The sequence below is a fragment of the Mesorhizobium sp. WSM4844 genome (assembly GCF_055811775.1).
The window spans coordinates 1-55360 of record NZ_JBVVQB010000005.1 but is presented as its reverse complement, the minus strand read 5'-3'; the positions used below and the strand labels follow the sequence as shown (position 1 = coordinate 55360).

The 55360-nt window shown below is 63.4% G+C and carries 57 protein-coding genes and 1 tRNA gene (1 of these 58 cut by a window edge); 29 read left to right on the top strand and 29 right to left on the bottom strand.

Annotation, left to right across the window (positions count from 1 at the left end):
• Positions 1–375 carry the end of an MFS transporter gene (locus tag AC0L2A_RS06450; RefSeq protein ID WP_473607986.1) on the top strand. The gene continues 873 nt to the left of window position 1, outside the view, so the window shows 375 of its 1248 coding nt (coding positions 874–1248); its start codon lies off the left edge, out of view; its stop codon occupies positions 373–375.
• Positions 376–527: 152 nt separating this feature from the next.
• On the opposite strand, the gene AC0L2A_RS06445 is transcribed toward AC0L2A_RS06450, so the two are convergent.
• Positions 528–604: transfer RNA gene (locus AC0L2A_RS06445), tRNA-Arg, on the bottom strand.
• Between the two features lie 165 nt (positions 605–769).
• Entirely contained in the window at positions 770–2257 is a 1488-nt protein-coding gene (locus AC0L2A_RS06440; RefSeq protein ID WP_473607985.1) for an ATP-binding protein, read from the bottom strand.
• 315 nt (positions 2258–2572) lie between these two features.
• On the opposite strand from AC0L2A_RS06440, the gene rpmH reads away from it, so the two are divergent.
• The 5 genes from rpmH (at position 2573) to yihA (ending at position 6399) form a co-directional block, all read left to right on the top strand.
• Positions 2573–2707 (top strand): 50S ribosomal protein L34, encoded by a 135-nt coding sequence (gene rpmH / locus AC0L2A_RS06435; protein WP_008833937.1) that lies wholly within the window; start codon positions 2573–2575, stop codon positions 2705–2707.
• A gap of 16 nt (positions 2708–2723) precedes the next feature.
• Complete coding sequence (rnpA, locus tag AC0L2A_RS06430; protein WP_027152119.1) at positions 2724–3077, top strand: ribonuclease P protein component; 354 nt, start codon at positions 2724–2726, stop codon at positions 3075–3077.
• 13 nt (positions 3078–3090) lie between these two features.
• Positions 3091–4914, top strand: a complete 1824-nt coding sequence (gene yidC, locus AC0L2A_RS06425) for a membrane protein insertase YidC (RefSeq protein WP_091596431.1) — start codon at positions 3091–3093, stop codon at positions 4912–4914.
• Between the two features lie 190 nt (positions 4915–5104).
• Complete coding sequence (locus tag AC0L2A_RS06420) at positions 5105–5743, top strand: CatB-related O-acetyltransferase (RefSeq protein ID WP_091596428.1); 639 nt, start codon at positions 5105–5107, stop codon at positions 5741–5743.
• On the top strand, positions 5740–6399 hold the full coding sequence (gene yihA, locus AC0L2A_RS06415) for a ribosome biogenesis GTP-binding protein YihA/YsxC (protein WP_091596425.1): 660 nt from the start codon (positions 5740–5742) through the stop codon (positions 6397–6399). Before AC0L2A_RS06420 ends, yihA begins: the two co-directional genes overlap by 4 nt.
• Before the next feature lie 99 nt (positions 6400–6498).
• Here yihA and AC0L2A_RS06410 read toward each other — a convergent pair whose 3' ends face one another.
• A complete protein-coding gene (locus AC0L2A_RS06410; RefSeq protein ID WP_091596422.1) occupies positions 6499–7218 on the bottom strand; it encodes a TetR/AcrR family transcriptional regulator in 720 nt (239 codons plus the stop codon).
• Positions 7219–7358: 140 nt separating this feature from the next.
• Here AC0L2A_RS06410 and AC0L2A_RS06405 point away from each other — a divergent pair, with 140 nt between their 5' ends.
• The gene (locus AC0L2A_RS06405) at positions 7359–8540 is read left to right on the top strand and encodes an HlyD family secretion protein (protein WP_091596419.1); all 1182 of its coding nucleotides are present in this window, start codon (positions 7359–7361) and stop codon (positions 8538–8540) included.
• Positions 8541–8622: 82 nt separating this feature from the next.
• The gene (locus AC0L2A_RS06400) at positions 8623–10155 is read left to right on the top strand and encodes a DHA2 family efflux MFS transporter permease subunit (protein ID WP_473608134.1); all 1533 of its coding nucleotides are present in this window, start codon (positions 8623–8625) and stop codon (positions 10153–10155) included.
• A 139-nt stretch (positions 10156–10294) separates the two neighbouring features.
• Here the strand turns inward: AC0L2A_RS06400 and msrB are convergent, their stop codons facing one another.
• The 4 genes from msrB to AC0L2A_RS06380 form a co-directional block, all read right to left on the bottom strand.
• Positions 10295–10795, bottom strand: coding sequence for a peptide-methionine (R)-S-oxide reductase MsrB (gene msrB / locus AC0L2A_RS06395; protein ID WP_473607983.1), 501 nt, complete (start codon positions 10793–10795; stop codon positions 10295–10297).
• Positions 10796–11013: 218 nt separating this feature from the next.
• Complete coding sequence (locus tag AC0L2A_RS06390; protein ID WP_091596413.1) at positions 11014–11571, bottom strand: fasciclin domain-containing protein; 558 nt, start codon at positions 11569–11571, stop codon at positions 11014–11016.
• Positions 11572–11806: 235 nt separating this feature from the next.
• Positions 11807–12505, bottom strand: coding sequence for an anti-sigma factor (locus AC0L2A_RS06385; protein ID WP_473607981.1), 699 nt, complete (start codon positions 12503–12505; stop codon positions 11807–11809).
• Positions 12502–13041: a sigma-70 family RNA polymerase sigma factor gene (locus AC0L2A_RS06380; protein ID WP_128175774.1), complete on the bottom strand. Its 540-nt coding sequence runs from the start codon at positions 13039–13041 to the stop codon at positions 12502–12504. Before AC0L2A_RS06380 ends, AC0L2A_RS06385 begins: the two co-directional genes overlap by 4 nt.
• A 216-nt stretch (positions 13042–13257) precedes the next feature.
• Here AC0L2A_RS06380 and AC0L2A_RS06375 point away from each other — a divergent pair, with 216 nt between their 5' ends.
• Both AC0L2A_RS06375 and argB read left to right on the top strand, forming a co-directional pair.
• The gene (locus tag AC0L2A_RS06375) at positions 13258–14781 is read left to right on the top strand and encodes an amidase (RefSeq protein WP_473507918.1); all 1524 of its coding nucleotides are present in this window, start codon (positions 13258–13260) and stop codon (positions 14779–14781) included.
• Between the two features lie 75 nt (positions 14782–14856).
• Positions 14857–15750, top strand: coding sequence for an acetylglutamate kinase (argB, locus tag AC0L2A_RS06370; RefSeq protein ID WP_473607980.1), 894 nt, complete (start codon positions 14857–14859; stop codon positions 15748–15750).
• 60 nt (positions 15751–15810) lie between these two features.
• Here the strand turns inward: argB and AC0L2A_RS06365 are convergent, their stop codons facing one another.
• Complete coding sequence (locus AC0L2A_RS06365; RefSeq protein ID WP_023801577.1) at positions 15811–16287, bottom strand: Lrp/AsnC family transcriptional regulator; 477 nt, start codon at positions 16285–16287, stop codon at positions 15811–15813.
• 136 nt (positions 16288–16423) lie between these two features.
• On the opposite strand from AC0L2A_RS06365, the gene phhA reads away from it, so the two are divergent.
• A complete protein-coding gene (gene phhA / locus AC0L2A_RS06360; RefSeq protein ID WP_473607979.1) occupies positions 16424–17260 on the top strand; it encodes a phenylalanine 4-monooxygenase in 837 nt (278 codons plus the stop codon).
• A 117-nt stretch (positions 17261–17377) separates the two neighbouring features.
• On the opposite strand, the gene AC0L2A_RS06355 is transcribed toward phhA, so the two are convergent.
• Positions 17378–18139, bottom strand: coding sequence for a GGDEF domain-containing protein (locus tag AC0L2A_RS06355; RefSeq protein ID WP_473607977.1), 762 nt, complete (start codon positions 18137–18139; stop codon positions 17378–17380).
• A 162-nt stretch (positions 18140–18301) separates the two neighbouring features.
• Here AC0L2A_RS06355 and AC0L2A_RS06350 point away from each other — a divergent pair, with 162 nt between their 5' ends.
• A complete protein-coding gene (locus AC0L2A_RS06350; protein WP_473607976.1) occupies positions 18302–19006 on the top strand; it encodes a pyrimidine 5'-nucleotidase in 705 nt (234 codons plus the stop codon).
• Positions 19007–19121: 115 nt separating this feature from the next.
• Here the strand turns inward: AC0L2A_RS06350 and AC0L2A_RS06345 are convergent, their stop codons facing one another.
• Complete coding sequence (locus AC0L2A_RS06345) at positions 19122–19967, bottom strand: LOG family protein (RefSeq protein WP_473607975.1); 846 nt, start codon at positions 19965–19967, stop codon at positions 19122–19124.
• A 143-nt stretch (positions 19968–20110) separates the two neighbouring features.
• On the opposite strand from AC0L2A_RS06345, the gene dapD reads away from it, so the two are divergent.
• The 6 genes from dapD to AC0L2A_RS06315 all read left to right on the top strand — a co-directional run bounded on the left by dapD (position 20111) and on the right by AC0L2A_RS06315 (position 25460).
• Positions 20111–20965, top strand: coding sequence for a 2,3,4,5-tetrahydropyridine-2,6-dicarboxylate N-succinyltransferase (dapD, locus tag AC0L2A_RS06340; protein ID WP_287345581.1), 855 nt, complete (start codon positions 20111–20113; stop codon positions 20963–20965).
• Between the two features lie 27 nt (positions 20966–20992).
• On the top strand, positions 20993–21364 hold the full coding sequence (locus tag AC0L2A_RS06335; RefSeq protein ID WP_027152133.1) for a DUF805 domain-containing protein: 372 nt from the start codon (positions 20993–20995) through the stop codon (positions 21362–21364).
• A 21-nt stretch (positions 21365–21385) separates the two neighbouring features.
• Positions 21386–22108 carry a hypothetical protein gene (locus AC0L2A_RS06330; protein ID WP_473495109.1) on the top strand — a complete coding sequence of 241 codons (723 nt, stop codon included), beginning with the start codon at positions 21386–21388 and terminating at the stop codon, positions 22106–22108.
• Between the two features lie 247 nt (positions 22109–22355).
• Complete coding sequence (locus tag AC0L2A_RS06325) at positions 22356–23363, top strand: diguanylate cyclase domain-containing protein (protein ID WP_473607973.1); 1008 nt, start codon at positions 22356–22358, stop codon at positions 23361–23363.
• Positions 23364–23652: 289 nt separating this feature from the next.
• Entirely contained in the window at positions 23653–24852 is a 1200-nt protein-coding gene (dapE, locus tag AC0L2A_RS06320; protein WP_473607972.1) for a succinyl-diaminopimelate desuccinylase, read from the top strand.
• 2 nt (positions 24853–24854) lie between these two features.
• Entirely contained in the window at positions 24855–25460 is a 606-nt protein-coding gene (locus AC0L2A_RS06315) for a hypothetical protein (RefSeq protein WP_023801567.1), read from the top strand.
• Between the two features lie 276 nt (positions 25461–25736).
• On the opposite strand, the gene truA is transcribed toward AC0L2A_RS06315, so the two are convergent.
• The 5 genes from truA to def form a co-directional block, all read right to left on the bottom strand.
• Positions 25737–26498, bottom strand: a complete 762-nt coding sequence (truA, locus tag AC0L2A_RS06310) for a tRNA pseudouridine(38-40) synthase TruA (RefSeq protein ID WP_473607970.1) — start codon at positions 26496–26498, stop codon at positions 25737–25739.
• 17 nt (positions 26499–26515) lie between these two features.
• Entirely contained in the window at positions 26516–27025 is a 510-nt protein-coding gene (locus AC0L2A_RS06305; protein ID WP_128184972.1) for a GNAT family N-acetyltransferase, read from the bottom strand.
• Entirely contained in the window at positions 27022–27957 is a 936-nt protein-coding gene (gene fmt / locus AC0L2A_RS06300) for a methionyl-tRNA formyltransferase (RefSeq protein WP_473607969.1), read from the bottom strand. Before fmt ends, AC0L2A_RS06305 begins: the two co-directional genes overlap by 4 nt.
• A gap of 30 nt (positions 27958–27987) precedes the next feature.
• On the bottom strand, positions 27988–28284 hold the full coding sequence (locus AC0L2A_RS06295) for a plasmid stabilization protein (RefSeq protein WP_473608133.1): 297 nt from the start codon (positions 28282–28284) through the stop codon (positions 27988–27990).
• A gap of 103 nt (positions 28285–28387) precedes the next feature.
• Positions 28388–28933 (bottom strand): peptide deformylase, encoded by a 546-nt coding sequence (gene def / locus AC0L2A_RS06290; protein ID WP_128170220.1) that lies wholly within the window; start codon positions 28931–28933, stop codon positions 28388–28390.
• Between the two features lie 105 nt (positions 28934–29038).
• Here def and AC0L2A_RS06285 point away from each other — a divergent pair, with 105 nt between their 5' ends.
• Complete coding sequence (locus AC0L2A_RS06285; RefSeq protein WP_473607968.1) at positions 29039–30298, top strand: DNA recombination protein RmuC; 1260 nt, start codon at positions 29039–29041, stop codon at positions 30296–30298.
• Between the two features lie 4 nt (positions 30299–30302).
• Here the strand turns inward: AC0L2A_RS06285 and AC0L2A_RS06280 are convergent, their stop codons facing one another.
• Positions 30303–30707 (bottom strand): GFA family protein, encoded by a 405-nt coding sequence (locus AC0L2A_RS06280; RefSeq protein ID WP_023801560.1) that lies wholly within the window; start codon positions 30705–30707, stop codon positions 30303–30305.
• 96 nt (positions 30708–30803) lie between these two features.
• Positions 30804–31634 carry a transglutaminase-like domain-containing protein gene (locus AC0L2A_RS06275; RefSeq protein WP_023801559.1) on the bottom strand — a complete coding sequence of 277 codons (831 nt, stop codon included), beginning with the start codon at positions 31632–31634 and terminating at the stop codon, positions 30804–30806.
• A 211-nt stretch (positions 31635–31845) separates the two neighbouring features.
• Here AC0L2A_RS06275 and AC0L2A_RS06270 point away from each other — a divergent pair, with 211 nt between their 5' ends.
• The gene (locus AC0L2A_RS06270; RefSeq protein ID WP_023801558.1) at positions 31846–31971 is read left to right on the top strand and encodes a hypothetical protein; all 126 of its coding nucleotides are present in this window, start codon (positions 31846–31848) and stop codon (positions 31969–31971) included.
• Positions 31972–32153: 182 nt separating this feature from the next.
• On the top strand, positions 32154–32468 hold the full coding sequence (gene sugE / locus AC0L2A_RS06265) for a quaternary ammonium compound efflux SMR transporter SugE (protein ID WP_473607966.1): 315 nt from the start codon (positions 32154–32156) through the stop codon (positions 32466–32468).
• Between the two features lie 188 nt (positions 32469–32656).
• Here the strand turns inward: sugE and AC0L2A_RS06260 are convergent, their stop codons facing one another.
• Complete coding sequence (locus tag AC0L2A_RS06260; protein ID WP_023801556.1) at positions 32657–33085, bottom strand: DUF6481 family protein; 429 nt, start codon at positions 33083–33085, stop codon at positions 32657–32659.
• 244 nt (positions 33086–33329) lie between these two features.
• Here AC0L2A_RS06260 and AC0L2A_RS06255 point away from each other — a divergent pair, with 244 nt between their 5' ends.
• The 3 genes from AC0L2A_RS06255 (at position 33330) to AC0L2A_RS06245 (ending at position 36932) form a co-directional block, all read left to right on the top strand.
• Positions 33330–34391 (top strand): LLM class flavin-dependent oxidoreductase, encoded by a 1062-nt coding sequence (locus AC0L2A_RS06255; protein ID WP_473608132.1) that lies wholly within the window; start codon positions 33330–33332, stop codon positions 34389–34391.
• Positions 34392–34608: 217 nt separating this feature from the next.
• Positions 34609–35772, top strand: a complete 1164-nt coding sequence (locus tag AC0L2A_RS06250; protein WP_473607965.1) for an AI-2E family transporter — start codon at positions 34609–34611, stop codon at positions 35770–35772.
• A 158-nt stretch (positions 35773–35930) separates the two neighbouring features.
• Positions 35931–36932, top strand: coding sequence for an LLM class flavin-dependent oxidoreductase (locus AC0L2A_RS06245; protein ID WP_473607963.1), 1002 nt, complete (start codon positions 35931–35933; stop codon positions 36930–36932).
• Between the two features lie 26 nt (positions 36933–36958).
• Here the strand turns inward: AC0L2A_RS06245 and AC0L2A_RS06240 are convergent, their stop codons facing one another.
• Positions 36959–37990, bottom strand: a complete 1032-nt coding sequence (locus tag AC0L2A_RS06240) for a LacI family DNA-binding transcriptional regulator (protein WP_473607962.1) — start codon at positions 37988–37990, stop codon at positions 36959–36961.
• A gap of 219 nt (positions 37991–38209) precedes the next feature.
• On the opposite strand from AC0L2A_RS06240, the gene AC0L2A_RS06235 reads away from it, so the two are divergent.
• Genes AC0L2A_RS06235 through AC0L2A_RS06225 form a run of 3 tightly spaced genes read left to right on the top strand, consistent with a single transcriptional unit; the run spans position 38210 to position 42074 of the window.
• A complete protein-coding gene (locus AC0L2A_RS06235; protein ID WP_473608130.1) occupies positions 38210–39796 on the top strand; it encodes a sugar ABC transporter ATP-binding protein in 1587 nt (528 codons plus the stop codon).
• Positions 39793–41109 (top strand): ABC transporter permease, encoded by a 1317-nt coding sequence (locus AC0L2A_RS06230; protein ID WP_473607961.1) that lies wholly within the window; start codon positions 39793–39795, stop codon positions 41107–41109. Before AC0L2A_RS06235 ends, AC0L2A_RS06230 begins: the two co-directional genes overlap by 4 nt.
• Positions 41106–42074, top strand: coding sequence for a substrate-binding domain-containing protein (locus AC0L2A_RS06225; protein WP_091596342.1), 969 nt, complete (start codon positions 41106–41108; stop codon positions 42072–42074). Before AC0L2A_RS06230 ends, AC0L2A_RS06225 begins: the two co-directional genes overlap by 4 nt.
• A 138-nt stretch (positions 42075–42212) precedes the next feature.
• Here the strand turns inward: AC0L2A_RS06225 and AC0L2A_RS06220 are convergent, their stop codons facing one another.
• The 6 genes from AC0L2A_RS06220 to AC0L2A_RS06195 form a co-directional block, all read right to left on the bottom strand.
• Positions 42213–42674, bottom strand: a complete 462-nt coding sequence (locus tag AC0L2A_RS06220) for a MarR family winged helix-turn-helix transcriptional regulator (RefSeq protein ID WP_095491183.1) — start codon at positions 42672–42674, stop codon at positions 42213–42215.
• Positions 42671–43255 carry an amino acid synthesis family protein gene (locus tag AC0L2A_RS06215; RefSeq protein WP_287238346.1) on the bottom strand — a complete coding sequence of 195 codons (585 nt, stop codon included), beginning with the start codon at positions 43253–43255 and terminating at the stop codon, positions 42671–42673. Before AC0L2A_RS06215 ends, AC0L2A_RS06220 begins: the two co-directional genes overlap by 4 nt.
• Complete coding sequence (locus AC0L2A_RS06210; protein WP_473607960.1) at positions 43248–44129, bottom strand: UPF0280 family protein; 882 nt, start codon at positions 44127–44129, stop codon at positions 43248–43250. The genes AC0L2A_RS06215 and AC0L2A_RS06210 overlap by 8 nt, the downstream gene beginning before the upstream one ends.
• Positions 44130–44131: 2 nt before the next feature.
• Positions 44132–45673 carry a 6-hydroxynicotinate reductase gene (locus AC0L2A_RS06205; protein ID WP_473607958.1) on the bottom strand — a complete coding sequence of 514 codons (1542 nt, stop codon included), beginning with the start codon at positions 45671–45673 and terminating at the stop codon, positions 44132–44134.
• Positions 45670–48528, bottom strand: a complete 2859-nt coding sequence (locus AC0L2A_RS06200; RefSeq protein ID WP_473607957.1) for a molybdopterin-dependent oxidoreductase — start codon at positions 48526–48528, stop codon at positions 45670–45672. The genes AC0L2A_RS06205 and AC0L2A_RS06200 overlap by 4 nt, the downstream gene beginning before the upstream one ends.
• An 80-nt stretch (positions 48529–48608) precedes the next feature.
• A complete protein-coding gene (locus tag AC0L2A_RS06195; RefSeq protein ID WP_473607956.1) occupies positions 48609–49472 on the bottom strand; it encodes an FAD binding domain-containing protein in 864 nt (287 codons plus the stop codon).
• Between the two features lie 307 nt (positions 49473–49779).
• Between AC0L2A_RS06195 and pncA the strand changes: the two genes are divergently transcribed.
• Positions 49780–50379: a bifunctional nicotinamidase/pyrazinamidase gene (pncA, locus tag AC0L2A_RS06190; protein WP_091596328.1), complete on the top strand. Its 600-nt coding sequence runs from the start codon at positions 49780–49782 to the stop codon at positions 50377–50379.
• A gap of 41 nt (positions 50380–50420) precedes the next feature.
• A complete protein-coding gene (locus tag AC0L2A_RS06185; RefSeq protein WP_473607954.1) occupies positions 50421–51851 on the top strand; it encodes a sodium:proton antiporter in 1431 nt (476 codons plus the stop codon).
• Here AC0L2A_RS06185 and AC0L2A_RS06180 read toward each other — a convergent pair whose 3' ends face one another.
• The 4 genes from AC0L2A_RS06180 to AC0L2A_RS06165 are packed head-to-tail and all read right to left on the bottom strand — an operon-like array spanning position 51852 to position 55130.
• Positions 51852–52571, bottom strand: coding sequence for an ABC transporter ATP-binding protein (locus AC0L2A_RS06180; protein WP_473607953.1), 720 nt, complete (start codon positions 52569–52571; stop codon positions 51852–51854).
• Positions 52568–53293: an ABC transporter ATP-binding protein gene (locus AC0L2A_RS06175; RefSeq protein WP_473520976.1), complete on the bottom strand. Its 726-nt coding sequence runs from the start codon at positions 53291–53293 to the stop codon at positions 52568–52570. The genes AC0L2A_RS06180 and AC0L2A_RS06175 overlap by 4 nt, the downstream gene beginning before the upstream one ends.
• Positions 53290–54252: a branched-chain amino acid ABC transporter permease gene (locus tag AC0L2A_RS06170; protein ID WP_473607952.1), complete on the bottom strand. Its 963-nt coding sequence runs from the start codon at positions 54250–54252 to the stop codon at positions 53290–53292. The genes AC0L2A_RS06175 and AC0L2A_RS06170 overlap by 4 nt, the downstream gene beginning before the upstream one ends.
• Positions 54249–55130 (bottom strand): branched-chain amino acid ABC transporter permease, encoded by an 882-nt coding sequence (locus tag AC0L2A_RS06165; protein ID WP_473607951.1) that lies wholly within the window; start codon positions 55128–55130, stop codon positions 54249–54251. The genes AC0L2A_RS06170 and AC0L2A_RS06165 overlap by 4 nt, the downstream gene beginning before the upstream one ends.
• Positions 55131–55360 lie beyond the last annotated feature (230 nt).

Genomic DNA, 55360 nt, shown 5'->3' with positions numbered 1-55360 from the left:
CGCTGGGGCCGCAAGGGCCTGATCGTCGCCGGCATGTGGGTGCAGGCGGCGGCGCTCTTTCTCACGGCGCTGACCGCGAATTTCGGCTGGTGGCTGGTGGCGAGCCTCCTGCTAGGACTTGGCACGGCGATGGTCTATCCGAGCCTGATCGCCGCGGTATCGGATGCGTCGCATCCTTCATGGCGCGCCCGCTCGCTCAGCGTCTACCGCTTCTGGCGCGATCTCGGCTACGCGATCGGTGCCCTCTCGGCGGGACTGATCGCCGACTTCTTCGGCCTGGCGTGGGCGATTGCCTCGATCGCCGCCCTCACTTTCCTGTCCGGTACCGTGGTCGCTTGCATGATGCGCGAAGGTCATGCCGGACGAAGCAGTTGAACGTCGCCTCGGATGCGCCCGCCTCCGCCGCGCCAGCGTCGGGTTCCTGACGTGCCACTCGCGCGAAATCACACAAAAAAGCAACCGGCCGTTCAAAACCGTTTCAAAAACCGATTTGAAACGCTGTCGCGCCGCTAACTGATTGAGATTATTGGCGCGCCCGAAGAGATTCGAACTCCTGACCCCCAGATTCGTAGTCTGGTGCTCTATCCAGCTGAGCTACGGGCGCGCAACAGGCCATGCTTTGAATGGCCCCCGATCCGGTCCTTAAACGACCGGCCGCGATGTGAGGTGTTCCCTAGCGACTGCATTTGCGAAAAGCAAGCCGATCCGGCAAAAGTTTTGTTGTTCGTGCCCTGGAGCGACCAGAGGGAGAGGATCAGACGGGCGAGGATCAGGCGGGACGGCGCAGGCCGTTGCGGGCCTGGTCGAGCCGGACCGGCTGGTCGGGAATGGTGACCGCGAATGTGGTGCGGCCGCCTCTGCTTTCGACAAGCTCCACCGTGCCGCCATGGGCGCGGATCAGTTCATAGGCGATTGCCAGGCCAAGGCCGGTGCCACCGCTGCGGGCCGAGCCGCGGAACGCCGCAAACAAATTCTCGCGCGCCTTCGGCGGCAGGCCGGGGCCGGTGTCGGTGACGGTGATGCGGCTGACGCTGCCGACGCGCTCGGCCGACACCGACAACCGACGCACCACCGCGCTTTCCGCGTCCGCCGCCAACGCCTGGACGGCGTTGCGGCAAAGATTGGTGAGCACGCGAAAAAGCTGATCGGAATCGGCATCCACCTCGAAAGCCAGATCGACGGCATTGACGAATTCTATGCCGCCTTCGGTGTCGAGCAGGCCGTGGACGTCATCGACCAGCTGGCGCAGCCTGAGCCTGCGGCGCGAGGGCGGCGGCTCCTGGGTCCGGCCATAGGCAAGCACACCTTCCGAATAGGATACGGCACGATCGAGCGCGCGCAGCAGTTTTGGCGCAAAGGCCTGCACGGTCGGGTCCTTGACCTGGCGCAGACGGTCCGACATCAGCTGCGCCGACGCCAGGATATTGCGCATGTCATGGTTGATCTTCGACACGGCGAGGCCAAGGTCGGCGAGATGCTTCTGCTCGGAGAGCATCTTTTGCAGCCGCTCCTGCATCTGCGAGAGCTCGCGCTCGGCAACGCCGATTTCGTCGGCGCGGGCAGCAGGGCGGATGATCCGCCCGGGGTCGTCGGGAGCCTCGGAGAAGGCCAGCATCGAGCGCGTCATCGTCCGGATCGGGCCGATCATGATCAGGTCTATGGCGGCATAGACCAGCATGGCGGTGAACAGCGAGATCAGCAGCGAGACGAAGGCGACGTTGCGCGAATAGATGAGCATGGCATTGCGCAGGCTGTAGTCGGGCATGATCAGCTCGAATTCCTTGTCGCTGTCGCCGACTGGCCCGAAAACGCGCAGCATCCGCTCGCCGCCGAACAACAGCGTGTCCAAGGCGCCGGTCATGCCCTCGATCAGGCCGACATTGGCAATGTCGATATGCTCGTCGACGTGCGGCGGCATCTCAGCCACCACCAGAAGCCGCGAGACACCGCCGTCGCGCACGGCGATCGCCTTGGCGCCGATCGCCATCAGCACATCGTTCTGGGCAGCGCGCGACAGCGAGGCGGGCTCTCCCTGCACCAGCACGATCGAGACGGCCGCGGCGGTGCTCAGCCGCTCTTTCAGCCAGCTCAGCCGGTAGCTGGCGATCCAGGGCAGAAAGATGAGGACCTCGGCCAGGAGCACGAAGACGATGGTGAGCAGCAGGAGCTTTGTCGACAATCCACGCGACAACGGCACCCTGCGGGCGGCTGCGGTCGCCCGATCGGTGCTTTCGTCCGCGGATGGGATTTCACTCATGCTGCTTTTTCTTCACGATCACTTGATCGGCCAAGATTAGGCTATTGCGGCTTTTTTGCCAATTTCATCCTTCGTCCCAATCAGGGATAAGACCGCCCAGACCTCGGCCACACGCCAGCCGTTGGCCCGAGACGCCGGAATGTCGGGGCCGGTGTCGGCCCCGGATTGACTTCCAAAACCCTTCTTTCTATAAGCCCGCTCACGCTCGGGCCATTCGTCCCGGCGCGGTTTCGATCGCGCCAAAGCCGGCCGGGCAAAGCTCCTGTTACACAGTGACAGAATCAAGAAGGGCCGCACCCCGCGGTATTAAAACAAATGAAGCGTACCTACCAACCGTCCAAACTCGTCCGCAAACGCCGGCACGGTTTTCGTGCCCGCATGGCTACCAAGGGTGGTCGTGGCGTCGTCGCAGCCCGCCGCAACCGCGGCCGCAAGCGGCTCAGCGCCTGAACGGAAGACGAGATCGTTGCCCGCAACCGGCAAGCCAGTGGGAGCACATCCCAAGCGGCTTCTGAAGCGCGCGGAATTCCTGGCCGTCCGGCGTGGCGAAAAGCGCCGCGGGCGGCTTTTTCTCGTTGAGGTTCTCGACCGCAGCGACGCAGCGGCGCCTCGCGTCGGCTACACCGTCACCAAGAAGGTCGGCAACGCAGTCGTCCGCAACCGCATCCGGCGGCGGCTGAGAGAAGCCGTGCGCACGCATGCCGCGGGTGACATGAAGCCAGGCAATGACTATGTCATCGTCGGGCGCGAAGATGTGCTTGCCATTCCGTTCGGCCAGTTAAAGGCCGAACTCTCACGCCGACTGCGCGGAACACGATAGGCCAAGGCTTTCGATGGAAAACAACCGGAACTTCTTCATCACCATCGCGCTGTCGGTGCTGATCCTGTCGCTTTGGCAGTATTTTTACGTGCTGCCGCACAGCGAGGCGCAACGCGAGGCGGCCCGTATCGAAGAGCAGCGGCTAGCCGAGCAGAAGAAGGCGGCCGAAGCCGCCAGTCCGGGCGGCAGCGAAACGCCGGTGCCGCAGCAAGGCGCCATTCCTAATGCACCCAATGCACCTGGAACCGACGGCACGACGCTGGCCAGCCGCGAGCAGGCGCTGGCGTCGACGGAGCGCGTCAGGATCGACACGCCGAGCCTGGAGGGCTCGATCAATCTCACCGGCGCCCGTCTCGACGACCTCAAGCTCAAGCACTACAGGCTGACGGTCGACAAGAACTCGCCCGAGATCGAACTGCTCAACCCGGCAGCGCTGCCTACGGGCTACTATGCCGAGATCGGCTTTATCGGCAGCGACAAGACCGGCACGGTGCCGGGCCCGGAAACGGCGTGGACCGTCGACGGCAATGCGACGCTGACCCCGGCGACCCCGGTCACGCTGAGCTTCACCAACGACAAGGGCCTGACCTTCAAGCGCACCTTCTCCGTCGACGGCGACTACATGTTCACCGTCTCGGACACGGTGCAGAATTCGGGTTCAGCTCCTGTCACGCTGTCGAATTACGGCCGTGTCACGCGTTTCGACAAGCCTGCCGTTGCCAGCATCTATGTGCTGCATGAGGGGCTGATCGGCGTCACCGGCACGGAAGGCCTGCAGGAACACACATATTCGTCGATCGAGGAGGACAAGCAGTTCACGCCGAGCAAGTCGACCGATGGCTGGTTGGGCATCACCGACAAATACTGGGCGGTGACGCTGGTGCCGACCGAGAAGCAGCAGTTCCAGCCGCGTTACGCCTATTTCGAGGACGGCCGCCCGCGCTACCAAGCCGACTTCCTCACCGACCCGATCACCGTCGATGCCGGCCAGTCGGCGACGGTCGAGAGCGAAATCTTCGCCGGCGCCAAGGAAGTCGCCAAGGTCAACGCCTATGCCGAAGACCGCAATATCAGGCTGTTCGACCGCTTGATCGACTGGGGATGGTTCATCTGGATCACCAAGCCGATGTTCTACCTGATTGACACGATGTACAAATTCTTCGGCAATTTCGGCCTGGCCATCCTGGCCACCACCGTCGTCGTCAAGGCCGCCTTCTATCCGCTCGCCAACAAGTCCTACGCGTCGATGGCGAACATGAAGAAGGTGCAGCCCAAGATGCTCGAGATCCGCGAGAAATACGCGGACGACAAGATGAAGCAGCAACAGGCGATGATGGAGCTCTACAAGACCGAGAAGATCAATCCGCTCGCCGGCTGCTGGCCGGTGGCGCTGCAGATCCCGGTCTTCTTTGCGCTCTACAAGGTGCTCTACATCACCATCGAGATGCGGCACGCACCGTTCTTCGGCTGGATTCAGGATCTGGCGGCGCCCGATCCGACCTCGATCTTCAACCTGTTCGGCCTCATCCCGATCGCGCTGCCGGATATGTTGATGATCGGCGTCTGGCCACTGATCATGGGCCTGACCATGTTCCTGCAGATGCGCATGAACCCGACGCCGCCGGACCCGACGCAAGCCATGATCTTCACCTGGATGCCGGTGGTCTTCACGTTCATGATGGCGGGTTTTCCGGCCGGCCTCGTCATCTACTGGGCCTGGAACAATCTGCTTTCGATCATCCAGCAAGGCGTGATCATGAAGCGGCAGGGCGCCAAGATCGAATTGTGGGACAATCTGGTCGCACTGTTCCGGAAGAAACCGTCGCCGGCGGAATAGACGGCGCTGCCTGCCGAATCCAGGAAAGCCCGGCGCGGCGGTAGACGCCGCCGCGCCCTATAAGCTCCGCTGTCGTTTCAGGAGCGCGTTCCCGTCGATGAACAGGTAAGGATGATCCGCTGCGCACGCGGTCGGTGCTGCCGGGCGGATCGCGCTATTTGACCTGCTGTTTCGTCGATGGAGCCAGACCATGATCGGACCCAACCCCAACATCAAGCACCCGATCCCGATGCATAGCCGCGTCGGCTTCCTGAAGGGGCTGGTCACGGCGCCGAACATCGAGATCGGCGACTTCACCTATTATGACGATCCGGACGGGCCGGACAAATTCGCCGAGCGATGCGTGCTTCATCACTATCCATTCATCGGCGACCGGCTGATCATCGGCAAGTTCTGCGCCATCGCCGAGGGCGCGCGCTTCATCATGAACGGCGCCAATCATGCCATGTCCGGCTTTTCGACCTATCCGTTCAACATCTTCGGTCATGGCTGGGAAGAGGGTTTCGATCCGGCGACCTGGTCGAAGGAATTGCGCGGCGACACAGTGATCGGCAATGATGTATGGATCGGGATGGAAGCGGCGATCCTGCCCGGCGTGGCGATCGGCCATGGCGCCATCGTTGCGGCAAAGTCGGTGGTGACGCATGACGTGGCGCCCTATGCGATCGTCGCCGGCAATGCGGCCAAGGTGGTTAAGATGCGTTTCGACGACAGGACCATCCGGCGGCTTTTGGCGGCGGCGTGGTGGGATTGGCCGGTGGAAAAGATCAGCCGCAACCTCAATGCCATTCGTGGCGCCGATATTTCTGTTCTGGAGGCAGCGGTTTGAACGCGTTGAACAAGTCCGTGATCGGCATCGAGCTGTTCACGCGGCCGTGGATATTCATCCGCGGCGTGCCGGCGATGAAGTTCCTGCCGCCGGAAGGACCGCCGGAGATCGCCTTTGCCGGCCGCTCGAATGTCGGCAAATCGTCGCTGATCAACGCGCTGGTCAATCAGAAGGGACTGGCGCGCACGTCCAATACGCCAGGGCGGACGCAGGAACTCAACTATTTCGTTCCGGGCGGGTTTTCCGGCGAAGGCGCCGACCTGCCGCCGATGGCGCTGGTCGACATGCCGGGCTACGGCTACGCCACTGCGCCCAAGGAAAAGGTCGACGACTGGACGAAACTCGTCTTCGACTATCTCAAGGGCCGCGTCACCCTGAAGCGCGTCTACGTGCTGATCGACGCCCGCCACGGCATCAAGGCCAAGGACGACGAAGTGCTGTCGCTGCTCGACAAGGCGGCGGTGTCCTATCAGATCGTGCTGACCAAGACCGACAAGATCAAGGCGGCCGGCGTGCCGCGATTGGTCGAAGAGACACTGCAGAAGATCAAGAAGCGGCCGGCGGCGTTTCCGTTCGTCCTCGCCACGTCGTCGGAAAAAAACGAGGGCCTCGAGGAATTGCGCGCGGCGATCGTGCTGGCGGCCAATGGCGGCTAGAGCGGGATGCGTTCAAATTGAACTGGCATCCCGCTCTATCTATTTGTTTTTAGCCGCATTTCTGCGACGCCAAGTGATTCCACTTGGCTGCAAAATGCTCTAGGACTTTGCCTCCAGGGCGATCGTCTGGGTGCTTTCTTCCGTGGCAAGCCTTTCGGTGCCGTAAGCCTTCAGGAACATGCCGACGCCCGACCTGACGATGTGGTCGATTTCATCCTGGCTCGGGGCTTTGGTGCGGTAGGCGAATATGCACTGACGGAAAAGACCCGCCAGGCACAGTTCGGTGAACTGATAGGCGGCAAGATCGACATCGTCGATCTCGAGCAGGCCGCGCTCGATGGCGGCATTGAGAAAAGCAACGACCTTGTCGTGGCCGCGTTTCGGGCCGCGTTCGTAAAAACGCGCACCAAGTTCGGGCATCCTGTCGGACGCGCCGATCACGGTGCGCTGCGCCTGGACGACCTTGGCCGAGGTGATCTTGAGGGACAGCACCTTGCCGAACTTCACCAGCGTCTCGCGAAGATCGTCGGCGCGGTCGAGCAGATCGTACATGTTCTTGAAGATCGTGCCGCGCTCTTCCTCGATCAGCGCCTCGAACAGCTCTTCCTTGTTGGCGAAGTAGACATAGATCGTGCCCTTGGAAACGCCGGCCTCGCGGGTGATGTCGTTCATCGACGCCGCTTCGAAGCCCTTGTCGATGAAGACACGACGCGCGCCCTCGATGATCTGGTTGCGCTTGACCGGGTCCTGTCCCGCCGCCGGGCGGCCGCGACGCAGGCCATCCAGCAGATCGCACTGGTCCTTGTCGGGCTCGGTCATAACGTCACACCTCGAAAAAATTCGAACCGATCGGTTCGATCATCCTTGATATGGGCCTCTCACCGCGCTAAGTCAACGTCAACATCGAACCGAACGGTTCAGTCTGATGCCCGGTTTCTAGCGATGCCAAGAGAGATGCCATGTCCTCGAACGCGACCCCAACCGCCGAAGTCCGTCCCTTCCCCAACGCCAAGGTTGCGCCGGCAATCGAAGCGCCGAACCCACCGACTGAACCCGCAACAAGCCCTCCGGCCGAGGCGCCGGCCAAAAAGAAACGCTCGGCACGCTCCTTTCTGTTGCCGATCCTTGCGCTTGGCTTGCTGGGCGCAGGCGCCTGGTATGGCTATGATTACTGGGCCGACGGGCGTTTCATGATCTCCACCGACGACGCCTATGTCCAGGCCGACATGGCGTTCATTTCGCCGAAAATTTCCGGCTATGTCGATCAGGTCAAGGTGACCGAGAACCAGCAGGTCAAGGCCGGCGACCCGCTGCTGGTCGTCGACAATGGCGACTACAAAATAGCGGTCGCCCAGGCCGAGGCGCAGATCGCCACCTTGAGCAAGACGCTCGATCGTATCGACGCCCAGACCGAGGCGGCGCGCGCCTCGCTCGAGCAGGCGCAGGCGCAGAAGACCGCCGACCAGGCCGCCGCCGCCAATGCGGCGCGTGTCCAAGCGCGCGCCGCCCAATTGCTCAAGACACATGTCGGCACCCAGGCCCAACTGGACGATGCCCAGACCGCGTTCGAGCAGGCCAATGCCGCCCTTGTCGGTGCCGACGCCCAGATCGCGGCGGCTGAGGCCAATATCAGTGTGCTCCAAGCGCAGCGCGCGGAGACGGCAAGCACGCTGGCGTCGCTGCAGCTTGCCAGGGACAAGGCCGCACGCGACCTGTCCTTCACCGTGCTGCGCGCGCCCTATGACGGTGTCGTCGGCAACCGCTCGGTCGAGCAGGGCGACCTGATCAGCCCTGGACAGAAGCTCGCCGTCATCGTGCCGATGGACAAGCTCTATATCGTCGCCAATTTCAAGGAGACCCAGCTTGCCCGGCTGGTGCCTGGTGAAAAGGTGAGGATTTCGGTCGACGCGATCGACGGCCAGGATTTCGAAGGCACCGTCTCGTCGCTGGCGCCGGCATCCGGCGCGGTGTTCTCGCTGCTGCCGCCGGAAAACGCCACCGGCAACTTCACCAAGGTCGTGCAACGCGTCCCGGTTCGCATCGACGTGCCGGCGGATGTGCTGAAGACAGGCAAGCTGCGCGCCGGCCTCAGCGTCGTCGTCGCCGTCGACAGCCGCACCGCACCTTCGGCGTCGAACTGAGCGGCCGCTTGGGAGCAATGCCGTGGCAACCGCAACCTCGACAGCAGGATCGCCGCCGGCGAGGCCGGCTACGCCTGATACCATTCCCACACGCCGCATCATCGCCTTCCTGGCGATGGTGTTCGGCATGTTCATGGCGATCCTCGACATCCAGATCGTTTCGGCCTCGCTGGCCGAGATTCAGGCCGGCTTGAGCGCCAGCTCCGACGAAATTCCGTGGGTGCAGACCGCCTATCTGATCGCCGAAGTCATCATGATCCCGCTGTCCGGTTTTCTCAGCCGGATGCTGTCGACGCGTGTGCTGTTCACCGTCTCCGCGGCCGGCTTCACCGCCGCGAGCGCGCTGGCGGCGACCGCCACAAACATCGACCAGATGATCGTCTACCGCGCCGTCCAGGGTTTTATCGGCGGCGGCATGATCCCAAGCGTGTTCGCTGCCGCCTTCACCATCTTCCCGCCGTCGCGCCGTGCCATGGTGTCGCCGATGATCGGCCTGGTGGCGACGCTGGCGCCGACCATCGGCCCGACTGTCGGCGGCTATATCAGCCATGCCATGTCCTGGCACTGGCTGTTCCTGATCAATGTGGTGCCCGGCATCATGGTGACCGCAGCCGCATGGTCGCTGATCGACTTCGACAAGCCCAATCTCAGCCTGTTCCGCAAGTTCGACTGGTGGGGCCTCGCCGGCATGGCGGCTTTCCTCGGCTCGCTGGAATTTGTGCTCGAGGAAGGTCCCAACAACGACTGGCTTCAGGACCAGGCCGTGTTCATCTGCGCCATCCTGATGACGGCCGGCGCGGTGCTATTCTTCTGGCGCGCCTTCACTGCCGAGGAGCCGATCGTCGACCTGAAGGCCTTCGCCAACGTCAACTTCGCTTTCGGCTCGCTGTTCTCCTTCGTCATCGGCATCGGCCTCTACGGCCTGACCTATCTCTATCCGGTGTATCTGGGGCGCATCCGCGGCTACGACTCCCTGATGATCGGCGAGGCGCTGTTCGTCAGCGGCCTGGCGATGTTCGTCACAGCGCCGATTTCCGGCATCCTGTCGCGCAAGATGGATCTGCGGCTGATGATGATGATCGGCTTCTTCGGCTTCGCTGCCGGCACCTGGCGGATGACCTATCTGACCGCAGACTGGGATTTCTGGGAGCTTTTGGTGCCGCAGATCCTGCGCGGCGCCTCGATGATGCTGTGCATGGTGCCGATCAACAACATCGCGCTTGGAACGCTGCCGCCTGACCGGCTTAAGAATGCATCCGGTCTGTTCAACCTCACCCGCAATCTCGGTGGCGCCGTCGGCCTTGCCGTCATCAACTCCGTGCTGATCGATCGCAGCGCCTTCCACTACGCAAGGCTGGCCGAGCATGTGCAATGGGGCAGCGACGAGGCGCAGACCAGGCTGCAGAACATGACGCTCGACTTCCAGCAGAATGCCGGCCTCGACGCCTCCAAGGCGGCGATCTCCAAACTGTCCGGCATGGTCCAGCAGCAGGCTTCGCTGCTGTCCTTCATGGACGTGTTCTATCTGTTGACGGCGCTGTTCGCGACGCTGGCGATCTTCACTATGGTCATCCGCAAGCCGGCCGAGCCGGCGGGCGGAGGCGGCGGACACTGACCGCGCAACCTTGCGCGTCCAAAGATGCGGCGCTCATGCATGTCGCGCAAAAGTGCGCAGCGGTTTTGCGATAACGACATGCATAAGACAACAACCTAAAGCGCGTCGCGTGAGGCCGGTCAAACGCGAGCGCTTTAGGTCAGGCCGTGGCCGGCTTGAAGGTCAAGGCGACGCCGTTGATGCAATGACGCAGGCCGGTCGGCGGCGGGCCGTCGTCGAAGACATGGCCGAGATGACCGCCGCAACGGCGGCAGTGGAGCTCGGTCCGGGTCATGCCCAGCGACCTGTCCACGGTCATGCCGACGGCGTTGGGAATCTCCTGCCAGAAGCTCGGCCAGCCGGTGCCGGAATCGAACTTGGTTTCGGAGGAATAGAGCGGCAGGTCGCAGCCGGCGCAGGCGAAGATGCCCTTGCGATGTTCATTGAGCAGCGGGCTGGTGCCGGGATATTCGGTGCCTTCCTTGCGGAGCACATTGAAAGCCGCATCGGACAGGATGGCGCGCCACTCGGCCTCGGTCTTGGTGACCTCGAAGGTTTCGACCGCGTGTGCATCCTGCGGCCGGCCGATGCGCAGCGCTGCCGCCGTGCCTGCCAGCAATGCCACAGCGGCACCGCTCCAAAGAAAGTCGCGCCGGATCATCACCATTCCTCCTTCTGTCCGTTTGCCAAATTCGACCGTCACATGGAAATCAAAAGCCGGTGACGGCCAGCTCTCGACAACGGGCACTCCGCACCTGCCCCACGCTTACAGCGGGCGGTGCGGAGTGTACGCTTGTCGATTGCGCGGGTCACGCAAGCGGAAACCCGCGCACTCGGCATGGAGCCTCAGCCATATGTTCGCTGGCGACGGGCGCTTCGTTACATCTTCGGCAGGAGAACCTTGTCGATGACGTGGATGACGCCGTTCGACTGCTCGACATCGGCGACGGTCACATTGGCGACATTGCCGTTCTCGTCGGTCGCGGTGACCTTGCCGTTTTCGGCCTTGAGCGTCACCTCGCAGCCGCCAACCGTCTTGACCTTGTGCGCGCCACCATCGTCCATGGCCATCTTGGCAACGTCGGCGGCCATCGCCTTGGCACCGATGACGTGGCAGGTCAGGATCTTGACCAGCTTGTCCTTGTTTTCCGGCTTGAGCAATGTATCGACGGTGCCGGCCGGAAGGGCGGCAAAGGCCTCGTTGGTCGGCGCGAACACGGTGAAGGGACCGGCACTCTGCAGCGTGTCGACGAGACCGCCGGCCTTGACGGCCGCGACCAGCGTCGTGTGATCCTTCGAATTGACGGCGTTCTCGACGATGTTCCGGGTGGCATACATGGCGGCGCCGCCGACCATCGGATTTTCGGCATAGGCGGCGGTGGCGAGCGCGGAGACGGCGACCGTTCCGGCAAGCAAAAGGGTGGCGAACTTACGCATTATTTCTATCTCCTCAGTTTATTTCTTCCCCTCTTTGGGGCGCAAGGAGATACGGGGGATAAATGCCCGAGTTTCGCCCGCTCAGGAGAAAATTTTATTTTTTATAACGGCGAGCATGATTTTCACGGCAGGACTCTTACAGCCTGCATGCTTCCCCGCTAAAGTCACCACAGGCGATAGATTTAAAATCTTCTCGAAAAATCGGCAGATAGGGGTGATTAGCAGACAGGGGCGATCAGATGCTCTTCAGTTCGCCCGCAGCGACCACAGGGCCGGTCGGCTGGCCGGTCGGCGAACCGCCGGTCGGTTCAAGGCTGACCGCAAGCACGGCGCCTTGCGCAAGTTTTTCCCGCACGGCCGGGGAGATGGTCATACGCGCGGTCTGGCCGGCCGGGATGACGCCCATAGAGACCGGCGCATTCTTGCCCTCGATCATCCAAAGCTCGAAATCCTTGCCGGCGGCGCGCTCGCCGGAGACATGCGACAGGCCGACCTCGCGACGGGCGGCATCATAGACGGCGAGGTATCTGACGTCGCTGCCATCGGCAGCCAGCGAGGCGATGAGCCGCGGCGGCTCGGCCGGCGGGTTGAGGTAAGGCTCGGCGATATAGATCGCCAACGCCGCGACGGAAGCGGCTGCAAGACCGCGCCAGAAGGCAAGGCTTGACCAGAGGCCGGCGCGAGGCTCTGCGACGAACAGCCGGCGATCCAATGCCTCCTTGACCCTGATCGGCGGCTCTGTCTCCGGATAGGCGTCGGCCATCGGCGAAAGACGCGCCTCCCAGGCATCGACAAGGTGCGCGAAAGCGGCGTCCGCGTCGATGCGGCGTGACGCAATCTCGCGTTCGTCCGCGGCCAGGACGCCAAGAACGTATTCGGCGGCAAACAGGTCGTCGCCCCCAGATTCCGGTCCGTCATCCTCTGCCAGCGTCATCTTTCAAGACACTCTCTGAGCTTCAACAGGCTGCGCCGCAGCCAGGTTCGCATCGTGTTCAGCGGCACGTCATGGCGCGCCGCCAGTTCGGCATAGCTTTCGCCGTCCAGATAAGCGCCCCGGACGGCCGCCGCCCGGTCCTTTTCCAATTCATCGAGACAACGATAGATGCGCCCGGATTCACCGCCCGCAACAGCCGCAGCCTCCGGTCCCGGCGCCGGATCGGCGACGTCGAGCGCAGCGTCGATATAGGCGACAGGCTCTCGCCGCGCCCTTATCCGATCGATCGCGTGATTGCGCGCAATGGCCACCAGCCAGGAAATCGGGCTTAGCTCCGAGACGGCGAAACGGTCGGCCTTCGTCCATATCTTGACGAAGACCTCCTGCAGCGCCTCTTCTGCCTCTCCCCGGTCCTTCAATACACGAAGGCAGACGCCGAAAAGTTTCGCGCTGGTCTGCCGGTAGAGCAGATCGAACGCAGCCCGGTCCTTCATCGAAGTCCGGACGATCAGGTCGCTGATGTCCTGCGGCGTCATCGGCTGCCAAATTAAGCAATTGCCCAAATTAGGCAATTGCCCCAGATCATTCCACTGCAATGTATTGCAATGGCGGAAGCGTTCCTGTGCACCGGGAGCGCCGTCGGCTTCCATTGACGAGAAAGAGCCGACCTTTTTGAGCATCGGATTTTCCCAAAACCGGGTTTCCACTTTTGCATCCGATGCTCTAGCTTGCCGATAGTTGGGGGAGCAAGAATGTCGGTCGAACGGGCCCTGTGGGAACATGACGCTACCGGCCTGGCCGGCTTGGTGCGCAAAGGAGAAATCTCGCCGCAGGAGCTCGTCGACGCGGCGATTGCGCGGGCCGAGGCCACTCGCCCCGATATCAATGCCATCGCCGAGCCGCTTTACGAGGCGGCGCGGACGCGCGCGAAAACCATCGACCGCAAGCTGCCGCTGGCCGGTGTGCCCTTCGCGCTGAAGGATCTCGGCATCGCCATGAAAGGCGTGCCGACGCACGGCGGCAGCCGCATTCCGGCTTTCGTTGCCGATTTCGACTCGGTGATGACCGAACGCCATCTGGCCGCCGGCCTCGTCCCGATCGCCACCAGCACCTCGCCCGAACATGGGTTGAGGCTGATGACCGAATCCGCCGCTTTCGGCATCACCCGCAATCCGTGGAATACAGCCCATACCAGCGGCGGCTCGTCTGGAGGTGCGGCGGCGCTGGTCGCGGCCGGCGTCGTGCCGGTGGCACATGCTTCGGACGGCGGCGGCTCGATTCGCGTTCCCGCCGCCTGCACCGGGCTGGTCGGGCTGAAAACCTCGCGCGGCCGTGTGCCGCTGACGCCGCTGGTCAGCGAAAGCTGGTACGGCCTTGTCATCGACCACGCCGTTTCCCGCTCGGTCCGTGATTCGGCCCTGCTGCTCGACCTGACGCATGGGCCCGATCCGCTGTCGCCGTATGCGGCGCCGACGCCGAAAGGAACTTTCGCCGCCGCAGCAGTGCGTGACCCCGGCAAGCTGAAACTGGCGGTCTACCGAAAATCGCCGCTCGGCCTGCCGATATCGACCGAGACGCTGGCGGCGCTGGACACTGCGATAGCTTTGGCGCGCGAAGGCGGCCATACGATAGAGGAGATCGACCTGCCCTATATCGATCGCGATTTCATCGCTGATTTCGCCAGAACCGTCGCCGCGGCGGTGGCCGGCACGATGCGCGGCGAGGTCTTGCGCGTCGGCCGCTCCATTTCGGGTGATATCGAACGCACCACGCGGGTGATGAGCGCCTTCGGCGAAGTTCTTTCGGCCGGCGAGATCTATGCCTGCCTGCAGCGGCTGCATGCCACTTCGCGCCGGCTGATCATCGAGACCGCGCGGTACGATGCTGTGCTGATGCCTGTCATCGCGCATCCGCCGCTCGCCTGCGGCGCGATGGATCCAAAAGGCGCAGATGCGTTCCTGGAAGAAATGCTCGACAGGCTGCGGCTTGCCCGCCTGCTGAAATTCAAGCCGCTGTTCGGCCAGTTGATGGACAAGAGCCTGTGGTTCACCCACTGGCCGGCAATCCAGAACGTCAGCGGCCAGCCGTCGATCGCGCTGCCTGTTCATGTCACCGATGCCGGCCTGCCGCTCGGCATCCAGGCCGCTGGCCGCCCCGGCGACGAGGAGACCTTGTTGTCCCTCGCCGCGCAAATGGAAAAGATTTCGGGATGGCTGACGCGGCGGGCGCCACTGCAGGTGCCCGGTATGAAAGCAGGCCGATTTCACCTGACGTGACAGCAAAGCCGTTTGCCCCCTGCTCCAATTCCCGCTAAGACGCCGCCGTTCATGCCAAGCTGGGAACCAAGCCGAATGACGGACCTCGCCGCCACCGCCGAAATGCAGGCCGCGCTGCTTTCGAGGGCGCTGCCCTATATGCAGCGCTACGAGAACAAGACGGTCGTGGTGAAGTATGGCGGCCACGCCATGGGCGACATCGCGCTCGGCAAGGCCTTTGCCCGCGACATCGCGCTGCTCAAACAATCCGGCGTCAACCCGATCGTCGTGCATGGCGGCGGGCCGCAGATCGGCGCCATGCTGAGCAAGATGGGCATCGAATCGAAGTTCGAGGGCGGATTGCGCGTCACCGACCAGAAGACGGTCGAGATCGTCGAGATGGTGCTGGCCGGCTCGATCAACAAGGAGATCGTCGCGCTGATCAATGCCGAGGGCGAATGGGCCATCGGCCTGTGCGGCAAGGACGGCAACATGGTTTTCGCCGAAAAGGCGCGCAAGACCATGATCGACCCGGACTCCAACATCGAGCGTGTGCTCGATCTCGGCTTCGTCGGCGAGCCGGTCGAGGTCGACCGCACCCTGCTCGACCTTCTGGCGCGGTCCGAAATGATCCCGGTGCTGGCGCCGGTGGCGCCGGGCCGTGACGGCCACACCTACAACATCAATGCCGACACCTTCGCAGGCGCCATCGCCGGCGCCTGCCAGGCGACACGCCTTCTGTTCCTCACCGACGTGCCCGGCGTGCTCGACAGGAACAAGAAGCTCATCGACGAACTGACCGTCCCCGAGGCAAAGGCCTTGATCAAGGACGGCACGGTGTCGGGCGGCATGATCCCCAAGGTCGAAACCTGCATTGAGGCGATCGAGCGCGGCGTCGAAGGCGTCGTCATCCTCAATGGCAAGACGCCGCATTCGGTGCTGCTCGAACTGTTTACGGAACACGGCGCCGGCACACTGATCGTGCGGTAAGCGCAGGCTGCAACTTTTTAGAGTATCAACCTAAGGTTGAGCAGCAGGCACCAGGCGAACTTATCGCCTGAGGTGTCCAAGCGGCACGTGGCCCGGCCCCTTGATGTTCTGCAGCACGAGCTGCGTGTGGACGTCGCGCACGCCGTCGAGCCGCATCAGCCGGTGCATGACAAAGGCGTTGAGCTCGTCGACCGACGGCACCATCACATGCAGCAGGAAATCGTAGTCGCCAGTCATCGTCCAGCACGACGACACCTCGTCCATGCGCTGCACGGCGGCGATAAAGGTCTCGGGCGACCCGTCGCTGTGGGTCACCAGGCGCACCTGAATGAACACTTCGACCATCAGGCCGATGGCGCGGCGGCTGAGCACAGCGGCAAAGCGCTTGATGATGCCGGCGCTCTGAAGAGCCTCGAAGCGGCGCGCGCATGGCGTCGTCGAAAGCCCGATCTCCTGGGCCAGTTCGGACACAGGCTTGCGCCCATCGCGCTGCAAGATATCGAGCATCTTGATCTCAAAATCGTCAAACTGAGGCACTTTCACTCTCCTGCAGCTCTGCTGTGGTGGCTTTTACCTCAAATCGCCTGTTCGAGCCATCATCAAAGCGGATTTGCCTCACCGGATCCGGCTAAACTTCCAAGGATGTTAGTCGTGATTTCCAGGGAGAACAGCCATGACGATGAACGTTGCCGATTACGCCCGCGAATGCGCGGCGCAAGGCCTTCGCGGCGACTATTCGGTCTGCCGTGCCGATTTCACCGTTGAGCAGAGCTACAACTACACAGCTGACGAGCAGGCGGTGTGGCGTACTTTGTGCGACCGCCAGACGAAGCTGACCAAAAAGCTGGCACACCGGTCCTATCTCGACGGCGTCGCCACGCTGGGCCTGCTCGACAGGATTCCGGATTTTGGTGTGGTCAGCGAGAAGCTGCGCAAGCTTACCGGTTGGGAAATCGTCGCCGTGCCGGGCCTCATTCCCGCACCGGCCTTCTTCGTCCATCTGGCCGCCCGGCGCTTCCCGGTGACCAACTGGCTGCGGACGAAACAAGAGCTCGACTACATCGTCGAGCCGGATATGTTCCACGACTTCTTCGGCCATGTGCCGGTGCTGACCCAGCCGGTCTTTGCCGATTTCATGCAGATGTATGGCGAGAAGGCCGAGCATCTGATCGCGCTCGGCGGCGACGAGATGATCAGCCGCCTCTACTGGTACACCGTCGAGTACGGGCTGATCCAGGAGGCCGGCCAACCGTTGAAGGCTTTCGGCGCCGGGCTGATGTCGTCCTTTGCCGAACTTCAATTCGCGGTTGAAAGCAAGGACGCGCATCATGTTCCCTTCAATCTGGAAACGGTAATGCGCACCAGCTATGAGATCGACAAGTTCCAGCGCGCCTATTTCGTGCTGCCGTCCTTCGACGTTTTGCGCGATGCCTTCCACAACGTCGCTGACATGGCAGCGATCATCGGACGCCACAAGGACAAGCCGGCGCTCGACCCGGCAAAACTTTAGACGCTGGCCAGACGCGGACGCTCGCAGCCGATCGGCGCGGGCGTTATTGGTGGCGCGCTGTGATGGCAATCCATCGGCAGGCCGGGTGAGCCGGCTTCTAGACGCCTGATGGCGTGCTCAGGCCGCTTCGGAAACGTCCCTGTCCAGGATGGCCAGATTGCGGCCGCGATCCTTGGCCTGGTAAAGGCGGCGGTCGGCGACACGCATCAGATCCGATACGCCGGCATCCTCGCCGCAGGTGACACCGCCGATGCTGACGGTGAGGGGTATGACCCGCTCATCGACGGGACGGAAGCGGATCAGCTCGACTTCACGGCGAATGCGTTCAGCGACGCGTTTGGCTTCCTGTTCGGTGGCGCCGACCAGAAACGCACCGAATTCCTCGCCGCCGATGCGGCCGATCACGTCGCCGCTGCGCACGCCGCGCTCGATCGCGCTTGCAATCAGGAGCAGCGCATCGTCGCCGGTCAGATGGCCGTAGCTGTCGTTGATGAGTTTGAAGTGATCGGCGTCGATGATCAGCAACGCACCGCGATCGGATTTACGCCGGGTGGCCTCGAGGGCGGCGAAGAAGCTCTCGCGGTTGAGCATGCCGGTCATGTCGTCGCGGCTTGCCTTCTCCGACAGGCGCCGATGCGCAGCGGCGAGTTGGGCATGAGCGCGGGCGAGGTCGCGATGAGCGCCTTTCAACCTCTCGCCCTGCCAGAACGTGTAGGCGCTGGCGATCCAGGCGAGCACCAGCGGGCAGACCGTGGACGTCAGCCAGATCGTGCGGTTGATCGGAAAGCCCATTGCCGGAACGACGATCAGCGTCAACAACAGCGAGACTGCGAGGGAGGCGAAAGCGACGGCGGCAGACTTCAGAAATATGCGGCTCATCGCTGGTTCCCCCTGGACCGTCTATGTGCCAGCAAGCCCTGAATGGCACCTTTCGGCGATGCCTAAAATTTGAATCATCGGGCCATTTTCGCCAGCCATGACGCGCATAAGTTGTGGATAAAGCCTCTGCCAAAGGCATTGTTTCGTGCCATAAGGGGTTGCATGACCACGCTCCCGGACCCCGCCCGCTTTGCCCATGTCACCGACTGGGTGTTCGACCTCGACAACACCCTCTATCCGCACCATTCGAACCTGTTCTCGCAGATCGACGTAAAGATGACCGCCTATGTCGGAGAACTGCTGACGCTGCCACGCGACGATGCCCGCAAGCTGCAGAAGGAACTCTACCGGGAATATGGCACGACGCTGAACGGTCTGATGGCGCGCCACGGCATCGATCCCGACGACTTTCTCGAGAAGGTCCATGACATCGACTATTCCTGGCTGGTTCCCGATCCCGTTCTCGGCACCGCCATCCGCCAGCTTCCCGGCCGCAAGTTCATCTTCACCAATGGCGACCGCAGGCATGCCGAACGCACCGCGCGCCAACTCGGCATCCTCGATCATTTCGACGACATCTTCGATATCGTCGCTGCCGGGCTGAACCCCAAGCCGGCCCGCCAGACCTACGAGAAGTTCGCGGAACTCCACGCGGTCACCGGCCACAATGCGGTGATGTTCGAGGATCTGGCCCGCAACCTGTCCGTGCCGAAAACGCTGGGCATGACCACGGTGCTGGTTGTGCCGCGCAACTTCGAGCCGACCTTCTCGGAAATCTGGGAACGTGACCCGGGCCACGAGGACGATGTGGATTTCGTCACCGACGATCTTGCCGAATTCCTCACCGCGATCGTCGTAAGGGAGTAGGGCAGTAGGGCAGTAGGGGAGTAGGGGAGTAGGGGAGTAGGGGAGTTGATCTGGAAAGCGGAGACTGCAAACGCCTTATTCTCCTACTCCCTTACTCCCTTACTCCCTTACTGCCCTACTCCCCTAACTTGTAGAAGCGGCTGATGATCCCCCAAGCTTCGTCGGCGGTGTCGACGAAATCGATGATGTCCTGGTCGCCAGGGGTGATCGTGCCTTGCTCGGCGAGGAAATCGAGATCGATCGCCCGTTTCCAGAAAGCCTTGCCGAACAGGATCACCGGCACGCGCTCCATGCGGCCGGTCTGGATCAGGGTCAGCGTCTCGAAGAATTCGTCCATCGTGCCGAAGCCGCCGGGAAACACCGCGACAGCCTTGGCGCGCATGACGAAATGCATCTTGCGGACCGCGAAATAGTGGAAGTTGAAACAGAGCTCCGGCGTCACATAGGCATTCGGCGCCTGCTCGTGCGGCAACACGATGTTGAGGCCGATCGACGGGGCGCCGACATCGTCGGCGCCGCGGTTGCCGGCTTCCATCACGCCGGGTCCCCCGCCTGTCACCACGACGAATTCGCGATAATAGGAGGTGGCCGACTGCTGCGAGCAGAGCCGGGCGAATTTTCGCGCTTCCTCGTAATATTTGCTGTTTTTCTCGAGGTTTTCCTTCTGCGTCTCGTTCTTGGCCGCCCAGGCTTCACCGCCCGGCTCGGGGATGCGCGCCCCGCCGAACAGGATGACGGTCGAACCGATGCCGCGCTCGGCCAGGATCATCTCCGGCTTCAACAGTTCGAGCTGCAGCCTGACCGCGCGCAATTCGCGCCGTGTCATGAAGTCGGGATCGTTCCACGCCAACCGGTAGGTCTCGGCACGCGTCTGCGGCGTGTCCGGCACGCTTTTCGACCGCTCCAGATCCTCGTCCGAATGCGGCAGCGGCGTCCACCCCGCCTTTTCCATAGGAGTCATATTACCTACCCGTCCAATTATTCAGTTGCGCCGTCCCGCGACGCAGCCGCGATTGACCCTCACCAAGCCTTCACATAGGGTCCGGCGACTTTCAAAACAGGTTAAGGTGCGGCCCCTTAACAGCTTGGTAATGGAGCGAATTCATGTCAAAGCCCGATCTGGCGAGCCTCGAAAAGACCATCGAAACCGCCTTCGAGGAACGCGAGACGATTTCGACGGCAACCCGCGGCGCAGCGCGCGACGCCATCCAGGCGGCGCTCGACCTGCTCGACCGGGGTGTCGTCCGCGTTGCCGAGCGCCAGGCCGACGGCACATGGCATGTCAACCAGTGGCTGAAGAAAGCGGTGCTGCTGTCGTTCCGGCTCAACCCGATGGAGATCATCAAGGGTGGTCCGGGCCAGGCCGTGTGGTGGGACAAGGTGCCGTCGAAATTCGACGGCTGGAGCGCCATCGACTTCGAGAAGGCAGGTTTCCGTGCCGTGCCGTCATCGATCGTGCGGCGCTCCGCCTACGTCGCGCCAGGTGCCGTGCTGATGCCGTCCTTCGTCAATGTCGGCGCCTATGTCGACAGCGGCACCATGGTCGACACATGGGCCTCGGTCGGCTCCTGTGCCCAGATCGGCAAGAATGTGCATCTGTCGGGCGGCGTCGGCATCGGCGGCGTGCTGGAGCCGATGCAGGCCGGCCCGACCATCATAGAGGACAACTGCTTCATCGGCGCACGCTCCGAAGTGGTTGAAGGGTGCGTCGTGCGCGAAGGCTCGGTACTCGGCATGGGCGTCTTCATCGGCCAGTCGACCAAGATCGTCGACCGTGCCACCGGCGAGGTTTTCTACGGCGAAGTGCCAGCCAATTCAGTGGTGGTGGCGGGCACGATGCCGGGCAAGAACGTGCCAGGCGAAAACTGGGGTCCCAGCCTCTACTGCGCCGTCATCGTCAAGCGGGTCGATGCCAGGACCCGTTCCAAAACCTCGATCAATGAACTGCTTCGCGATTGATCTTTTCAAAAAAACGGACCTACCCGCTTGCTCGACAGACCTCGATTTCTATGGCTTTTCTTCAGCCTTTCCGGGCGAGTGAACCCCAGCGCCTATGTTTTGGCGGGTCTTTTGCCGCTCCTCACTCAGCTTTTCCTGCTCTACCAGTTCTCGCGAACGCCGTTGGGCACTGCTGCAAGTCAGTACTGGGCGCTCGCCTGGTGGATCGCTGTGGTCGTCTCGACATGGTCGACCTTTGCGCTAACGGCGAAGCGGTTCCATGATTTCGGCAAGCCTACCTACTACGCATTGATCTCTCTCATCGTCGGCGCCATTCTCCTTGTCATTCTGGCCTTTTTCAAAAGTGATCCCGGACCCAACCGCTACGGCAAACGCACCAATGCGCCGGCCGAATCCTGAGCGCCGGGCGGGTCTCTAGCCATGCGCTACCGCACGCTTGATGCGAAACTGATCATCGAAACTGCCGAGCGACTGGAAAAACGCGTCGCCGAGCGGTTTCCCGATACCGGCTTGCGTGGCGTCGCCATCGAACTTGTGTCGCTGTCGCGTGATCTGGCCAAGGCGGCGAAGGCGCTGGAAGCGCCGATCTGGTGGCTGCGCGGCGTCGTCATCGTCACCATTGCCGCCGGCGCGCTGATGTTCCTGTTCGTCGGCACCATCCTGCCGCTCGGCCGCATCTCGGGAACCCACGACGCCATCCAGTCGGTGCAAGGCATCGAATCCTTGATCAACATGATCATCCTCGCGATGCTCGGCTTCCTGGCCTTGATCCGGACCGAGGAGCGCATCAAGCGCAAGCAGGTGTTTCGCAAGCTTCATGGCTTGCGATCGCTGATCCATGTCATCGACATGCATCAGCTGACCAAGGATCCGGCAGCGCTTTCAACCGATTTCAAGCCGACATCGCATTCACCGGCACGCATAACCGACCGTGCCGATCTCGCGCGCTACCTCGACTATTGCTCCGAAATGCTGTCGATCACCGGCAAGATCGCCGCGCTGTTCGCGCAATCGGTCAACGACGATGTGGTCGTCGATGGCGTCAACGACATCGAGTCCCTGGGCTCCAATCTGTCGCGAAAGATCTGGCAAAAGATCACGCTGATCGACGGTCCATTGCGATCGGCTCGTCCAATTACCTAAGCTAATCTTAATCACCTTGGTCCAGCATGCCCTGTGAAGACTGTGTCGACCGGCACGGAGCACTCGACTGGCACACGACGAACCCCTGGCCAACCCGAAAACGCGCGGAAAGCGAAGCGCCGGCGCGCGGCTGTTCGCCTGGTTTTCTTCACCGATCAGAGCGGAACCGGAAGCTGTCCGCGCGCGGCTTCTCGACACCACTTTCGAGCGCAAATTCGCTGTCCTGTTCGGCACCATCAGTGTCCTGGTGCTGGCAGTCGGCGCCTCGGTCGTCACCGGCGACCGGTGGCCCTACGCCTGGATGGCGGCCGACCTCACTCTGTTTGCCGTCCGCTTCCTGCTGATGCGGGAATGTGAGCGGACCCGCAAGCGCGGGGGAACGGGGCCGCTGGCAGGCCTCATGGCCGCCGGTGGGTCATGGTCGTTGATTTTCGGCCTCGGCTGCTATGGCTGCGTCGTCAGCGGGGATATGGCGCTTGCCGTGCTGGCTGCCTTGAACGTCGCAGGCGTCGTCGGCGTGGTGTCGTCGCGCAACGCAGCGACCCCGCGCTACGCCATATTCGTCATGCTGGCCGTAAGCCTGCCTTTCCTGGTTGGCGCGCTGTTATCTCCGGCGCCCGGAATGTCGGTCGTCGGATTTCAAGTGCCTTTCTATGTGGCCGGCGTCATCATCGTGCTGCTTCAAAATCATGCGATCAACGCCCGCATGATCCGCGCGGAACTGGACAATCGCGATCTGGCGATCAAGGACGCGCTGACCGGCCTGCCCAACCGCATCTTCCTTCAGGAGAAACTGAGCGGCATGTGCAGCGAGCTTGCGACGCCGGCAGCAAACGGCGGCAGGCCGTTTGCCGTTCTCAGCATGGACCTCGACGGCTTCAAACACGTCAATGACCGCTTCGGCCACGCGGTCGGCGACATGCTGCTGCGCAAGGTAGCCGAACGATTGAAGCGCGCTTTCCGACCGGGGGATGTGGTCTTTCGGATCGGCGGTGACGAATTCGTGATCCTGCTGCCCGACACATCCGAGATCGAAGCCACCATGCTGGCAAAGCGCGCCATTGAGAAGATTTCGGTACCTTTCGACCTTGGAGTGGGCACCGCAATACGCATCGGGTTGAGCATTGGAAGTGCCTTCGCGCCTGCCGACGGCGGCGAGCCGGAACTTCTTCTCACCTGTTCCGATCACGCGCTCTATGAAGCCAAACGCACCGGAAAGGGCCGTTACCGGGCGCACGTGCGGGCCGCGAACTGACCACAGCGATTATTGGGCCTTTGTCGCTCAGTCCATGCAATATCCCGTATCCCGCCTAAGTGCGTCGCGTCTGAAGCGACTCCTGCGACGCACTTTTAAGCCTTTGTTTGTTTTATGCGCATTTGCCCAAAACCGCTGCGCCCGCACGGGTCAAGCCCGAGGCCATGCCTTTTGGGCGACATGCATCAGGCCTGCGACAATACGCCATGAAAACCATAGTGTCGGCGGGATGGCTGGCCCTTATGTCTGGCCGTGACAGGCCTTGCGCTTTCGACTAACGCTTTTGCCCATGACGTTGCCGACCGATCCCGCTGGAAATCTCGCCGCCCTCATCCGCTGCCCCTCCGTGACACCCATCGAGGGCGGGGCACTGAGCACGCTGGAAACAATGCTGAAACCACTCGGCTTTTCCGTCGGGCGCCCGGTGTTCTCGGAGGACGGCACGCCCGATATCGAAAATCTCTATGCGCGGCGCTCCGGCAACGGTCCGCACCTGATGTTCGCCGGGCATACCGACGTGGTGCCGGTCGGCGACGAGACCTCATGGACGCATCCGCCTTTCGCTGCCGAGATCGCCAAGGGCGAGATGTTCGGTCGCGGTGCCGTCGACATGAAGGGGGGCATCGCCTGTTTCATCGCCGCCGTGGCGCGCCATCTCGAGTCGAAAGGCGGCCTGAAAGGCTCGGTCTCGCTGCTGATCACCGGCGACGAAGAAGGGCCGGCCATCAACGGCACGACAAAGCTGCTCGAATGGGCGGTCGCCAAGGGCGAAAAATGGGATGCGTCGATCGTCGGCGAGCCGACCAATCCCGATGCGCTGGGCGACATGATCAAGATCGGCCGGCGCGGCTCTTTGTCCGGCAGCATCATCGTCAACGGCCGCCAAGGCCACGCCGCCTACCCGCAGCTTGCCGACAATCCGGTACGCGGCCTGATGACGCTGGTCGACGCCTTGCTGCAGCCAGTCTTCGACAAGGGCACCAAGGACTTCCAGCCGACCAATCTGGAGGTGACCTCGATCGACGTCGGCAATCCGGCCACCAATGTTATTCCGGCAAAGGCGACCGCCACCTTCAACATCCGCTTCAACGACACATGGACCGCCGAGACCATCCAGGCGGAAATCCACAACCGTCTCGACAAGGCGGCGAAGCGAAAGAAATACCGGGCCGGCAAGACGACGCCGGTCGATTACGAACTCGCCTGGCGCGACCGGCCGAGCCACGTCTTCCTCACCCGCGACGAGCGGCTGATCGAAGCACTGAGCGGTTCGGTCAAGGCGGTGATCGGCAGGAAGCCGGCGCTTTCCACCTCCGGCGGCACCTCCGACGCACGCTTCATCAAGGATTATTGTCCGGTGGTCGAGTTCGGGCTGGTCGGCAAGACCATGCACATGGTCGATGAACGCGTCGCACTTGCCGACCTCGAGACGCTGACGCAGATCTATCAGCGCTTCATCGAAGACTGGTTCGAGCAAGGCGCATCGTAATCATGCTTTCGTCGGATGAAACCTATGCTTCGCTCAACGGCGCCTGGCGACTGATGCTCGGCAAGGCCGATGGGCTGCGCCAGTTCGACCTTTCGGCCGACGGTTTCTGGAATTCCTTCTTCGCCATCGTCGTCGCGGCACCGGCGCTGATCGTCGGTTGGGTCGGCCTCGCCAACGAGATCGGCGATCCGAATGCATTCGCCGGACGCTTCAGCATGCTGATCCGTCTGGCGACAGTCGACATCGGCGTCTGGGTGTTGCCGCTTGTCGGCCTTGCCCTCGTCGCGCCGCGCGCCGGCATCGGCGGGCGCTTCGTCCACTATGTCGTCGCCAGCAACTGGGCGTCGGCGATCATCGCCTGGATGATGCTGCCAGCGGCGTTGATCAGGCTTTTCCTGCCGTCCACCAACGAGTTCGCCGTACTGGCGTCGCTGCTTTTGTTCGCGCTGTCGATGATCCTGACCTGGCGGATGACAAACGTCGCCATCGGCAGGGGCGCGGCTGTCGGCAGCGCCGTCTTCGCCGGAATGTTCGTGGCGTCGCTGGTCGTTCTGTTCGTGCTGCAGGCGCTGCTCGGCATCGTTGCGCCGAGCGGAACCGGCACTTGAAGCATCCAACTGAATTTGTCCGAATTCCCGGTGTGGTTTCGCTTGCTGACGTTGGCGCCGCCCCTCACCTGCCTGCCGGCATCCTTTCCCCGTATAGTGACGGGGAGAGGGCAGCTCTCATCAACGATTTTGCCAACCACAGACGTTGCAAGAAGGATGCTGCGGCTGCGGCCAGCCTCTTCTCCCCGCACTATACGGGGAGAAGTGCCCAGCAGGGCAATGAGGGGCAGCGCCAACTCCCACAATTGGTTGAAGACGACGAGGACTGATTTTTACTCAGTCGTGTGCCGCCTGCGGGTAGTCCACACCGATAAGAAAAAGTCCGTCGGGCGGCGCCACCTGGCCACAGGCTGCACGGTCGCGCGCGTCGAGCGCCGCTTTCAGGTCGGCAATTGTCCAGCCGCCTTCGCCGACGCGCTTCAGCGAGCCGACCATCGAGCGCACCTGATTGTGCAGGAACGAGCGCGCCGAGGCTCGCACTTCGATCATGTCACCCAGCCGACTGACATCCAGCCGGTCGAGCGTCCGGATCGGGTTGTCGGCCTGGCACTGGGTCGAGCGGAACGTGGTGAAATCATGCCGCCCCAGCAGCACCTTTGCCGCTTCGTGCATGGCCTCGGCGTCGAGCCGCTTCGGCACCCACCAGATCTTGCCCTTGTCGAGCGCCGCCGGCGCGCGCCGGTTGACGATGCGGTAGAGATAGTGGCGGCCGATCGCCGAGAAACGCGCATCGAAGCTATCCGGCACCACAGCCGCCTTGAGGATGGCGATGCGCGCCTTGGCCGTTTGCAGGTGGGCGTTGACGGCATCGCGCACCTTGCCATCGGGCCACGCCCTGACGAGATCGACATGCGCCACCTGACCGGTCGCATGGACGCCGGCATCGGTGCGGCCGGCGCCGCGCAGCGAGACCTGTTCGTCGCAGAATTTCTCGATCGCCTGTTCGATCGCCTGCTGCACCGAAGGCTGGTCTGCCTGGCGCTGCCAGCCGGCATAGAGGCTGCCGTCATATTCGATGTCGAGGCGAAAACGCGGCATTCCTAAGAAGGATGAGGTTAGGCGGCGAGCGCGGTGCCGAAAGCCGAAGCGTAGACCAGCTTGCCGGTCTCAGGCGCTTCGCCCCAGACCAGCGCCTGCAGCGCTTCGCCCTGGAACTCGCTTTCGAATTTTTCGGCGCGCGCGTGACTGTAGCCGAAGCGGCCATAATATGCGGGATCGCCAAGCACCACCGCCAGCACCTCGCCGGCATCCTTCAGGCGGATATGCGCCTCGCGGACCAGCGCACCGCCGATGCCGGTGCCATGGAATGACGGCTCGACCGCCAGAGGCGCCAGCGCCACCGCCGGAAAGCTCTTGCCGCCGTTCTGCACGTAAAGCCGCGAAAACAGAATATGGCCGACCACCTGTCCATCTTCTTCCGCCACCAGTTCGACGACGGCATCGCCGCCGCTGACCAGCGCGTCGACCAGGCCGGCCTCCGCCTGCTGGCCGAATGCGTGTTCCTCGACCAGGCGGATCGCCTCGCGGTCCCGCGGCGTTGCCGCGCGTATCGACATCATGCTCATGAGAATTTCGTTCCTTTTTCGAGCTTGGCCCCGCGCAGAAACTCCTGCGCGGCAATGGGCCTTCCGCCCGCACGTTGAACTTCGACCAACCTGATCGCGCCTGACCCGCAGGCGACCGTCAGCCGGTCGTCGAGAATTCCTCCCGGCTCGCCGGCGCCTTGCGAAAGCGTCGAGCGAAGCAGTTTCAGCCGCTCCAGGCGGCCGGCAATTTCGATCTCGCACCATGCGCCGGGAAAGGGCGACAGGCCGCGAATATGACCGTGGACTTCGCCAGCAGGCCGCGTCCAGTCCACGCGCGTCTCCGCTTTATCGATCTTTTTGGCATAGGTCACCCCCTCCGTCGCCTGTGCGGTAAAAGTCAGGGCATCCCGTTCCAGACGAGCCAGCGCTTCCGCCATCAGCGCGGCGCCAATGTGCATCAGCCGATCATGCAGTTCGCCGGCCGTCATATTGGGGCCGATGGCGCATTTTTCGGCCATCGCCATCGGGCCGGTGTCCAGGCCCTCTTCCATCCGCATCACCATCATGCCTGTCTCGGTATCGCCGGCCAAGATGGCGCGCTGGATAGGGGCGGCGCCGCGCCAGCGTGGCAACAGCGACGCGTGACCATTGAGGCAGCCGAGCCGCGGCGCCTCGAGAATGGGTTTGGGCAACAGCAATCCATAGGCGACGACGACGGCGACATCGGCCCGCAAGGCGCGGAACGCCTGCTGCTCGGTCTCGTTCTTCAGCGACACCGGCGTCCGCACCTCGAGGCCCAGCCGCTCGGCCTCGCGCTGCACCGGCGACGGCGTCAGTTCCAGCCCGCGGCGACCGGCGGCGCGCGGCGGTTGAGTGTAGACGGCTCCAATCTCATGTCCGGCATCCGCGATCGCCCGCAGCGTCGGCACCGAGAATTCGGGCGTACCCATGAAGATGACGCGCAAGGGCATTTTGTTCCGGGTCCGGTCTAGGTCTGGCAGCTAAGTCGGCTCAGTCGAAGTCGCGAACTTTGCGGGTCGGCGACCGAAGTCGCGTTTCCGTTCCGCCTCGATTTCGTCCATTATCTTTGCGAATTCGTCGTCAATCGCATTTTCAGCGGCGAATGCCGAGCGAATCGCGTCCCATGCCGAAAGACCCAGTTCCGGCTTGGCTTCTCTTTCCGCGACCATGCCTTTGCGCAACAGATCGATCGCTTTGCCCGAAAGACTCTGGCCGCCCTTGTGCGCCGCCTGTTCGATCTCGCGCTTCAAGGGTTCAGGAATATTTCTGATCAGCATATCGCCCACCAGCGCCTCCATTTCCTGATCTGGAACAGGGCAGAGGGGCGCTGTCCCGCCAACATCTTCGAAAGGTTCAGCATCAAACTGCGCGAGTATCGCCCTATCCCACTAACTTGCCCGGCGCCTTGCTGCCTGATGGTTTGTCCCTCGCAAGCTTCTTGAACTTCTTCACCACCATGTCGCGCTTCAGCTTCGAGATGTGGTCGATGAACAGAACGCCGTTGAGATGGTCGATTTCGTGCTGCAGGCAAGTCGCCATCAGCCCTTCGGCCTCGATCTCCTGCAGCTTGCCGTCGCGATCGAGATATTTCACCCGCACGGCGGCAGGGCGCTCGACCTCGGCATAGTAATCCGGGATCGACAGGCACCCCTCCTCGTAGACCGAGCGCTGATCGGCGCTCTCAAGAATCTCGGGATTGATGAAGACATGCGGCGCCGGCGGCTCGTCTTCCTTGGCGAGGTCAATCACCAGCATGCGCAGCGGTTCGCCGATCTGGATCGCCGCCAGACCAATGCCCGGCGCATCATACATCGTGTCCAGCATATCGTCGGCCAGTTTGCGCAAGGCGCCGTCGACGCGCTCGACCGGTTTCGAAACCTGGCGCAGGACGGGATCGGGAAGGATGATGAGCGGCTTGATCGACATGGCGTCTCACCTAAGACCTCGCACGAAAAGCGTCAACCGGGGCATTTGCAGCGGCGTTCACGTTTTGATCTGTGTCGTCAGGCCGAATCATCTATGCTGTCCGATATGAACGACCTGACCACCATCCTGTCCGAACCGATCGCCCGGCTCGGCGCCACTACGATCACGCTCGGCCACGCGCTGGCATTCGGCGCGGTCCTGTTCCTGGGCCTGTTCGTGGCGCTCGTCGTCGCGCTCTGGCGCTCGGCCAAGGCGCGTGCGGTGGCTGCCGCGGAAGCCGCCGACCACGCCCGCGACGCCGAGGCGCGGATGGCCGGCATCCTGGCAAGCCAGGCCGAGATGCAGGGCCGCATGGGCGCCATCGCCGAAGTGTTCGGGGCGCGGCAGGCCGAACTCACGCAGTCGATCGGCCAGCGTCTCGACGCGATGACCGGCCGTCTCGGCCAGACCATGACCGAGCAGACGAAATCGACGCATGAAAGCCTCGCCAAACTGCAGGAGCGGCTGGCGGTCATCGATACAGCGCAAGGCAACATCCAGTCGCTCGCCAGCCAGGTCGTGCAACTTCAGGCAATCCTCTCCAACAAGCAGACGCGCGGCGCCTTCGGCCAGTCGCGCATGGAGGCGATCGTCGCCGACGGCCTGCCGCACGGCGCCTATGAATTCCAGGCGACCCTGTCGAACGGCAGCCGGCCCGACTGCCTGGTGAAGATGCCGAACGGCGCGCCCGCACTCGCCATCGATGCCAAGTTTCCGCTGGAAGCCTGGAATGCCATCCGTGCCGCCGAAGGCGCCGATTTGCAGAAGGTCGCCGCACAAGCGTTCCGGCGCGATATCGAGGTGCATGTCCGCGATATTTCTGACAAATACCTGATCCAGGGCGAGACGCAGGACACCGCCTTCATGTTCGTGCCGTCGGAATCGGTATTCGCCGAGATCCACGAGAATTTCGAGGGGATTGTCCACAAGGCGCACCGCGCCCGCATCGTCATCGTCTCGCCGTCGCTGCTGATGCTGTCGATCCAGGTCATCCAGGCGATCCTCAAGGACGCCCGCATGCGCGAGCAGGCGCATCTGATCCAGGGCGAAGTCATCCGGCTGATGGAGGATGTCTCGCGCCTCGACGAGCGGGTGCGCAAGCTGCAGAGCCATTTCGGCCAGTCGGCCAAGGATATCGACGATATCCTCGTCTCGACGTCGAAGGTGACCAAGCGCGGCCAAAAGATCGAGGCGCTGGAGTTCGGCGCGCAGCCGACGGAGGGCGACGCCGGATCGGCGGCCAGTGCGAAGACCGAAGCGGGTGCGCGCGTCGCCGACTCCAAGACCGGCCAGCTGAGGCTAAGGGTCGTCGAAGGCGACGACTGAGAGGCTACTGCTCCTCGACGATCATCGTGCCTTCGAACTCCGGCAGCCAAGGCAGCGCCGAGCGGTGCCAGATCTGTTTTCTCGGGATCAGTTGTTCGCGCTGCCGCGCCGTGCCGACCCTGATGCCGTAGACTTTCGGCCCGTCGCCAACCGACGTGGCATAGAGGTGCGTACCGCATTCGCCGCAAAAGGCCTGGGCGCGCCTGGCGCCGCTCGCTGCGGTCTTGATGTAGATCTTGGGCGTGCCCTTGGTGATCCGGTAGTGCTCCTCCGGCGCCGGCACGGTCACCCGAAACGCTGTTCCGGTCAGCTGCTGGCAATCGATGCAGTGACAAATACTGGTGTTGTCCGGATCGACCTCCGCCTCGTAAGTGATGGCGCCGCAATGGCACCCGCCGTCGATTTTCATCTTCGCTCCTCCTTCAGCCGCGCCTCGACGCGTTGGAGCTTAACGGCGCACCGGCCGAAGCTCCACCGGCAATCACAACGCGAAGCATGCGGTGGTTCAAGACTGCGGCGCCGACGCCTGTTCGATGATTTCATCAGTCCAGACCTTGAAACCGGCCAGCATACCCGGCCCGAAGATATGGGTCAGCGGCACATCGGCTGCGTCGCGGCCGGAGGCGATCAGGATGCGGCCGATGCGCGGCGCATTGTTGCGCGGATCGAAGGCATGCCAGCGGCCGCCGAGATAGACCTCCATCCAGGCAGCGAAATCCATGTCCGACCACGGTTTCGGCAAGCCGATGTCGCTGATGTATCCGGTGCAATAGCGTGTCGGGATATTCAAGGCGCGGCAGAAGGCGACGGCGAGATGGGCAAAGTCGCGGCAAACGCCGCTTTGCTCACGATAGGCCTCTGCTGCCGTGCGCGTCGGCCGCGCGTTGCCGTAGTTGAAGATGATGTGGTTGTGGACGAAATCGCAGACCGCCTGCACGCGTGGAATACCGAGCGGTGAGTGGCCGAACAGCCGCCACGCCTCGTTCGCCAGCACGTCGCTCTCGCAATAGCGGCTCGGCAGCAGGAACAGCAGCGTCTCCGACGGCAGGTCGCGCACCTCGTGCTGCCACGCCAGCAGATCGCCCATCTCAAAACTTCCGGGATCGCGGATCACCGCGTCCGTGCCGAAGGTGAAGCGACCGGGCGGGGCGACAAGGCGGTTGCACCAATTGCCGAAACTATCGCGGTAGCTCTCGATCGGCACCGGTGGGTTCGAAGTCAGGAAATCCGGCCGCTCAAGATCGGACGCGCGGGAATAGTGAACGTTGAGCATCGCGATCAGCGGCGTTTCCTGCGGAAAGTCGAAGCTCATCTCGCAGCCGATATGGATTCGCATTGTCGTCCTGACCGTCCTGCCGGATCACCACCCGGCGAAGGCACGGGCCGTTGCTGCAGTGCAAAAAAGATCATCGCACGGACCAGCGCGGTTTACGAGCGAATTAGAAACGGTAGACAGCCGACGGCTGGCGCCGTCGCCAGATTATGCCTCTTGCGGTCGGGCGTTTCTCTTGGTTCATTTCGCTTGCCACAATTGGAGGAAACGAATCATGGCTAAAGGTGCGATGAAGGCGGGCAAGGAAGCCCGCAAGCCGAAGAAGGACGCGAAGAAACCTGCCGCAGCCCCGACCCTGAAAGCGCCGCCCGTCAAGGCGACCAAACTCAAGGACAAGTAAGCCTCGGCGTTTCGGCGCAAGGTCATGACCGACGGCATTCCAGGACCATCGACATTCAGCGACTGGTCCTGAAGTGCCGTCGGCGCTGTTGTTGATTGGGCATTTCTAAATCAACGCCGCGAAGACGACTTCGCGCTTTTCGAAAAGACCGGGACGACCCGCGACCCTATGGAGGCGTTCCGATGTCGTGGATTCTTCTCTTCTTCGCTGGCCTGTTCGAGATCGGCTGGGCAGTCGGCCTCAAATACACTGACGGCTTTTCGAAGCCGCTACCGACCGTCCTGACGGTTGCCTCGATGATCGTCAGTCTCGCCTTGCTCGGACTGGCGCTGAAGACGCTGCCGGTCGGCACGGCTTACGCGGTGTGGACCGGCATCGGCACCGTCGGCACGGCGCTGCTTGGCATCTGGCTGCTCGGTGAGCCTGCGACCGCGATCAGGCTGGCCTGCATCGCACTCATCGTCTGCGGCATCATGGGATTGAAACTCGCGGCGTAAAGCGCGCGCGTCTGAAGGGACTCATGCGACGCGCTTTACGCTCTTTTTTTATGCATGTCGTCGTCCCAAAACCGCTGCGCACTTTTGGGCGACATGCATTAGTTTTGCTGCAAGGCAGCAGCACAGACGCCTTCAGGGCCGCTGCAAGGCGGCCCTGGATTTGATTGGTGAATCGCGCTGTAGGAGCGCTAGCGAGCGGAAAAGCCCGGAGGCGTCCTGCCGGTGCGCTGCTTGCGCGCCGCATAGCGCGCGTCGCGCTTGGCTTTGCGCTCGGCCTCGTCGGCAAGCAAACGAGCGATGCGCTCGTTCTCTTCGGCTTCCCGGATCTTCGCTTCCGCCTGCGCCGCTTCTTCCGCAGCGATACGCGCTGCTTCGGCAGCAGCTTCGCGCTCGGCCTTTTCGGCCGCTTCGCGCGCCAGCTTTTCCTGCTTCAGCCTAGCCTTTTCGGCCTCGCGTATCGCACGGGCTTCGAGGATCGCCTTGCGTTCGGCCTGTCGTGCCAGCACCGCTGGATCGTCCGCTGCCGGCTTTGCCTTGAAGCGCTCGAGAAGCGCCTTCTTTGCCTCGTTTGCGGCATTGCGCCGCTCGAAAACGTCTTTTTCCCTATAGATAGCCAAGTCCACTTCCCTGGAGTCAATTTGCGAGGCTTACATACGCGTGAAAACCCAGAGTTCAAGCGCCAAAACGGTATGCCAGCCATGAAATTCTGAGCTGTTGCAGCCGGGAGACGCCTTTTCGGCTGAATTCGGCTGAAACGGACATGCACTGTTCACCATCCGACCCTCTGGCGGCGCGGCGGACTGGTCGCTACCTGTAGCGCGAAAAACAAAACACCAGAACAAAACACCAGGATGATAGATGATGGAACTCGGTCTCTACACCTTCGCCGACGTCAGCCCGGAACCGGGTCCGGGTGCCATCGGTGCGCATCAGCGGCTGCGCAACCTGATCGAGGAGATCGAACTGGCCGACCAGGTCGGCCTCGACGTGTTTGGGTTGGGCGAGCATCACCGTCCCGATTATGCGGCTTCAGCGCCAGTCGTGGCCCTGGCCGCGGCGGCCGAACGCACCCGGCGCATAAAGCTGACCAGCGCGGTCACCGTGCTTTCCTCCGACGATCCGGTTCGTGTCTTCCAGCAGTTTGCAACGCTAGACCTTCTATCCAGCGGCCGGGCCGAGATCATGGCTGGGCGCGGCTCGTTCATCGAATCCTTTCCGCTGTTCGGCTACAATCTTGAGGACTATGACGAACTCTTTGCCGAAAAGCTCGATCTGCTGCTTGCCGTCCGCGATCATGTCAAGGTGAGCTGGTCGGGCAGGCTGCGCGCTCCTATCGATGATCGCGGCATCTATCCCCGCCCGTTCCAGGCCAGATTGCCGATCTGGATCGCGATTGGCGGCACGCCGCAATCCGCCGCGCGGGCCGGCGCGCTCGGCCTGCCGCTGGCGCTGGCCATCATCGGCGGCGAGCCGGCGCGGTTCGCGCCGCTGTTCGATATTTACAGGGAAGCGGCCAAACGGGCTGGCAACGATCCGGCTGGTCTGGCCACAAGCCTCAACGTGCACGGCTTCATTGCCGCGACCACCGACCAGGCGGCCGACGATTTTTATGGGCCGCAGGCCGAGGTGATGAACCGCATCGGCCGCGAGCGCGGCTGGGGTCCGACGTCGAGAGCACATTTCGACCAGTCGCGCGGCCCGAACGGCGCGCTGTTCGTCGGCAACCCCGAACAGGTGGCCGAAAAGATCGTTGCCCAGCACAGGATATTCGGCAACGACCGCTTCCTGCTGCAAATGGCGATCGGCACCATGGCGCACGCCAAGATCATGAAGGCGATCGAACTCTACGGCACCAAGGTGGCGCCGATCGTGCGCAGGGAGACGGCGAAGGCCATCCCTGCCGTGGCAGCGCCGGCCGCCTGATTCGCCGGCAAGATCGTAGGGCTAGGGTCATCGTCAGCGCCGGCTAACGCATCGGCCGCAAATCGGAATCGATTTTCGGGCCGATGCGTAGATTCAAAGCGTTAGAGCGTACTTTGTGCGTCCAAGCGGACGCACGTCGCTCCAACGGAACCTTGAAGCCGCAAAGGCGTTTCCGCCAACAGCGTACACCAATCGCAGGGTGCCGCCGAGGGCCAGAATGAAAGCCGAACCCGCCGCTTCGGGCGCTGCCGAGAGCCCCGATCCGCGCGTCGAGGCGCGTGCGGACATGCATCTGATGCGTTCGCTGCTCGTCGGCATCTTCATCCTTATGGCGATCTACGCGCTCTCCTTCGCCCGTGCCTTCTTCATGCCGGTCATCCTGGCTTTCCTGCTGGCGCTGACGCTGACGCCGATCGTCCGCTTCCTGCGCAAACACGGCATGCCCGATGTGATATCGGCGACACTGCTGGTGCTGCTGTCGGTCAGCATCCTCGCCGTGGCCGGCTATCTGCTCAGCGGCCCGGTCATCGACCTCATCAACAACACCTCGGTGATTGGCCAGCAGCTGACCGAACGTCTCGCGCAACTGCGGCGTCCTTTCGAAAGGATCATGGAGATTTCGCGGCAGATAGAGGGACTGACGCAGACCTCCCAAGGGCCCGGCGTCCAGAGGGTAGCCATGGCGCAATCGGGCATCCTCTCGCAAGCCGCCGGCAATTTGCTGTCGGCGGGCACCAGCCTCATCATCGTCTTCGTCCTGTCGCTGTTCCTGCTCGCCTCCGGCACGATGTTTTATGAGAAGATCGTCGAATCCTTCCCCAGTCTCAGCGAAAAGAAGCGGGCACTGCGCGTCGTCTATGACGTCGAGCGTGAAATCTCGCACTATCTGCTTACCGTCGCCGTCATCAATACATGCCTGGGCGTGGTCATCGGACTCGGCCTCTGGGCACTCGGCATGCCCAACCCGCAGGTCTGGGGCGCAGCAGCGGCTCTGCTCAATTTCCTGCCCTATATCGGGGCGCTGATTACCATCACGCTGGTCACGATCATCGCGCTGATCAGCTTCGACAGCATCTCCTACGCGTTGCTGGCGCCGGCCTTCGTGCTGTTGTGCGATACCGTCGAAGGCCAATTCGTGACGCCGACGGTGGTCGGCCGGCGCCTAGAGATTAACGCCGTGGCGATCCTCATCGCCATTGCCTTCTGGTCCTGGCTGTGGGGTTTTGTCGGCGCGCTGATGGCGGTGCCGCTGCTGGTCGTCATCAAGGTGTTCTGCGACCATTTCGACGGCCTCAGCCATGTCGGCAATTTCCTGGCGGCGCAACATACGGCGGTTGAGGACGAAGAGATTTCAGAAACCGACACGGCTGCGGGCGTATGATCCGAGAAGCGGGATAAGCTGCGGCAGGGAACCGTGGATTGTAAATTCCAGAGCGCCCCTTTTTGCTTGGGTGGACTCATGGGCGTCAGTTCAATTTTTTGAATTTGCGGCCATCGCGGTCGGTTCCTACATCCCTCCCGTCCACAGGATCCCCGCCCATGACCGCTCTTTCCGTTCTCGACCTGTCGCCGATCGTCGAAGGCAGCAACGCTTCGCAATCGCTCGCCAATTCGCTCGATCTCGCCCGCCATGCCGAGCGGCTGGGATACAGGCGCTATTGGCTGGCCGAGCATCACAATATGCCGGGCATCGCCAGCGCCGCCACCTCCGTCGTCATTGCCCATGTCGCCGGCGGCACCACAACGATACGCGTCGGAGCCGGCGGCATCATGCTGCCGAACCATTCGCCGCTGGTCATCGCCGAGCAGTTCGGCACGCTTAACGCGTTGCACCCGGGCCGCATCGATCTCGGCCTCGGCCGAGCGCCGGGCACCGACATGGGCACGGCGCGCGCGCTGCGCCGCAACCTCGAGGCCGGCGCCGACAGTTTTCCGCAGGATGTCGTCGAGTTGATGGGCTATTTCCAGCCGGCCGAAGACGGTCAGCGTATCCGCGCCGTGCCCGGCGAGGGCGAGCAGGTGCCGATCTGGATTTTGGGCTCGAGCCTCTATGGTGCGCAGCTCGCAGCCATGCTCGGCCTGCCCTACGCCTTCGCCTCGCATTTCGCACCGGCCGAACTCGACCACGCACTGGAGATCTATCGCTCGCGCTTCCAGCCGTCGAAACAGCTCGACAAGCCCTATGTGATGCTCGGCCTCAACGTGTTCGCTGCACCCTCCGACGCCAAGGCGCGGCTGTTGTTCACCTCGCTGCAGCAGGCCTTCGTCAATCTGCGCACCGGCCGGCCCGGCCGCTTGCCGCCGCCGGTCGACGGATATGAGCGCGACCTCGACCCGATGGCCAAAACCATGCTCGACCAGGCGCTGTCCTGCGCCGTCGTCGGCGCCCCGGAAACGGTCAGGCAAGGCATCGAGGCGTTCGTGCAGCGCACCGGCGCCGACGAGCTGATGGTCACCGCGCAGATTTTCGACCACGCAGCGCGGGTGCGATCCTTCGAGATCCTGGCCGACGTCTACAAATCGCTGTCGGAAGCTGCCTGACTTTTTTGCGAGGCTGCGAAGGCGCGTTAGGCGCTGACGCTTTGTGCGATCGCCCCCAGCGGCGCTCCAAGGGGCCGGCATGAATTGCGGATCATCAGGCGTCCCTTGAGCGTCAGCTTGCGCGGCGGCGCGTCCCTGTTTCCGGCGAGCCGGTCGAGCAACAGATTGGCCGCCTGCTCACCGATCGCCTTGACCGGTTGTGCGACCGTGGTCAGTTGCGGCTGGAACACGTCCGACCACGGAAAATCGTCGAAGCAGGCAACCGAAATGTCCTCGGGGCAGGACAGCCCGATATCGCGGATCGCCTTCATGGTGCCGATCACCATCGGGTTGTTGGCCGAGAAGATCGCGCTCGGGCGGTCGTGCAGCGAAAGCAGCTGCATCGTCGCGTTGTAGCCGTCGACTTCATGGAAATTGCCGAAGCGGACAAGCTCGCTCTCGACCGGCAGGCCGGCAGCCTGGAGCGCCTCGCGATATCCCGTCATGCGGTCATGCATGGGCGAAATGTCGAACGATCCGGAGATGTAGCCGATCCGCCGGTGGCCGAGATCGATCAGATAGGTGATGGCGTCGAACACCGCGCGCTGGTTGTCGAGAACGACCGCGTCGGTATCGACGCCTTCGCAAACGCGGTCGAGCAGCACCACCGGCACGTTGGCGTCGTCGACAATTCTCTTCAGGATCGCGCCGTCGCCGACGCGCGCAACGATCAGTCCGTCGACCATTCGGTCGAGCAGCAGCCTGATCTGGTCATCCTGCGTGTTCAGGTCCTCGTCCGTGCAGCACAGCATGACCGCATATCCGGCGCGGTCGAATGCCTGCTGGATGACCGAAACGACATCGGTGAAGAACGGATTGGTGATGTGGGGAACGGTCAGCCCGATGGTGCGGGTCGTGCCCATCTTCAAGCTGCGGGCGATCGCGTTGCGCTTGTAGCCGATGTCGCGGATCGCCTGTTCGATGCGCTGGCTGAGCTCGGGACTGACGGTCGCGGTGCCGTTGATCAGCGCCGAGACGGTGGCGACCGAAACACGCGCCGCTTCAGCCACGTGCAGCATGGTCGGGGCCGTGGACTTTCGCTGCTTTTTTCGCCCTGACGCCATCATTTTCGAAACGTTTCATCGCCCTCTGGCTGCAATACCTACGGAATCTTGCAGATTTGCGCAAGAATTGAAATGCATCAATCCCGCCTCATCAGATAGCGACTTGACATGTTCGAAACGTTTAGATTAGCGTTTGAGATGTTCGACGACAACGGAAGGGAGGCCGTTCTTGTCATGGAGCATGGCAATTCCATCACGTCCGGAGATGATGCGGCCGCCGGCCGCTCGGCTGTCGTTCTGAGCGCCGAGCACATCTCCAAGACCTTCGGTGGCATCGCCGCACTTGTCGATGTCGGCTTCGAGCTACGGCGCGGCGAGATCCATGCGCTGATGGGGGAAAACGGCGCCGGCAAGTCGACGCTGATGAAAATCCTCTCCGGCATCTATACGGATTACGACGGAACGGTGAACGTCGATGCCCATCCGGTCCGTTTCGCCCGGGTGCGCGACGCCGAGCATGCCGGCATCGCCATCATCCACCAGGAGCTCAATCTCGTTCCCGAGCTCAGCGTTGCCGATAATATCTTCCTCGGGCGCGAGAAGCTGATCGCCGGACTTATCGTCGACCGCAAGGCAAGCAGCCATGCCGCAGGCGCCCTGCTGCAGAGGCTCGGCATCGAGCTCAACCCGGAAGCGCGGGTCGGCAGCCTGCGTGTCGGCGAGCAGCAGTTGGTCGAGATCGCCAAGGCATTGTCGATGTCGGCGCGCATCCTGATCATGGACGAGCCGACCTCCGCGCTTTCGCCGGCCGAATGCCAGAGGCTGTTCCGGATCATCCGCCAGCTCGCCGACAACGGCGTGGCGATCATCTACATCTCGCACCGCATCGACGAGGTCATGCATCTGGCCAGCCGGGTCACCGTGTTTCGCGATGGACGCCGCGTGCTGACCGAGGCGATGGCAAAGCTCGACGAAGATACCATCATATCGGCGATGGTCGGGCGCAACCTGCTTGCCTCTTCCCAGGAAGAGCGTGGTCCCAGCGGCAAGGTCGTTCTCTCCGTAGGCGGCCTATCGCTGTCGAAACCAGACCGCCACGGCTGGCGCACCGCGCTCGACGGCGTCGCCTTCGATCTTGCCGAAGGCGAAATTCTGGGGATAGGCGGACTGCTCGGCTCGGGACGCACCGAAATCCTGGAGACCATCTTCGGCTCCAGCGGCGGCCGCGCCGGCGGCGAAATCCGGCTCGACGGCGAGCCGGTGGAAATCCGTTCGCCGCGCGACGCCCGCCGGCTCGGCATCGCCCTAGTGACGGAGGACCGCAAGACGCAGGGCCTGCATCTTCAGGCGTCGATCACCGACAATGTCGCGCTGCCGCTGGTCGGCACGCTGGCGCGGTTCGGGCTTCGCTCGCGGGCCGCCGAGCAAGGCCTGGCGCGGCAGGCGGTCAAGGCGCTCGGCATTCGCTGCGGGACCATCGAGCAGCCGGCCGGCACCCTATCCGGCGGCAACCAGCAGAAGGTCGTCATCGGCAAGTGGCTGGCGACGCGGCCGCGGGTGCTGCTGCTGGACGAGCCGACACGCGGCATCGATGTCGGCGCCAAGCGGGAGATCTACGACCTGATCTTCAAGCTGGCGCGAGACGGCCTCGCCATCGCCGTCATCAGCTCGGAATTGCCGGAGCTGCTGCTTCTTTCCGATCGCATCCTCGTCATGGCCGATGGTCGCCAGACGGGGATCCTGTCGCGCGCGCAAGCCAGCGAGGAGGCCATCATGCGGCTCGCGGCGCCGCGCCGGACCATGACGAGACCCGCAGCATGAGCATCTTGAACATCCTGTCGCGGACGAAGCTCTATTGGGGCCTGATCGCCATCTTCCTGATCGGCGTGCTGGGCTCGCCGATCAGCTCCAAGGGCAACAACATCTTCCTGTCCTACGGCAATCTGCTCGATGTGCTGCGTCAGGTGTCGACCACCGGCCTGATCGCCACCGGCATGACGGCGGTGATCATCACCGGCGGCATCGATCTTTCCGTCGGCTCGCTGATGGCGATCTGCACCGTGGTCTGCGCCATGCTGCTGACGGTTCCGGGCGTAACGCCGGCGGTGGTGCTGGGGGTGCCGACAGTTGCCGTGGTCGCCCTTTGCCTCGGTATCCTGGTCACCCGCTTCATCTTCCTGAACATCGAAAAATCGCGCGCCGGCCCGCAGGCCACCCACGCCGTCAGGCTGGACAGCGTTCGTGGGCTGGTCACGCCCGGCATCGTCGGGGTGATCCTCTGCAGTCTGGTGCTGTGGTACCTGCTGCCGCAGGTCGGCTCGAAATTCGGCGTGGTCGGCGTGTTGCTGGTGGCGCCTTGCGTCGGCCTGCTGTTCGGCGCGCTCAACGGCTTCATCATCGTTGCCGGGCGGCTGCAGCCTTTCATCGTCACGCTGGCGATGATGGTGACGGCGCTCGGCATCGCCCGGCTGACCGCCGGCCAGAACAATGCGGTGCTGCCGGTCTACACCGGGTCGAACGCCACCGCCGATTTCGAGATGCTGCGCTCGCTGGTGTTCGGCGTGATCCCGATGCCGGGCCTGTTTTTCCTCGGAGCGATCCTGATCTACGGCGCGGTGCTGCGCTTCACCCCGTTCGGCCGCTATGTCTACGCCATCGGCGGCAACGAAGAGGCGGCGCGGCTGTCCGGCATCGCCGCCGGCCGCGTCAAGATCGCCACCTACGCCGTGTCCGGGCTGCTGGCCGGCGTGGCGGCGGTGCTCTATGTCGCGCAATACAGGCAAGGCAAGCCGGATGCCGGCGCCGGGCTGGAGCTCGATGCCATCGCCGCCGTGGTCATCGGCGGCACCAGCCTGATGGGCGGGCGCGGTAGCCTGATCGGCACATTCTGCGGCGTGCTGATCTTCGGGCTGCTCTCGAACATCCTGCAATTGCACAACATCAATTCGAACCTTCAGCTCGTGCTGAAGGGGATGATCATCATCGGCACCGTGCTCGTCCAGGAGCGCAATGCCTTTGATCTTCTCTACTATCTGCGCCTGCCTGGTGGACGAACGGCGCACAAGGAAACGACCGCAGCAAAGCGGCCGTCAAAAGAGACCCCGTCTCTAAATCTTGGAGGAAACAAGAAATGAAACGACGTGAATTGCTGAAGCTTGCCGCTGTCGCCGCGGCGCTGCTGACCACGACCGCCCTTCTGACCAGCGGCAACGCCTACGCGCAGGACAAGAAGTGGAAGATCGGCTTCTCGCAGGTGACGACCATCGAGCCGTGGCGCGCCCAGTTCAACAAGGACATCCTGGCTGAGGCCGCCAAGCATCCGGAAGTCGAGCTGATCGTCACCGACGGCGAGGACAAGACGGAAAAGCAGGTCGCCGATGTCGAGAACCTGATCCGCCAGGAAGTCGACGCGCTGCTGGTGTCACCGAAGGAATCCGCCGGGTTGACCGGCGTCGTGCAGCAGGCGATCGACGCCAAGATCCCGGTCTTCGTCCTCGACCGCAATGTCGAAACCAAGGACTACACGCAGTTCGTCGGCGGCGACAACAAGCTGATCGGCCGGGCTGCCGGTGAATACGCCGTCGAATTGCTCGGCGGCAAGGGCAAGGCATCAGGCAATGTCGTCGAGATCTGGGGCGGCATGGGCACCCAGCCGGCACATGACCGCCATGACGGCTTCCATGAATTCACCGACAAGGAGCCGGGCATAAAATATTTGCTCGACCAACAGTCGGGCGACTGGAAGCAGGACCAGGCCTACAACATCATGGCCACGGCACTGCGCAACAACGAGAAGATCGACCTCGTCTATGGTCACAACGATCCGATGGCCTACGGCGCCTATCTTGCCGCCAAGGATGTCGGCCGCGAGAAGGACATCAAGTTCATCGGCATCGACGGCCTGCCCAATGAAGGCGTGCAGCTTGTTGCCAATGGTGAGCTGACGGCGACGTTCACCTATGTGACGCCGGGCGCCGAAGGGCTGCGGCAGGCGATCAAGTTCCTGAACGGCGAGAAGGTCGAAAAGACCATCACGCTGCCGACGCAGAAGATCACCAAGGAAAATGCCGCCCAAATCCTGAAGGAGCACGGGCTCTGAGGCGTGTCGCCGGTGAGGGCGCTTGAGGGACGCGGCATGGCGCTGCCCCTCATCCGCCTGCCGGCACCTTCTCCCCGTATAGTGACGGGGAGAAGGGGACTGCCGCAGGGCCGGCACCCTTTTTGATCAAGGCCCCGCTCACGCCAGCTTGGCCAATAGCCTCATGAAAATCGCGGCCTCCTTGGCCGAAAGCGGCGCCAGCGTTTCCTCGGTGATCTCGCGGGCGATCGGGATCAGCCGCTCGACGGCATTGCGGCCTTCAGCGGTCAGATTGACCAGCAGGCGCCTTTTGTCGACCTCATGCTTGGAAAGCTCGACCAGGCCGCGTGCCTTGAGCCGGTCGATGACGCCTTTCACCGTCGCCGCATCCATGGCGATCAGGCTGCCAAGCTGGTTTTGCGAGGTCTCGCCGACATCGTGCAATTTGGCCAGGGCGGCGAATTGCGGCGGCGTCAGGTCGGCAATGTGCGCGGCGAAGATCGAGACATGGCGCTGGTGCGCCTTGCGCAGGATGAAGCCGACCTGCTCCTGCAGGCGGTAATCGTTCTCGTCGGGCTCCTCGGCCTCGACCAGCTTGAGCTTGATGTCTTCGGCGCTCACCGCAGTCCGTCCCATGCCTTGATGTCCTTTGCCGCGAGACCGCCCATGCGGTCGTGCACGCGCGGGCCGCAGGTCATGGCGAGGCAGAACAGGATCTCGTCGGGACGAGGCCCGTCGCTGATGCCGACCTCCATGGCATCGAAATGACTGCGCACATAGGCGGCGTTGATATGGCCGAGCGGCACGTCGAGCCGCGCGCCGAAGGCGCCGACCTTCTTTGCCGACGGCACGATCGCCTTGGCGTCACCGAGCCGCTCGCGCATGGCATAGCCGCCAGGCACATGCCACAGCGCGCCATGCTCCAGTTCGCCGGCGATACCGACGATGGCGCCCTTGCCGTAGCCGTCGATCTGTTTCAAGTCGCCGCCCAATGCGGCGATCAGCTTGTCGGAGAGCAGCAGCCCGAGCGGCTTCAGATCGTCCATGGCGCTCTGCAGGTCTTCCACGTAGCGGCCGGCGAATGGGTTGTTCACCACCGCCATGGCGGCGGCGCGGCGGCGCGGCACCTTCGCCACCGGCCCGCCCTCATGAAATATCTCCTCGGTCAGCACCGCAATCTTGCGGATCGCAAACTCAGGCATGGGCAATTTCCTTCCTTGATTTCTCGTTGGGCGCAACGAGCGCCATGGGACCGGCGATCCGTGCCTGACCGGCAAGGAACAAGGCTGAAGCGGCAATCAGGCCATGTCGCCGAAAATCTTCGGCCACGGCGAGGCCGTGGTCCAGCGCGACGGCGATTTCGCCTGATGAAAGCGCGCCGACGCCCCGGGTGACCAGGCGATCGCCAAGGTCGCTGTCGGGCGCCAGATCGCGCGCCGGCATGCGCTCGATGGCGCGATGACCGGGCAGGTCGACGGCGTTGGCGATCAGGGTCGCGGCGGCATCGGCTTCAGCACCGGTCCGCGCCAGTACGGTAACAGCGTCGGCGATGCCGAGCGAAAAGGAACGGCCGCGCCAGCCGCTGGTCGCGATGCCGCGGATCCCGTCTTCGGCACGGATCGTGATCCGGTCTGCCAGTCCATGACCTGTCCCGGCAATGGCAAGCGTCATGGACCGGCCATTGCCGAGATGGATCGCGCTGTCGCCGCCATTGTTGACATAGGCGCGATCGAGCCGGCGACCGGCCAGCAGCGCGCCAAGCATTTCGTCGGCTACCGAACCGGCGACCGCAGCCATCGGCGTGATGAATTGTTTCGCCAGCGGAACAACCGCCGCTTCCATGCGTCGCGCCGCCGGGCCAGCGAAAGCACGGGACCGCGACGAGGCCGGGCGGCGCAGTTCCGGCAGTTCGTCGACGAGCTCCTGCAGGATTGTTTGAAACCGCGCCACCGCCTGGCCATAGGCGGCGCGGCATTCGTCCGCATCGCCAAATGCCTCGACGATCAGGTCGATCGGGCCATGATTGAGATGCAGCCGCCTGCCGTCATCAAGCCAATGCGCCTGCGGGCCGTTCATCACTACTTTGCCCCGTCTGCCGCTGCGCGCCGCAACTGCGCCAGCGGCGGCCATGGGTTGCTGGCCGGCGCAGACGTGCCGCGGCGCGGGTTGAGATACTCGCCGCCTTTGGCGAGAATGTCGTCAACGCTGCGGATCTCGGCTGCGTAGCCGCCGAGCCTGATATAATCGTCGCGGCGCAGGGTGAACTCGATCGGCGCCACCAGCGCCGGCGTCGGCACATAGCCGAAGGCGCCTTCCGGCACACGGGTGACATCGACCATCAGCGTGATGCCGCCGCCCGGCCAGACATAGACCGGCGCGCCGCCGACCGTCACATACGTCGTCAGGCCCTGCACCGAGCGGGTCAGATTGACCGGGTTCTCGGTGACGCCGGCACGCAGCGAGCCGCCGGCGCCGCCGACGAACAGCACGGTGCACAGAGCCGGCTCGCAATTGTCCTCGATCAGGCCGACGGATTTCTGCAGCCGCTCGGGGAACGGTTTCTGCACCGGCTTCAAGGCGTCGTCGAGCTCGTAATAGGCGAACTGCTCGCCGGTGGTCGAGACCATCAGCAGCGACAGGCCGGGACGCGCGCCCTTCTTCGCATTCCATTCGCCAAGGATCGACAGCGGGTCGGAAATGCTGGTGCCGCCCCAGCCGAGGCCGGGCTCCGACACCTTGAAATAGCGGCCCGGCGTCGAACGGCGGCCGATGATTTTTATCCCCGTGTCCTGCCAGCCGAGCACCTTGCCTGCCTGATGCTCGGAAACGACGCCGGTGATGTGGTCGTCGACCACCACCACCTCGTCGACCAGGCCGCGCCACTGGGTGGCGAACATGCCGATGGTGGCCGAGCCGCAGCCGACCCGCATCCGCTGTTCAAGCTGACCGTCGATGACCGGCGGCTTGCCGGCTTCGACGATGACCGTGGCACCGCCGTCGATGGTGAGTTCGACCGGCTTGCGGTTGCATAGATTGAGCAGCGCATCGCAGGTGGCGCGACCTTCGGCTTTGGATCCGCCGGTCAGATGATGCACGCCGCCCAGCGACAACATCTGCGAGCCATATTCGCCTGTCGTGACATGGCCGATCGCCTCGCCCGCCGCGCGGACCGTCGCCGTTTCGGGGCCGATATGCCGGTCGGTGTCGATCTTCACCTTGACGCCGCAGTAGGAGAAGATGCCCTCGGTGACGACGGTGACGAGATCGACGCCTTCGACCTCCTGGCTGACGATGAAAGGCGCCGGCTTGTAGTCGGGATAGGTGGTTCCGGCGCCGATCGCGGTGACGAAGCGGCGGCCGGTGTTGACCAGCTCGCCGTCCCATTCTTCGCCCTCGGCGACAAACGGCACGACCGCGCCGCCGGCCTCGGTCGCGTGGTCGAGGATGGTCAGCGGATCCATCCGCACGATCCTGCCGCCGACATTGCCGTAACGATCACAGGCGCCGGTGCGGCCGTCTGCTATGTAGCACATGACCGGGCAGGCATCGCAGCGGATCTTTTCCGCCACCTGCTTCTCGCCGGGATCATGCGTCTCGAAACGTTCGGCAAGCTCGCTCATCGGCGTGCCTCCTTGTCGCGGATCGCGGCGCGGATGCGGGTCGGCGTCGCCGGAATTTTGCTGACCAGGACACCGGTGGCATGGCGGATGGCATTGAGGATCGCCGGTGCCGTCGGGATCAGCACATGCTCGCCCAGGCCTTTGGCGCCAAAGGGTCCTTCCGGATCCGGAACTTCGATCAGGATGGTCTCGATCGGCGGCACGTCGCCGATCGTCGGGATCAGGTAGTCGTGCAGATTCTCGGTGCGGCCGGGGATGTATTCCTCCATCAGCGCCATGCCGATGCCTTGCGCGATGCCGCCCTCGATCTGGCCTTCGGCAAGCAGCGGGTTGATCGCCTTGCCGACATCATGCGCGGCGGTGATCTTGATCAGCTCCACTGTGCCGAGCTTGAGGTCGACCTCCAGTTCGGCGACCTGCGCGCCGTAACCATAGACGGCGTAAGGCTTGCCCTGGCCCCTGGCGTCGAGCGGCAGGGTCGGCGGGTCATAGCTTTCCTCGGCGCGAAAGACCAAGCCGTCGGCATCGGCCTTCAGAGTGGACAAATCGATATGCCGTGTTGCTTCGCCCTCGCGGATGACCAGGCTTGCGCCCTCCAGAACGATCGCCGCTCTCTCCGACACATTGGCGAAGCGCAGCATCGTCTCGCGCAAGGCGCGGCCGGCCTTTTCGGCGGCCTTGCCGGTCACGAAGGTCTGGCGCGAGGCCGACGTCTTGCCGGCGTCCGGCGTGATCGCCGTGTCGGCGCTTTTCAGCCGGAACTTTTCCAGCGGCAGGCCGAGCGCGTCGGCGCAGATCTGGGCAATGACCGTGTTCGAACCTTGCCCGATATCGACCGCGCCCTGATGCAGGACGACATCGCCTTCAGCCGAGATGCCGACCCTGATGGTCGACGGATTGGGCAGGGAGGTGTTGCCGCAGCCGTACCAGCAGGAGGCGACACCGACGCCGCGTTTCCTGCTGTCATTGGCACTGTTGAACGCATCGGCATCGACAAGCGCACGCATCCAATGCGGCCGCAGCGCTTCGAGGCAGTCGGCGATGCCGACGCCCGATTCCAGCCTCTGGCCGGTAACCGTTTCGCAGCCGTTCCGAAGGCAGTTTTTCACACGAAAATCGAGCCGATCCAGCCCAAGCTTTGCGGCAAGTTCGTCATAGAGCGTCTCCTGCATGATCGTCGCCTGCGGCACGCCGAAACCGCGGAAGGCACCGGAGATCGGGCCATTCGTGTGGATGGCGCGGCCTTCGGCCCGATAATTCGGGGTCGCATAGGGACCGGAGGCATGCACCGGCACGCGGTTGGCGACGGTCGGTCCCCAACTCGCATAGGCGCCGGTGTTGAAATCGCCTGCGAAGACCATGGCGGTGACGCGACCATCGGCATCGGCGCCGATCGTCGCCTTCATCTCGGCGGGATGACGCTTGGTGGTCGAGATCATCGATTCATGACGGGTATAGGCGAGTGCCGCCGGCCGCCCGGTCTTCATCGCGACCAGACCGATCAGCGGCTGCAACGAAACGTCGAGCTTGGAGCCGAAGCCGCCGCCGGTGGCGGTCGGCACGATCCGCACCTTGTCGACGGCAAGGCCAAGCACTTTTGCGACGTCGTCGCGGTCCATATAGGGCGCCTGCGTGCAGGCGACGACGACCAGCGTGTCGCCGTCCCTATAGGCATAGCCGGCTTCCGGCTCGATATAGGCGTGCTCGACATAGGACGTGTCGATGGCGCCGGAAACAGTGAACGTAGCGCCGGCAAGGGCGGCGTCGGGGTCACCGCGCTCGACAAAGCCTGATGTGAGCAGGTTTGCCGGCCGGTTCTCGTGGATCAGCCGCACGCCGCCGGCCTGCGCCTCGCAAGGCTGCAGGACATGCGGCAACTCGGTCCATCGAACAGGAAAATCCGCAAGATCGAGATCGAGGATGGCCTCGCGCTCGCCGGCAACCAGCGCCACCGCCTCGCCACGAAAGCGCGAAAAATTTTCGGCCAGCGCTGGCTGGTCGGCAAAAGGCGCGATGACGCCGAAGCAGTTCCTTCCCGGAATATCGGCAGCGGTGAAGACGCCGACGATGCCGGGATGGACTTTCACCCAGGCGTCGAGATCGCCGAAGGCGAAGCGGGCGTGATGATGCGGCGAGCGGACCACCAGCACCGCCAGCGCATCGGCCGGGAAGGAATCGCCGCCGAATTTTTCGCCGCCGGTGACTTTCGGCAGGCCGTCGAGGCGAATTGGAGAGGAGCCGACGGCGTGGCCCGAAATTGGCATTCTGCGGTCAAGATCGAGAGAAGGGGTAGCCAGCGCAGAAACTTGTCCTTTTTCCCCGTCATTAAACGGGGAGAAGGTGCCGGCAGGCGGATGAGGGGCAGCGCCGTCGGTCAAAAATTCGCTCGCGAACCGTCCCGCATCCATCACCGCAGCGACGATCTTGCGATAGCCGGTGCATCGGCAGAGGACGCCGCCCAGGGCATCCTGGGTTTCGGCCTCGGTGGGATTGGGGTTCTTCTCAAGCAGCGCGGTTGCCGCGATCAGCAGGCCGGGTGTGCAGATGCCGCATTGCGCCGCGCCATGGTCGAGGAACGAGGCCTGCAGCGCCGACAATCTGCCGTTGGCGAGACCCTCGACCGTGGTCACCACGGTGCCAGCGGCAGAAGCCGCAGACATCAGGCAGGCGCAGACAGGTTCGCCGTCGACAAGCACCGTGCAGGCGCCGCAGTCGCCGGCGTCGCAGCCGACCTTGGTGCCGGTCAGCCGCAATTCGTCACGCAGCACCGAAGAGAGACGGCGAACCGGCGGCACGCAGACAGAGACGGCGGCGCCGTTGACCTCGAAGGCGATGTCGGCGCGCTCCATGCTCATGCCAGGCTGAGCTCCGCTCATGCCAGGCTGAGCTCCGCTCATGCCAGGCTGAGTTTTGGTCATGCCAGGTTGAGCTTGGCTCATGCCGCCGCTACCTTCTCGACCGACGCGTGACCCGCGGCACCGAGAACGGCGCGGGCGACAATCTCGCGCGCGGCGTCCAGCCGGTATTCGGCGCTGCCGCGCACGTCGTCGATCGGCGAAAGCTCGTCCATCGGTGCGGACTGGATCGCAGCGACGAGAGCGTCGTTGACCGGGAGGCCGCGCAAGGCTGCTTCGACACTTGCAAGACGCCTGGCGACCGCCGAACAGGAGCCGACGGCGACGGCGGCGTTGGCAACGATGCCATCCTCAATGGTCAAGCGAGCCGCCGCCATGGCTATCGAAATGACGAGATAGCGGCGCGCGCCGAGTTTTTCGAAAACCGACGTGCCGGTGGCCGCTTCTTTCGGCACGCGGATGGCGGTGACCATTTCGCCCGGCTGCAGTTCCGTGCGGCGGTTCCCCAGGATGAATTTTTCCAGCGGCAGATGGCGGACCATCGCCACCGCGCGCAGTTCGACCTCGGCGTCGAGGACGAGCAGCGCCGGCACGCCGTCGGCCGCCGGGGAGGCGTTGCAGAGATTGCCGGCGATGGAGGCAACGTTCTGGATCTGGACGGAGCCGACTTCCCGCGCCGCCTGCTTCAGCGCGTCGAAGGCCGCCGGCAGCGGATGACGGACAAGATCGGTCCAGGTCGTGCGCGCGCCGATGAGCCAATGGCTGTCGGTCTCAGCAATACCGCGCAGCGTCGCCAGGCCGTTGATATCGAGGACATTGTCGCGGAAAGGCTTGGCTCCTTGTGCCGGATAGAAATCGGTGCCGCCGGCAAGGATGCGCCACGAAGCCTCGCCAAGCAGAGCGAGCGCCTCGTCGACCGTGGTGGGTTTCGCGTAACGGATCACGCTTGCCTTCCCAAAATGGGCCTTCCCAAAAATAGGGTTGCCGACGGACCTGCCGGCCTCCGAGCCGGTCAAATTCATTCGTATGCAAATGATATCAAGCCGGCAGGAATTGTCAAAGCCAGAGTTTTGCGCCGGCGCCAGCATCGGCGCGACGGCACGCATTTGTTATGCCGTTGGAGTTGACGCAGCCGGCCATCTGGTCAAGTTTCTGCATCCGTTGCGTCAGCGGCATTTTCGGCGGGTTCGAACACCGGATTCCACGTTTCGGCAGACTTCATGCCTCCGGGACAAACAAGAGGGAGGCTCCATGGCCGACGAAGCGCTTGTCATCATCGACCTGCAGAACGATTTCTGTCCGGGCGGCGCGCTGGCGGTGGCCGGCGGCGACGAGATCGTGCCGCTGGTCAACGACCTGATCCGGCGGACCGAACATGTCGTGCTGACGCAGGACTGGCATCCCGCCGGACATTCGAGTTTTGCCTCCAATCATCCCGGCAAGCAGCCGTTCGAAACGATCGAGATGCCCTACGGCCCGCAGACGCTGTGGCCCGACCACTGCATCCAGGGCAGCCTGGGTTCGGATTTCCATTCGGGCCTTGCCTGGACCAGGGCCGAACTGGTGATCCGCAAGGGTTTCCGCCCGGAGATCGACAGCTATTCGGCTTTCTTCGAGAACGACCATGCGACGCCGACCGGCCTTGCCGGCTATCTCAAGGAGCGCGGCATCGACACGCTGACCCTGGTCGGCCTGGCGACCGATTATTGCGTCGCCTTCTCGGCGCTCGACGCGGTCAAGCACGGCTTTCACACGACAGTGCGGCTCGACGCCTGCCGCGGCATCGATCTCAATGGCTCACTCGAGACGATGCTGAACCGAATGCGCGATGCCGGCGTGACGCTGGCTTGAACATCACCAATCGCATTCGACACAATTCCAGAGGGGGCATTATGCGGTTTGCGGCGGCTTTGACGGCGGGCGCTGTGGTGGCAGTCGCAACCCTGTTTCCGGGAACAGTGCTTGCAGCCGAGGCCCACGAATTGCCCGGCGAAACAATGTCGCTGTGGTGGGCGCTGCCCTTTGCCGGCCTGCTTCTGTCGATCGCCACCGGGCCATTGCTCTTCCACCATGTCTGGGAGCATCACTACGGCAAGATCACCTTGTTCTGGGCGGCGCTTGCGGTCGTGCCGCTGGCGCTGGCGTTCGGCATGGCTTCGGCTGCAGAGGCGGTGCTGCATGCGCTGCTCACCGAATACATGTCGTTCATCATTCTTCTGTTTGCGCTGTTCACCATTTCGGGCGGCATCCTCGTCGCCGGCAACATCCACGGCACGCCGCTGGTGAATGCCGGACTGCTGCTGATCGGGGCGATGCTCGCCTCGGTCATCGGCACGACCGGCGCCTCGATGATCCTGATCAGGCCGATCCTGCGCGCCAACGACAACCGGCCGTTCAACGCCCATGTCGTCATCTTCTTCATTTTCCTGGTGTCCAACATCGGCGGCTCGCTGACGCCGCTCGGTGATCCGCCGCTGTTCGTCGGCTTCCTGCGCGGCGTCGATTTCTTCTGGACCGCTGCCAATCTCTATCAGGAGACATTGTTCGTCGGCGGCCTGGTGCTGGCCGTCTTCCTGGCCATGGACATCATCCTGCATCACCGCGAGGCCGGCGCACCGAAGATCAAGGATCCGACACCGGACACCAAGGTGCGCATCCGAGGCCTGGCCAACCTCCCGCTGCTGGCCGGGGTGATCGGCGCGATCCTGCTTTCCGCGACCTGGAAGCCGGGCGTGGCGTTCTCCGTCCAGGGCGTGAGCCTTGAATTGCAGAACCTTGTGCGCGACGCCATCATCCTGGCCCTCGCCTTGCTTTCGCTCGCTGTCTCAAGCAAGAGCCACAGGCGGGCGAACAACTTCCACTGGGAGCCGATATCAGAGGTGGCGAAACTGTTCGCCGGCATCTTCATCTGCATCGTTCCGGTCATCGCCATTCTCAGGGCCGGTGCCGACGGCGCGCTGGCGCCGCTGGTCTCGCTGGTCAGTTCGCCGACGGGCGAGCCCAACGACCTGGCGTATTTCTGGATGACCGGAGCGCTGTCTTCCTTCCTCGACAATGCGCCGACCTATCTGGTGTTCTTCGAGCTCGCCGGCGGCGATCCGCAGCATCTGATGACCACCTTCGCCTCGACGCTGGCGGCGATCTCGGCCGGCGCGGTGTTCATGGGCGCCAACACCTATATCGGCAATGCGCCAAATTTCATGGTTTACGCCATTGCCAGGCATCGCGGCGTAAAAATGCCGGGCTTCTTCGGCTACATGGCATGGTCGGGCGCGGTACTGGTCCCGATTTTTTTGATCGCGGGTTTCCTGTTCTTTCGCTGATCAGCCGACGCCGACATAGCGGCGGACCGCCGACGGATCGGCGCGGAGCTCCTCGATATCGACGGTCTCGCGGTTGCGGCCGTTTTCGATGAACGAGACCCGGTCGGCGACGGACAGCACGGCATCGACGCGCTGCTCGACCAGGATCGTCGAGACGCCTGATACACGCAGCTTCGCTACCGTCTCGCGGATTTTTGCGATCATCGACGGCATCAGCCCTTCGGTCGGCTCGTCGAGCAGAAGCACCTGCGGCTCGAGACACAGGGCCCGAGCCATGGCCAGCATCTGCTGCTCGCCGCCCGACAGCGTGCCGGAGCGTTGTCTCAGCCGCTGGCGCAGCAGCGGGAAGAGCTCGAGCACGTTTTCGCGCGTCGCCTTGCCCTTGCCGCGGGCCATCAGGCCGATCTCGATGTTTTCGGCCACCGTCATCTCGGCGAACAGCCGCCGGCCCTGCGGCACATAGGCGACGCCGGCCTTCGGCACGTCGTGCGCCGGCAGGCCGGTCAACTCCGTGCCGTCGAGCCTGATCGAGCCGGCGCGTGAAGGAACGAGGCCCATGATCGCCTTCAGCGTCGTCGTCTTGCCGGCGCCGTTGCGGCCGAACAGGCAAAGCACCTCGCCCTTGTTCAGCACGAGGCCGAGGCCGTAGAGCACCTGGACCTCGCCATAGAAGCAGTCGAGCCCGGAGATGGTCAGTGCTTCTGCCCGCGGTTGCGTCATGGGGTCGTCCCCAAATAGGCGTCCTGCACTTGCGTATTGGCGCGAACCTGCTCGGGCGTGCCTTCGGCCAGGATCTTGCCGGCGTTGAAGACGGTGATGCGGTCGGCAAGCTGCATGACCACCGGCATGTTGTGCTCGATCAGCAGCACTGTCGCGCTTTTGGCGATCTCGCGCACCAGCCCGATGAAATTGTCGATCTCGCTGTCGGCCAGCCCCTGCGTCGGCTCGTCGAGGATCAGCAGGCGCGGTTTCAGCGCCAGCCCCATCGCCACTTCGAGCAGGCGCTGATGGCCATAGGACAATTGCCCGGCCGGCATATGGGCGCGGTCGGCAAGGCCGGTGCGCTCCAGCGCCGCCATGACGCCGGCATGCACAGCACCTTTCGAGCGGCCGTCGGTCAGCGTGCGCTGCACCGGCAGCGCGACATTGTCGTAGGCGGTGAGGTTGGCGAAGACGCTGGTGATCTGGAAGGTGTAGGCGATGCCAAGGCGGACCCTGGCGTAGGCCGGCAGGTTGGTAATGTCGGCGCCGTCGAAGACGATCATGCCCGATGACGGCTGGATGCGGCCGCTGATCAGGCTGACGAAGGTGGTCTTGCCGGCGCCATTGGGGCCGATGACGGCGCGGATCTCGCCCGGCATGAGGGCGAAATCGACACCATCGACAGCGCGCAGGCCGCCGAAATTGCGGGACAGGCCTTTGGTCGTCAGCAGCGGCATCATGGCAGCCATCCGAGCCAGCGCTGACGGATGGTGCCGAGAATGCCCCTGGGAAAGAACAGCACCAGCGCGATGAGGGCGATGCCGACGATCAGCAGATAGGCCGAGGTGTAGCCGCTGGTGACGTCGACGACATAGTACATGAACAGAGTGCCAATCAGCGGACCGAGCGTGGTCGCAGCACCGCCGAGCAGCACCCAGAGCAGCGGCAGGATGGAATATTGCACCGAGGCGAAGGTCGAGCCGACATAACCGAACAGCAGCGCGTAGGCGGCGCCCGAAGCCGCGCAGATGGTGCCGGAGACGACGACCGCGGCAAGCTTGTTGGAAAAAATGTCGTAGCCGAGCATTTTGGTCCGCTCCTCGTTTTCGCGGATGGCGACCAGCACACGGCCATACCTGGAGCGGACTATGCCGAGCGTCACCAGCAGCACGATCGAGAACAGGACCAGCGCGCTCATGTAGCGCACGGTCGGGTTGGTGAGGCCGAGCGAGGTGTCGCCCAAAACAAGCACACGCGCCGACTGCGGCACCACCAGGCCCTGATCGCCGCCGGTCCAGGCCGCGAGATAGAGGATTATCAGATAGAACACCTGCGCGAACATCATGGTGACGATCATGAAGGCGACACCGGAAGTGCGCAGCGCCAGCAGCCCGATCACCAGCGCGAGAAGCGCGCCGCAGGCAAGGCCGGCGGCGAAGGCGGCCGGCACGCTCCAGCCGAGCTGGATGACGGCAAGGCCTGCGCCATAGAGCCCAGCCGAAAAGAACATGGCGTGGCCGAGGCTGAGCAACCCGACATAGCCGAACAGCAGGTTGTAGCCCATGGCGAAAACCGCCAGCACCATGATGCGGGCGAGCAGCCCGTGGTGATATTCCGGCAGGACGAAGCTTAGGGCGAACAGCAGGACGATGACGCCCAGATGCAACGCATAGGCCTTTGACGGTGAAGCCTCCTTCATCGCGATGCCGTCCCGAACAGGCCTTGCGGCCGGAACACCAGCACCATGGCCACCAGCAGCGTGGCGATGATCTTGGCCAGCGTCGGCGAGAAGAACACCGAGACGATGCCGTCCGACAGGCCGATGAGCACGGCGGCGACGACGGTGCCGCGCAGCGAGCCGAGGCCGCCGATGATGACGACGATGAAGGACAGCAGCAGCGGGTCCTGTCCCATCAGGTAATGCGCCTGGCTGATCGGCACGATCAGCACCGCGGCCACCGCCGCCAGCATGGCGCCGAGCGCGAAGACGCCGGCATAGACGCGGTCGACCGGAATGCCAAAGGCCTGCGCCGTTTCGCTGTCATATTGCGTGGCGCGCATGACGAGGCCGATTCTCGTACGCGTCAGCACGAACCAGGTCGCCACCAGCAGAAGCGCGGATGCGGCGATGATCGACAGCTTGTAGCCGGAGTAGCCGAACCACGGCAAAAGGATGCGGTAGCTGAAGGGCGGCTCCACTGGCCGTGCCTCCGGACCATAAAAGGTCAGCGCCAGTTGCTGGATGATGTAGAGCATGCCGATGGTGGCGACGATGGTGGCTTCCGGATTGTAATTCAGCCGGCGCAGCACCAGCCGTTCGGAGACCAGCGCGATCAGGCCGACGATCAGCGGCGCCAGCACCAGGGCTGCGAGGAAGCCGAGCGCCGGATGGCCTGATATCGCCGTGGAGATCGCCCAGGCAAGCACCGCGCCGAGCATGAAGAACTCGCCATGGGCGACATTGACGACGCGCATGACGCCGAACACCAGCGACAGGCCAAGCGCCGTCAGCGCCAGCACGGCGGAGGTGACGAGGCCTTCGAGGGCGGCGAGAAGAAGATGAGGTCCGAAGTGCATCGGTCAAGCACCAGCGGATGCGCGAAGCACCCCCCTCTGGCCTGCCGGCCATCTCCCCCTCAAGGGGGGAGATTGGCAGTTGCTGCGAAGGCGGCCATCTACCAACCTTGGCGATTGGCGAAAGCGGTGATGACAGCAAATCTCTCCCCTTGAGAGGGCTTTGCACAGAAGAACAAGGTTCCGTCTTCGATTCTGGTTTGTTCGCGTCTGATTCTGAGACGTCTCGTGAA

What these genes read in the sequence shown, in the direction of transcription:
- AC0L2A_RS06440 (WP_473607985.1), bottom strand. Translation starts at nt 2,257, where the DNA reads ATGAGTGAAATCCCATCCGCGGACGAAAGCACCGATCGGGCGACCGCA.
- rpmH (WP_008833937.1), top strand. Translation starts at nt 2,573, where the DNA reads ATGAAGCGTACCTACCAACCGTCCAAACTCGTCCGCAAACGCCGGCAC.
- yidC (WP_091596431.1), top strand. Translation starts at nt 3,091, where the DNA reads ATGGAAAACAACCGGAACTTCTTCATCACCATCGCGCTGTCGGTGCTG.
- AC0L2A_RS06420 (WP_091596428.1), top strand. Translation starts at nt 5,105, where the DNA reads ATGATCGGACCCAACCCCAACATCAAGCACCCGATCCCGATGCATAGC.
- AC0L2A_RS06410 (WP_091596422.1), bottom strand. Translation starts at nt 7,218, where the DNA reads ATGACCGAGCCCGACAAGGACCAGTGCGATCTGCTGGATGGCCTGCGT.
- AC0L2A_RS06405 (WP_091596419.1), top strand. Translation starts at nt 7,359, where the DNA reads ATGTCCTCGAACGCGACCCCAACCGCCGAAGTCCGTCCCTTCCCCAAC.
- msrB (WP_473607983.1), bottom strand. Translation starts at nt 10,795, where the DNA reads ATGATCCGGCGCGACTTTCTTTGGAGCGGTGCCGCTGTGGCATTGCTG.
- AC0L2A_RS06390 (WP_091596413.1), bottom strand. Translation starts at nt 11,571, where the DNA reads ATGCGTAAGTTCGCCACCCTTTTGCTTGCCGGAACGGTCGCCGTCTCC.
- AC0L2A_RS06385 (WP_473607981.1), bottom strand. Translation starts at nt 12,505, where the DNA reads ATGACGCTGGCAGAGGATGACGGACCGGAATCTGGGGGCGACGACCTG.
- AC0L2A_RS06380 (WP_128175774.1), bottom strand. Translation starts at nt 13,041, where the DNA reads ATGACGCCGCAGGACATCAGCGACCTGATCGTCCGGACTTCGATGAAG.
- AC0L2A_RS06375 (WP_473507918.1), top strand. Translation starts at nt 13,258, where the DNA reads ATGTCGGTCGAACGGGCCCTGTGGGAACATGACGCTACCGGCCTGGCC.
- argB (WP_473607980.1), top strand. Translation starts at nt 14,857, where the DNA reads ATGACGGACCTCGCCGCCACCGCCGAAATGCAGGCCGCGCTGCTTTCG.
- phhA (WP_473607979.1), top strand. Translation starts at nt 16,424, where the DNA reads ATGACGATGAACGTTGCCGATTACGCCCGCGAATGCGCGGCGCAAGGC.
- AC0L2A_RS06355 (WP_473607977.1), bottom strand. Translation starts at nt 18,139, where the DNA reads ATGAGCCGCATATTTCTGAAGTCTGCCGCCGTCGCTTTCGCCTCCCTC.
- AC0L2A_RS06350 (WP_473607976.1), top strand. Translation starts at nt 18,302, where the DNA reads ATGACCACGCTCCCGGACCCCGCCCGCTTTGCCCATGTCACCGACTGG.
- AC0L2A_RS06345 (WP_473607975.1), bottom strand. Translation starts at nt 19,967, where the DNA reads ATGACTCCTATGGAAAAGGCGGGGTGGACGCCGCTGCCGCATTCGGAC.
- dapD (WP_287345581.1), top strand. Translation starts at nt 20,111, where the DNA reads ATGTCAAAGCCCGATCTGGCGAGCCTCGAAAAGACCATCGAAACCGCC.
- AC0L2A_RS06330 (WP_473495109.1), top strand. Translation starts at nt 21,386, where the DNA reads ATGCGCTACCGCACGCTTGATGCGAAACTGATCATCGAAACTGCCGAG.
- dapE (WP_473607972.1), top strand. Translation starts at nt 23,653, where the DNA reads ATGACGTTGCCGACCGATCCCGCTGGAAATCTCGCCGCCCTCATCCGC.
- AC0L2A_RS06315 (WP_023801567.1), top strand. Translation starts at nt 24,855, where the DNA reads ATGCTTTCGTCGGATGAAACCTATGCTTCGCTCAACGGCGCCTGGCGA.
- truA (WP_473607970.1), bottom strand. Translation starts at nt 26,498, where the DNA reads ATGCCGCGTTTTCGCCTCGACATCGAATATGACGGCAGCCTCTATGCC.
- AC0L2A_RS06305 (WP_128184972.1), bottom strand. Translation starts at nt 27,025, where the DNA reads ATGAGCATGATGTCGATACGCGCGGCAACGCCGCGGGACCGCGAGGCG.
- fmt (WP_473607969.1), bottom strand. Translation starts at nt 27,957, where the DNA reads ATGCCCTTGCGCGTCATCTTCATGGGTACGCCCGAATTCTCGGTGCCG.
- AC0L2A_RS06295 (WP_473608133.1), bottom strand. Translation starts at nt 28,284, where the DNA reads ATGCTGATCAGAAATATTCCTGAACCCTTGAAGCGCGAGATCGAACAG.
- def (WP_128170220.1), bottom strand. Translation starts at nt 28,933, where the DNA reads ATGTCGATCAAGCCGCTCATCATCCTTCCCGATCCCGTCCTGCGCCAG.
- AC0L2A_RS06285 (WP_473607968.1), top strand. Translation starts at nt 29,039, where the DNA reads ATGAACGACCTGACCACCATCCTGTCCGAACCGATCGCCCGGCTCGGC.
- AC0L2A_RS06280 (WP_023801560.1), bottom strand. Translation starts at nt 30,707, where the DNA reads ATGAAAATCGACGGCGGGTGCCATTGCGGCGCCATCACTTACGAGGCG.
- AC0L2A_RS06275 (WP_023801559.1), bottom strand. Translation starts at nt 31,634, where the DNA reads ATGCGAATCCATATCGGCTGCGAGATGAGCTTCGACTTTCCGCAGGAA.
- AC0L2A_RS06270 (WP_023801558.1), top strand. Translation starts at nt 31,846, where the DNA reads ATGGCTAAAGGTGCGATGAAGGCGGGCAAGGAAGCCCGCAAGCCGAAG.
- sugE (WP_473607966.1), top strand. Translation starts at nt 32,154, where the DNA reads ATGTCGTGGATTCTTCTCTTCTTCGCTGGCCTGTTCGAGATCGGCTGG.
- AC0L2A_RS06255 (WP_473608132.1), top strand. Translation starts at nt 33,330, where the DNA reads ATGGAACTCGGTCTCTACACCTTCGCCGACGTCAGCCCGGAACCGGGT.
- AC0L2A_RS06250 (WP_473607965.1), top strand. Translation starts at nt 34,609, where the DNA reads ATGAAAGCCGAACCCGCCGCTTCGGGCGCTGCCGAGAGCCCCGATCCG.
- AC0L2A_RS06245 (WP_473607963.1), top strand. Translation starts at nt 35,931, where the DNA reads ATGACCGCTCTTTCCGTTCTCGACCTGTCGCCGATCGTCGAAGGCAGC.
- AC0L2A_RS06240 (WP_473607962.1), bottom strand. Translation starts at nt 37,990, where the DNA reads ATGCTGCACGTGGCTGAAGCGGCGCGTGTTTCGGTCGCCACCGTCTCG.
- AC0L2A_RS06235 (WP_473608130.1), top strand. Translation starts at nt 38,210, where the DNA reads ATGGAGCATGGCAATTCCATCACGTCCGGAGATGATGCGGCCGCCGGC.
- AC0L2A_RS06230 (WP_473607961.1), top strand. Translation starts at nt 39,793, where the DNA reads ATGAGCATCTTGAACATCCTGTCGCGGACGAAGCTCTATTGGGGCCTG.
- AC0L2A_RS06225 (WP_091596342.1), top strand. Translation starts at nt 41,106, where the DNA reads ATGAAACGACGTGAATTGCTGAAGCTTGCCGCTGTCGCCGCGGCGCTG.
- AC0L2A_RS06215 (WP_287238346.1), bottom strand. Translation starts at nt 43,255, where the DNA reads ATGCCTGAGTTTGCGATCCGCAAGATTGCGGTGCTGACCGAGGAGATA.
- AC0L2A_RS06210 (WP_473607960.1), bottom strand. Translation starts at nt 44,129, where the DNA reads ATGAACGGCCCGCAGGCGCATTGGCTTGATGACGGCAGGCGGCTGCAT.
- AC0L2A_RS06205 (WP_473607958.1), bottom strand. Translation starts at nt 45,673, where the DNA reads ATGAGCGAGCTTGCCGAACGTTTCGAGACGCATGATCCCGGCGAGAAG.
- AC0L2A_RS06200 (WP_473607957.1), bottom strand. Translation starts at nt 48,528, where the DNA reads ATGAGCATGGAGCGCGCCGACATCGCCTTCGAGGTCAACGGCGCCGCC.
- pncA (WP_091596328.1), top strand. Translation starts at nt 49,780, where the DNA reads ATGGCCGACGAAGCGCTTGTCATCATCGACCTGCAGAACGATTTCTGT.
- AC0L2A_RS06185 (WP_473607954.1), top strand. Translation starts at nt 50,421, where the DNA reads ATGCGGTTTGCGGCGGCTTTGACGGCGGGCGCTGTGGTGGCAGTCGCA.
- AC0L2A_RS06180 (WP_473607953.1), bottom strand. Translation starts at nt 52,571, where the DNA reads ATGACGCAACCGCGGGCAGAAGCACTGACCATCTCCGGGCTCGACTGC.
- AC0L2A_RS06175 (WP_473520976.1), bottom strand. Translation starts at nt 53,293, where the DNA reads ATGATGCCGCTGCTGACGACCAAAGGCCTGTCCCGCAATTTCGGCGGC.
- AC0L2A_RS06170 (WP_473607952.1), bottom strand. Translation starts at nt 54,252, where the DNA reads ATGAAGGAGGCTTCACCGTCAAAGGCCTATGCGTTGCATCTGGGCGTC.
- AC0L2A_RS06165 (WP_473607951.1), bottom strand. Translation starts at nt 55,130, where the DNA reads ATGCACTTCGGACCTCATCTTCTTCTCGCCGCCCTCGAAGGCCTCGTC.